The following is a 54530-nucleotide window of genomic DNA, read 5'->3' as shown; positions in this document are numbered from 1 at the left end:
GACGCTCGCCTACGAGGACCGCGTGGTCGTACGGGACCTCGACCTGGCCGTCCCCGACGGCAAGGTGACAGTGATCGTCGGCCCGAACGCGTGCGGCAAGTCCACCACGCTGCGCGCGCTGGGCCGGCTGCTGAAGCCGAGGTCCGGCGCGGTGCTGCTGGACGGGGCGGCGCTGTCCTCCCTGCCCACCCGGCAGATCGCCCGGGCCATCGGGCTGCTCCCGCAGTCCCCGGTGGCCCCGGAGGCGATCACGGTGGCGGACCTGGTGGCGCGCGGACGCCAGCCGCACCAGCACTGGTGGCAGCAGTGGTCGCAGGCCGACGAGCGGGCCGTGGTCGACGCCATGGCCCGTACCTCGGTGTCGGACCTCGCGGACCGGCCGGTGGACGCCCTGTCGGGCGGGCAGCGCCAGCGCGTCTGGATCGCCATGGCGCTGGCCCAGGACACGGACCTGCTGCTGCTGGACGAGCCGACGACCTTCCTGGACATCGCCCACCAGGTGGAGGTCCTGGACCTGGTCCGCCAGCTCAACCACGAACGCGGCCGCACGGTCGTCGCCGTCCTCCACGACCTGAACCAGGCGGCCCGCTACGCCGACCATCTGGTGGCGATGAAGGCGGGCCGCGTGGTCGCCGAGGGCCCCCCGTCGGCGGTGGTCACCGCCGACCTGGTCCGCGAGGTCTTCGGCCTCGACTCGATCGTCATACCCGACCCGGTCACCGGCTCCCCGCTGGTCGTCCCGACCGCCCCCTGGTCCGCCCCGACGACCTGACACCGGCCCGCCGGCCCGGCGGTGACCACAGGGTGAGACCTTCGCATTCGTGCTCAACCTTTTCCGTGCGGCAGCGCTCAGGACAGGGACGAGAGACACGAATTGAAGGGGAGGGCGGATGCCGCCAGGCACCGAGCACGACTTCGAGGCCTTTGCCCGGGCCAGTCAGCGCCGGCTGTACCGGACCGCGTACCTGCTGTGCGGGAACGCGGACGGCGCACGCGATCTGACCCAGACGACCCTCGCGAAGCTGTTCCAGCACTGGCGGCGGGTGTCCGCCGCCGACCATCCCGAGGCGTACGCCAGGACCGTGCTGACCCGCACCTTCCTCGCCGAGCGAAGACGACGGCTGCGGGACCTGCTGGCCCACACGCACGCCGACCCGCCGCCCGGGCCCGAGCACGCCGAGCTGCGCGTCACCCTGCTCGCCGCACTGGCCGCGCTGCCGCCGCGGGCCCGGGCCATGGTCGTCCTGCGCTACTGGGAGGACCTGAGCACCGAGACGGTCGCCCAACTGCTGCGGTGCAGCGAGGGAACGGTCAAGAGCCAGTGCTCGCGCGCCCTCGCGAAGCTGCGCACGCAGCTCGGCGAGGCCCACATCTACGCCACCGAGAGCTGAGGAGACGTCATGGGCACCAACGAACACCCCACGGACGACGACAGGGCCGCCCGGCTCCTCCGGGAGGCGATGGACCGTACGACCGAGGAACTGCCCCCGCTGCCCGACCTGGCGGGCCCGGCCCGCGTCCAGGGCCGGCGCCGCCGGGCGCGCCTGCGGGCGGCGATCGGCGGCGGGGTGCTGGCCGTCGCCGTGCTCGGCGTGGCCGGGGCCGCCGCGCTGCCGGCCGGCTCCGGGGAGGCCTCCGGGGTGAGCGAGGTGGCGGCCGCGCCCTCGGCCTCGGCGCCCGCGCAGCCCGCGCCGTCGTCCTCCGGCCCGCCGCCGCCGGTCCACATCGAACCGAGCCCGGGCGAGTCCTCGATGGCCCAGCTGCCGCCCGCCGAGCGGATCCGGCAGGAGAGCTTCCAGGACCAGGCCGTCACCGTGCTCCAGGACCTGCTGCCCGAGTCGGTCGGCACCGTGCAGCGGACCGACCTCACGGTGAGCCAGTACCAGGCCACGAAGGACGGCGCCAAGTTCGTCGTCATCTTCTCGGTCCGCCCCACGAGAGGGCCGGGTGACGGCCCGCGGCCCTGCCTCGAGATCAAGGGGCATACCTGCAAGAAGGCCACCCTGCCCGGCGGCATCGAGGCCACCGCGGCCACCAGCCCCGAGGGCGACGGCACGGCCACCGTGGCCCAGGTCTCCTTCCGCTACGGCGCCAGCAACGTCCTGCTGTCCATCCGCCCCGAGTCCGGCACCACGGTCCCGGCACCCGTCACGAAGGACCAACTCCTGGAGGTCGCCAAGTCCCCCGCCTTCCTGGGCCTGGTCAAAACGGCCGACAGCAACCCGATGGAGGGGAAGCAGACCATCATCCACGGCGGCTGACGCACGATCTTCCAGCCCCGCCGCACCCTCCAAACCCGCCGCACCCTCCAGCCTCGCCGCACCCTCCAGCCCCGCCGCACCCTCCAGCCCCGCCGGCGATTGAGGCGCGGGGTCCGGGGCGGAGCCCCAGGGCACTTGAGCCCCGCCGGCGATTGAGGCGCGGGGTCTGGGGCGGAGCCCCAGGGCACTTGAGCCCCGCCGGCGATTGAGGCGCGGGGTCCGGGGCAGCGCCCCAGGGCACTTGAGCCCCGCCGGCGATTGAGGCGCGGGGTCCGGGGCAGCGCCCCGGGAGCCGACCCGCAGGCGGGGAGAGTCGGCCGGACCGGAGGTCAGCGGCGGCGCCCCGGGAGGCCGGCCCGCACGTGGGGAGGGGCCGGCCGGACCGGAGGTCAGCGGCGGCGGGCCCGCCACACCAGGTACGCCGCAGAGGCAAGGGCCGCGCCCCGCAGCAGCCACGGCCACATCCCCGTCAGCGCCCCGCTGAGCTGGTCCTCGGCCAGGGTCTCGCCCCATTTGCCGTTCATCCGGCCCCACAGCCACACCACCGCCCCCGCGACGACCACGCCCGGCGGCCCGAAGACGGCCCACTTCCGCTCGGCCGGGGCCAGCAGGCGCGAGGCGTAGGGGAGCAGCCAGCCGACGACGAGGAGCAGCCAGTAGCCGCTGATCACGCCGACGACGAGGACGGCCGCTGCGAGGAGCAGGAAGGCGTTCGGCCGGGGCCTGGCCGCAGCGGCCGCAGCGGCCGCCTCCGGCGCGGGCTTCGCCTCCTGCGCTTCCTGCCTCGCCCGCCGACGCTCGCGCAGGAACCGTACGAGGGTCCGCCCGCGCTCCCCGGCGGAAGCCGGATCGGAAGCCGGAGCCCCCGGCCCCGGGTCCTCCGCCTTCTCCTTCTCCCGCCCCTCCTCGTACAGGTCCGGGATCTCGATGCCGCCCGCGAAGCCCTCCACCTGCGGCCCCGCCCCGTACGGCCCGGGGGCGACGCGCCACCAGTCGGGTTCGGCCCCGCCGGAGGGGCCGAGTTCGTCGAGCCCGGCCAGGTGCGGCGGCACGTTCACCGGCTCCGCCGCCGGACGCGGCTCGGGCGTGCTCCGGCGGCGCAGGCGGCCCGGCCCGCGCTGGGTGGGCACGGCCGGGGCGGGGCCGGGATCGGGGGCCGCCGCCGAAGGGGTTCCGGTGGCCGCGAGGGTGTCCAGTACCTCCTCGGGGGTGCCGATCCGGTCCAGGATGCGGCGTACGGCGGCCGGGGTCTCTGGTTCGTACTTGGCGCGCCGACGGTCGATCTCGTCCCGCAGCCCCGCCACCAGCCGCATCCGGTCGCCCGAGGACAGCTGCCGCCGCTGCGCCAAGTCCCCGACGCGGCTCAGATATTCGTAGACCAGGTGGTCGCTCTCGATCCCCATGCCCCGGCTCCTCCCGTACCGCCTGCCGGAACCGTAGCGCGTGCGCCCGTGGAGCGGTCCCGGGCTCAGCGGATACCGTTGGCCGGATGGGGACCGGCCGACTGACCGGCCGACGCGACCAGGAGGCGACTGTGCCTGAGGCAAGCACTGCTGCGGGAAGTGCGGGGGCGGGTACGGGCCGAAGTACGGCCGGTGCCACGGGCGCAGGCGCCCACCGTTCCCTCGCCGAGGCCCTGCGCTCCCGCGACGACGCGGGCCTCGCCGCCCTGCTGCGGGCCCGCCCCGACCTGATCAGCCCGGTACCGGGCGACATGACCCAGCTGGCCACCCGCGCCGGGACCCGCGCCTCGGTCGTCCGGGCACTGGACCGCCTCGACCGGTTCGCGTTGCAGACCGCCGAGGCCCTGGCGGTGGCTCCCGAACCGTGCCCGTACCCCGTGCTGGAGGCGCTGCTCACCGGCCACCTCGGCGAGGACACCGGCGGCGGCCCGGCCCGCGCCGCGCTCCCCCGCGCCCTGGGGACCCTGCGCGACCAGGCCCTCGTGTGGGGCGACGGGGACCGGCTGCGGCTGGTCCGCACCGCCCGCGAGCTGCTCGCGCCCTCGGCGCAGCGCCCCTCCCCGACCGGGCTGGGGCCCACCGTCGCCGAGGCCACGGCCGGGATGTCGCCGACCCGGATCCAGGAGATCGTGCTGGCCGCCGGGCTGCCCGCCACCCATGACCCGGTGTCCGCGGTGAGCGCGCTGACCGCCCTGTTCACCGACCCGGACCGGATGTCCGCCCTGCTCGACGAGGCCCCGGCGGAGGCCCACCAGGTGCTGGGGCGGCTCGTGTGGGGGCCGCCGTACGGGGAGGTCACCCCGCATCCGACGCCTCCGGTGCGCTGGCTGCGCGACCGGGGCCTGCTGCTGCCCGCCACCGCGCGGACGGTCGTCCTGCCCCGCGAGGTGGCACTGCACCTGCGCGGCGGCCTCGCGCACCGGGACACCGCGCCGCTGCCCCCGCCGGTGACCGCGCACCGCGAGCACCGTCCACAGCTTGTGGACGCGAACGCCGCCGGGCAGGCGCTGGCCGCGCTGTCCACCGTCGAGGAGCTGGTGAAGTCCTGGGAGCACGCCGGTCCGCCGGTGCTGCGGGCGGGCGGGCTCTCCGTACGGGATCTGAAGCGGGCGGCCGCCACCCTGGACACCACCGAGGCCTCAGCCTCCTTCTGGATCGAACTCGCCTACGCGGCCGGGCTGCTGGCCAGCGACGGCGAGGCCGACGAGCGGTACGCGCCCACCCCCGCCTTCGACGACTGGTGCGAGCTGCCGCCCCCCGAACGGTGGTCGGCGCTCGCCGCGGCCTGGCTGCCCGCCACCCGCACGGCCGGCCTGGTCGGCGAGCAGGACGCCAAGGGCCGCACCCTGTCCACGCTCGGCGCCGACCTCGACCGCTCCGCCGCCCCCGAGGTGCGCCGCCGCGTCCTGGAACTCCTCGCCGCCCTGCCCGAGGGCGCCTCCGCCGACCCGGACGTGCTGCTGGAGCGGCTCGCCTGGGAGCGTCCCGTACGCGGTACGAGCGACCTGCGCGCCCGCCTCGCGCAGTGGACCCTGGCCGAGGCGGAGGTCCTCGGCGTCACCGGCCGCGGCGCGCTCAGCGCCTTCGGCCGGGCCCTGCTGGAACACCGCGACCCGGCGCCGCTGCTGGCCCCGCTGCTCCCGGAGCCGGTGGACCACGTGCTGCTCCAGGCCGACCTGACGGCCGTGGCCCCCGGCCCGCTGCGCCGCCCGCTCGGCGACACCCTGGCGGTGCTGGCCGACGTGGAGTCCAAGGGCGGGGCGACGGTGTACCGCTTCACGCCCGGGTCGGTGCGCCGCGCCCTGGACGCCGGGCACGCCGCCGCCGACCTGCACGCCTTCCTCAAGGAGCACAGCCGCACCCCGGTCCCGCAGCCCCTCACGTACCTCATCGACGACGTGGCCCGGCGCCACGGGCACCTGCGGGTCGGCGCGGCGTCCTCGTACGTCCGCTGCGACGACGACGCGATGCTGGGCGAGATCCTGGCCGACAAGCGCTCGGCCGGGCTGGGGCTGCGCCGCCTCGCGCCGACGGTGCTGGCCGCGCAGGCCGAACCCACCGTCCTGCTCGACGGGTTGCGGGCGATGGGGTACGCGCCAGCCGCGGAGTCCCGTACCGGCGACGTCCTGGTGTCCCGCGCCGACGCCCACCGCACTCCGGCCCGCACCGCGCCCGCCCCGGTCCCGGACGGCCCGCCGGTCCCGGACGCGACGCTGCTGGCGGCGGCCGTACGGGCCATCCGCGCGGGCGACCTGGCGGCGACGGCGGTCCGCAAGGAGCCCGCGGCGGCGACGGGCGCGCCGGGCGAACTCCCGCGCACGAGCGCGGCGGAGACCCTGGCGACGGTGCAGGCGGCCGCGCTGACCGGGTCGGCGGTGTGGATCGGCTACGTCAACGCGGAGGGCGCGGCGAGCCAGCGCGTCATCGCCCCGGTCCGCGTCGAGGGCGGCTTCGTCACCGGCTACGACCACACGGCGGACGAGGTCCGCACGTACGCCCTGCACCGCATCACGGGAGTCGCCGAACTGGCGGACGAACACCTCTGACGACTCCAGCCCCGAGCCAATTCCAGCGCCGCCGCAAAATCCAGCCCCGCCGCAAAATCCAGCCCCTCCGGCGTTTGAGGAGCGGGGTCCGGGGCAGCGCCCCGGCAACGGCGCCGCACCCGCCAGGAAAACCGCTGGCGGGCCCGACCCTCCGCCCCCGACCCTTGGCCCATGCAAGAACAGCCACCCACCCGCCAGATCCGCGCCACGCACACCGAAACCACGCTCACCGTCTACCAGGCGTACTCCCCCTCGCTCGGGCTGCCGGCCGCCGGCACCGGCCGGTTCCCGCCCGCCTGGAAGCGCGAGCGGATGACGTGGATCAAGCCCTCGTTCCTGTGGATGATGTACCGCTGCGGCTGGGCCACCAAGACCGGCCAGGAGACGGTGCTCGCGGTCGAGATCACCCGCGAGGGCTTCGACGCGGCCCTGCGCGGGGCCTGCCTCTCCCACTACGCCCGCGGCGTCCACCCGGACCGCACGGCCTGGCAGCGGGCGCTGCGCGAGAGCTCGGCCCGCGTCCAGTGGGACCCGGAGCGCGACCTGCACCTGAACCCGCTGCCGTACCGCTCGCTCCAGCTGGGCCTGTCCGGCCCGGACTCAGGGGCGTACGCCGACGAGTGGACCGTCTCCATCCGCGACGTCACCCCGCTGGTCCGGGAGATCCACGGGCTGCTCCGCCGCGGCGAGGCCGGGGCCGCGCGCGCCCTGCTGCCCGTGGAAACCCCGTACCCGGCAGGCCCCTTGGCTCACCTCGGGGCGTAGTCGATCCGCCCGGCCTCGAAGGGCCACGCCTCGGCGAGCCAGCGGGTGACCGCGGCGTGCAGCGGGGCGTCGAGCGCGGCCCGGTCGGCGCGCACCCACGAGCTCACGTGGACCCGCTCCGGGTCCTCCTTGCCCGGGTAGACGTACAGGCAGCCGATGACCTCGTCGGCCCCCTCCAGCACCGCGTACGCGAATCCGCGCCGCCCGGTGAAGTCCCGGACGTGCTGCTCCAGATCGGCCAGGTTCGCCTCGGCGGACATGCCCTCCGGCGGCGGCCAGCACTGCGTCTCGAACCCGGGCGTGGCCCTGATGTGCGCGATGCTGCTGCTCCAGGCGGCGAGGTCGCCCTCGTTGTGCGCGACCCCGAGCGGCTCCAGCCGGAAGCCGTCGCCCGCCAGACCGGCCGGCACCTCGAACCCGTCGGGCACGAAACGCTCTCCGCCTCCGTCCTCCGCGTCCTCCCCGTCCTCTCCGGCCGGTTTCAGGCCGGCCTCGAGGTCGATGAAGGGCACGCTGTCCCCGGGCAGCAGATAGCGCTCCACCTCGGTGAAGCCGCGCGCCAGCGCGAACCGCAGCCCCTGCGCGTTGGACTCCAGCACCACCGTCCGGATCCGCTCGGCCCCCAGCTCCCGCGCCTGCGCCAGCCCGTGCGCGTACAGCAGGCTGCCGAAGCCCCGCTCCCGGTGCTCGGGCAGGATGCGCGCGATCACGGTCGCCACCGGCGTCCCGTCAACGGGCGGGCGCACGGTCATGCAGCCCACCAGCACGTCCCCGACGTACGCGACGTCCAGCCGGTGCCGCCCCGCGCGCTCGCGGACCTCGTCGGCGGAGAGCGGGTCCGTGGGAATGATCAGGTTGTGGACGTACCGCCAGTCCCGCTGCCCGGCCTCGCCGTCCACCCGTTCGACACGAAGATCAACCATCGCTCCAGGCAACCCGCCCCGGCCCGCCCCGTCAACCGTCCGGCCGGCAGTAGACGTCACTTGGGTCCGGTCACCGCCCCACGGCGTCTGCGCCGGCGGGTCAGGCCAGGTGCCGGAGCTTGTCGGGGTTGCGGATGACCCGGATCTCGGTGATCCGGCCGTTCTCGACCTCTGCGCAGGCGACGGTGTCCGGCCGTCCGGCCGTGGTGAGCAGCAGGCCTGGCCGGCCGTTGACGTCGACGGCCACGAGGCTCGGGGCCTCCATCGGCTGGGCGAGCACGGCCGCGAGGAAGCGGGCCACGTTCTCGGCGCCGTGCAGCGGGCGCAAGGCTGCCTTGACCTTTCCGCCGCCGTCGTTCCACGCGGTGACGTCGGGGGCGAGCAGTTCCAGCATGCGGTTCAGGTCGCCCCCGAGGCAGGCGGCGAGAAACTCGTCGGTGACCTGGCGCCTCACCTCGGCCGGGGTCGCGTAGCGCGGCCGGCGTGCCTCGACGTGCGACTTGGCGCGGGAACCGACCTGGCGTACCGAGGTCTCGGTGCGGTCGAGCGTCTCGGCGATCTCCCGATACGAGAAGCCGAAGACCTCCTTGAGTACGAAGACCGCCCGCTCCAGAGGTGAGAGGCTCTCCAGAACCACCAGCATGGCGAGCGACACCGACTCGGCCAGCTCCACGTCCCCGGCGGCGTCCGGCACGGTGACCAGCGGCTCGGGCAGCCAGGGGCCGACGTACTGCTCGCGCGTGACGGCGGCCGAACTCAGCCGGTTGAGCGCGAGGTTGGTGATCGTACGGGCCAGGTAGCCGCGCGGGTTGGCGACCTCGCCGGACACCTGGCTGCAGCGGAGCCAGGTGTCCTGGACCAGGTCCTCGGCGTCCGCGACGCTGCCGAGCATCCGGTAGGCGATGCCGAAGAGCATCGACCGGTGCTGTTCGAAGACGGCGATCTCGATCATGTGCGCGACGGTACCGCGCAGGTCTCGGAGAAGCCCTGGCTGGTCAGGCCGAAGGCGCTGTTCATCCGGGAGCGCCAGTTCTCCAGGGCGACCATGGCGGTGAGTTCCACGAAGGCAGCCTCGCCCAGCTGCCCGAGCAGTGCTTCAGCGAGTCCGTCGGTGACGCGGGGCTCGGTCTCGGTCATGGCCTCGGCGTACTCCATGACCTGGAGTTCCAGCTCGGTGAAGGCCTCGCGGTGGTCCCGCCACTGCGGCACCCGGGAGATCTTGTCGAGCGACAGGCCGAGTTCGCTGCCTTCCCAGTGGCCGAAGTCCATGCACCAGGAGCAGTTGATCCGGGCGGCAGTGGCCATCACGGCGAGATGTCTCAGGGCCGGCTCCAGCGCGTTCCACTTGGCGACGGAGCGCTCCAGCTTGACGTAGGTGAGCAGGACCTTCTGGTTGTGGCCGATCGCGAGCCCGGGGTCGAGCACCTGGCCGTACACCCGCCGGGAGTACCAGGACCCGATGCGGTTCAGCAGGGTACGGGGCGGGGTGAGCGAGATGCGGGCGGTCATTTCGGGCCTCCGGGCTTCGGGATGGATGCTTCTGGAGGTAGGACAGGACAGCTGCCGGGAATGTGACATCAGAGTCCTGTTGCCGGGCGGGCCGAGCCGGAGGGGGCGATACCCGGTAGGAGCTGACCGGGGGCATGTCCGGACCCCTGTCCCGGGTGACCCCAGGGAGCGCCGGGTTCCCTGCCACTCGGGCGTACGGCACACTGGAGGTTTGACCTGAGTGAAACGGGGCGCTGCGCGTGAATGGTCCACTTATCGTCCAGAGCGACAAAACCCTCCTGCTCGAGGTCGACCACGAGCTCGCCGGTGCCGCGCGGCGGGCCATCGCGCCCTTCGCCGAGCTGGAGCGTGCCCCCGAGCACATCCACACCTACCGGATCACCCCGCTCGGCCTGTGGAACGCCCGGGCCGCCGGGCACGACGCCGAGCAGGTCGTCGACGCGCTCGTCGAGTACTCCCGCTACCCCGTCCCGCACGCGCTGCTCGTCGACGTCGCCGAGACCATGGCGCGCTACGGCCGCCTCACCCTCTCCAAGCACCCCGTGCACGGGCTGGTCCTGACCAGCACCGACCGGCCGGTGCTGGAGGAGATCCTGCGGTCCAAGCGGATCGCCCCGCTCGTCGGGGCGCGGCTCGACCCCGACACGGTGGCCGTGCACCCCTCCGAGCGCGGGCAGATCAAGCAGACCCTGCTCAAGCTGGGCTGGCCGGCCGAGGACCTCGCCGGGTACGTGGACGGCGAGGCGCACCAGATCGACCTCGTCGAGGACGGCTGGGCCCTGCGCCCGTACCAGCAGCAGGCCGTCGAGGGCTTCTGGCACGGCGGCTCCGGTGTGGTCGTGCTGCCCTGCGGCGCGGGCAAGACCCTGGTGGGCGCCGGGGCCATGGCGATGGCGAAGGCGACCACGCTGATCCTCGTCACGAACACCGTCTCGGCCCGCCAGTGGAAGCACGAGCTGGTCAAGCGGACCTCGCTCACGGAGGACGAGATCGGCGAGTACTCCGGCACCCGCAAGGAGATCCGGCCCGTCACGATCGCCACGTACCAGGTCCTCACGACGAAGCGGAAGGGTGTCTACCCGCACCTGGAGCTCTTCGACTCCCGCGACTGGGGCCTGATCCTCTACGACGAGGTGCACCTGCTGCCCGCGCCGGTGTTCAAGTTCACCGCCGACCTCCAGGCCCGCCGCCGCCTCGGCCTCACCGCGACCCTCGTACGGGAGGACGGCCGCGAGTCCGACGTCTTCTCCCTCATCGGGCCGAAGCGGTTCGACGCGCCGTGGAAGGAGATCGAGGCGCAGGGCTACATCGCGCCGGCGGACTGCGTGGAGGTCCGCGTGAACCTCACCGAGTCGGAGCGCCTCGCGTACGCGACCGCCGAGACGGAGGAGAAGTACCGCTTCTGCGCGACGACGGCGACGAAGCGGAAGGTCACGGAGGCGCTGGTGCGCAAGCACCAGGGCGAACAGACCCTCGTCATCGGCCAGTACATCGACCAGCTCGACGAGCTCGGCGAGCACCTGGACGCCCCCGTCATCAAGGGCGAGACCTCCAACGCGCAGCGCGAGAAGCTCTTCAACGCCTTCCGCGAGGGCGAGATCAGCGTGCTGGTCGTGTCGAAGGTCGCGAACTTCTCCATCGACCTGCCCGAGGCCACGGTCGCCATCCAGGTGTCCGGCACCTTCGGCTCCCGCCAGGAGGAGGCACAGCGTCTGGGCCGCGTCCTGCGCCCGAAGGCGGACGGGCACGAGGCGCGGTTCTACTCGGTCGTCGCGCGCGACACGATCGACCAGGACTTCGCCGCGCACCGCCAGCGCTTCCTGGCCGAACAGGGCTACGCCTACCGGATCATGGACGCCGACGAGCTGCTGGCGGCGGACTGACGGACCGGGTGGCCGAGGACTACGCTGGCCACATGACGCACCAGGAGATCTACGAGGTCCTCTTCACGGAGTCGGCGGGCCGCGATCGTGACCGGCTGGAACCCGCGCGCCGCGCCTCCTTCGACAAGGCACTCGAAATCCTGGCCCGTGATCCGTACACCGAGCTCTCGCGGCCGATAGGAGCAGGCGAGCAGGACCGCGAGATCCGGCTCACGTCACAGATCGTGGCCGAATACATGGTGTCGCGCGGGCGCCTGTTGCTCGTGGTCCTGCGGGTCTTCGACGACGCGGACATCCTCCTTCCGGAGGGGTGAGGCGGCGGCCGGGCGCCGGATCCCGCCGAGGGGAGGTGTCGGCCCCACCGGGAAGTCAGCGGCGTATGACGCCCGCCTCCTCGGCGTACTCACCCAGCACGACGACGCTCACGGCGGCAGCCGCGAAGACCTTCGCGGCGCGCAGCACGCCGCCGAAGCCGGTGCGGGAACGGGAGTCGGAGACAGCGGTGGCGCCGCGCGGGCGGCCGCCCTGGATCGGGGTGAAGGTTGCGGTGCTCATGGATCCATGGTGCGTTTCCGCCCCCGCCCGGCACATCGCCCTGGGGGCGGAACCCCGAGGCCCCCGGCGTCCTCCTCCCGGCCCATACCGTCCCCTAGGGCCCCTACCCGGGTCTGACACTCCCCGGTATGAGACGCCCGCCACCCGTACGGAGTCCGGTACGAGGTCTGCGACGAGGGCTGCGACGTGGTCCGGTACGGCGGACCCGTACCGGAGGGACTTCCGTGGCCCCGTAATCCGTTCGCGCGGCCCGTCCGCGCTGGCTAGAATCTCCGCTCTTGCCGCCTCCCGCCGCACATCCGGGGAGAGCCGCCCGCCGGTCGGCAACCGGCGGGCCGTCTGTTTCGCACCCAGCAGCTGGAGGCAGTCCCGTGCCCGCGCACGCCCCCGACACCGACACCGACACCGCGCCCCACGACCCGGACCCGCTCGCCCGCGAGCGCGCGCACCTCGCCGCTTCCCGCTCCGCGCTCCGCGCCATGCGCGAGGACGTCGAGTCCCTCGACATCCGCGACGTCACCGCGAACTGGGTCAACGCGATCGTCCTCCAGGCCCAGATCGACGACCGCATCAAGGCCCTCGCCGACCTCACCCACACCCCGCTCTTCTTCGGCCGCCTGAACTACCTGCACGCGCCGGGCGCGGACCTCGCCGAGGGCGGGGACGGCGAGCAGTTCTACATCGGCCGCCGGCACGTCCACGACGCCGGCGGCGACCCGATGGTCATCGACTGGCGCGCGCCCGTCTCCCAGCCGTTCTACCGGGCCTCCAAGGCCGACCCGCAGGACGTCGCCCTGCGCCGCCGCTTCGGCTACACGGGCGGCGAGCTGACGGCGTACGAGGACGAGCACCTCTCCGACCCCTCAGAGGCGGCGGCCGTCAGCAAGCTGCTCCAGCAGGAGATCGAGCGCCCGCGCGTCGGCCCCATGCGGGACATCGTCGCGACGATCCAGCCGGAGCAGGACGAGATCGTGCGCTCCGGCCTGTCCGGTTCGGTGTGCGTCCAGGGAGGTCCCGGCACCGGGAAGACGGCCGTCGGCCTGCACCGCGTCGCCTACCTCCTCTACGCGCACCGCGACCGCCTCGCCCGCACCGGGACCCTGGTCATCGGGCCGAACCGTTCCTTCCTCCACTACATCGAGCAGGTCCTGCCCGCCCTGGGCGAGCTGGAGGTCCAGCAGGCCACCGTGGACGACCTGGTCGCCCGCGAGGGCCTGGAGGTGCGCGGCTCCGACACGGCCGAGACCGCCGTCGTCAAGGGCGACGCCCGGATGGCGGAGGTGCTGCGCCGCGCGGTCCGCTCGCACGTCACCCTGCCCACCGAGGCGCTGATGGTGGTCCGCGGCTCGCGCCGCTGGCGCGTTCCCGCGTACGAGCTGGAGGAGCTCGTCACGCAGCTCCTCGACCGGGACATCCGCTACGGCGCGGCCCGCGAGGCCCTCCCCCAGCGGATCGCGCACTCGGTGCTCGTACGGATGGAGCAGGCGGGCGAGGCGCCGGACGACCGGGTGCAGGACGCGGTGGCCCGCAGCGCGGCGGTGAAGGCGGCCGTCAAGGAGATGTGGCCGCCGGTGGACCCGGCGAAGCTGGTCCTGAGGCTGCTGTCGGACCCCGACTTCCTCGCGCTGCACGCGGCGGACGTCCTCACGGCCGACGAGCAGAAGCTCCTGCTGTGGACGAAGCCCTTCCGGAGCGTGAAGTCGGCGAAGTGGTCGGCGGCGGACCTGGTCCTCGTCGACGAGGCGGCCGACCTGGTGGAACGCACCCACTCCCTCGGCCATGTGGTCCTCGACGAGGCCCAGGACCTGTCCCCGATGCAGTACCGGGCGGTGGGGCGGCGCTGCACGACGGGTTCGGCGACGGTACTGGGCGACCTGGCGCAGGGCACGACCCCGTGGGCCACCCGCAGCTGGGACGAGGCGCTGACCCACCTGGGGAAGCCGCAGGCGGTGGTGGAGGAGCTGACGGCGGGCTTCCGCGTACCGCGCGAGGTGATCGCCTACGCCTCCCGCCTGCTGCCGTCGATCTCGCCGGGGCTGGCCCCGGTGTCCTCGGTCCGCGAGACCCCGGGCTCACTGCGGATCGAGCCGATCGCGCAGACCGCGGACCTGACGGCGGCGGTGATCGCGGCCTGCCGCGAGGCCCTGACCCACGAGGGCTCGGTCGGCCTGATCGCGGCCGACGCCCGTATCCCGACCCTGGCGGAGGCCCTGCGGGCGGCGGACCTGCCGTACCTCGCGCCGGGCGAGGAGACGACGGCGGAGGCCCGGCTGACGCTGGTGCCGGCGTCGCTGGCGAAGGGCCTGGAGTACGACTACGTGGTGCTGGACGAGCCCGCGGCGGTAGTCGACGGCGAACCGGACGAACGCACCGGCCTGCGCCGGCTCTACGTCTGCCTCACCCGAGCCGTCTCCGGCCTCACCCTCGTCCACGCGGCCGCCCTCCCCGCGGCCCTGACCTGACCCTTGGGGCAAGCGCCCCCCGGGGCTCCGCCCCGGCCCGCCCTGACGGGCCCGCCCCTGCGGCACCGCTGCCGGGGCGGAAACTCCCCTACGGCACCGCTGCCGGGGGCTCCGCCCCCGGACCCCCGCGCCTCAATCGCCGGCGAGGCTGTATTTGCCGACGCCGTCCCCCGGCAAGCCAAATCCCCCCGAGCCGGGGCCAATTCCAGCCCCGCCGGCATTTGAGGCGCGGGGTCCGGGGCGGAGCCCCAGCAGCGGCGCCGCACACCCAGCCCCGCCGGCGCTTGAGGCACGGGGTCCGCGGCGGAGCCCCAGCAGCGGCGCCGCACACCCAGCCCCGCCGGCGCTTGAGGCACGGGGTCCGCGGCGGAGCCCCAGCAGCGGCGCCGCATACCCAGCCCCGCCGGCGTTTGAGGCGCGGGGCCTGGGGCGGAGCCCCAGCAGCGGCGCCGCGGGTAAGGCCCGGGCCGGGGCCCAGCCACATCCAGCCCCGCCGGCGTTTGAGGCGCGGGGCCTGGGGCGGAGCCACAGGGGCGGCGGCGCAAACCCCGGCCCGGCCGCCGGCTCAGGCCAGCGCGGCCCGCCAGTCGGCGACAGCCCCGGCCGAGACGGGCCGCCCCCACCCCGCCGGCCGCGCCGCCCCACCGATGTGGAACGCGTCGATGCCCGCCCCGCGCAGCACCGCCAGGTGCCCCAGCGTCAGCCCGCCGCCGACCAGCATCCGCGCCCCGTACCCCGGCTCACCCCTCCGCGCCGCCTCCGCCAGGAGCACCGGCAGGCCTTCGTCCACCCCGGCCGCCGAGCCGGCCGTCAGGAACGTGTCCAGCCCGGGCAGGTCCGCGAGCGCCTTGCGCAGGCCGTCCCGGTCCGCCGCGCGGTCGATGGCCCGGTGGAAGGTCCACCGGCAGCCGTCCAGCTCCGCCACGACCGCCTCGACGGCTTCGAGGTCGGGGCTGCCGTCCGGGTTCAGGAAGCCGAGGACGAACTCGTCCGCGCCCTCGGCCCGCAGCGCCCGCGCCTCCGCGAGGAGCACGGCGAGCTGCCCGGCGTCACCGGCCGCGAAGCCGTCGGCCTTGCGGAGCATCACGCGCAGCGGGATGTCGACCGCCGCCCTGATCGCCGCGAAGGTCTCGCGCGGCGGGGTGAGCCCGTCGGCGGCCATGTCGGTGACCAGTTCGAGTCGGTCCGCCCCACCGGCCTGGGCCGCGACCGCGTCCTCCACGTCGAGGGCGATCACCTCCAGGAGCGCACGGTTGCTCATTCGATCCCATCCTTCGGAAAGCAGCTCATGTGGCCCATACGGCGATATGGCCAGTATGGAAAATAGGTCTAGTCCAATATCCAGGGTACGGGCCTCCGCCCCGGCTCCACCAGCACAATCACGCCACCCCCACAATGTGCGCATGGACACAGGCGCCCCGCACACCGACACCAAGGCCCTCCACGCCCGTTGGCGGGCCACCGTCGCCGCGGCCACGGCCACCACCGAACACAGCACGACCCCCGGGACCCCCGACCCCGCCCCCTACGCCGACCGCCTCCTCACCGCCTGGGCGGAACCGCAGCGCCGCTACCACACCACCGCGCACCTGACCGACGTACTCCTGCGCATCGACCTGCTGGAGCAGTACGCCGCCGACCCCGCCGCCGTCCGGCTCGCCGCCTGGTTCCACGACGCCGTCTACCGCCCCGACCGCTCCGAGAACGAGGAGCGCAGCGCCGCCCTCGCCGAGCGCGCCCTGCCCGAGCTCGGCGTCGACCCCGCTCGCACCGCCGAGGTGGCCCGGCTGGTCCGGCTGACCGTCACCCACGACCCCGCTCCCGGCGACACCAACGGCGAGGTGCTCTGCGACGCCGACCTGGCGGTCCTGGCCGGCGCCCCCGAGGCCTACGCCGCATACGCCGCCGCCGTCCGCGCCGAGTACGGCTTCGTCCCCGACGACGCCTTCCGCACCGGCCGCGCCGCCGTACTGCGCCAGCTTCTCGACCTGCCGCGCCTCTTCCGCACCCCGTACGCCGTCACGCAGTGGGAGGCCCCGGCCCGCGCCAACCTCGCCGCGGAACTCGACTCACTCCTGTCGCACACGTAACAGCCGTACGGGGAATTTGATCGCGTTCGCCATGGTTGGTGACGGACATGCCCGAAGCCGCCGCTCGCCCCCGCATGCCCGTCGCCGTCTACGTCCTCGGCCTGTCCGTCTTCGCACTGGGCACCAGCGAGTTCATGCTGTCCGGGCTGCTGCCACCCATCGCCGACGACATGGGCGTGACCATCCCGCAGGCGGGCCTGCTGATATCCGCCTTCGCGATCGGCATGGTCGTCGGGGCGCCGCTGCTGGCCGTGGCCACCCTGCGGCTGCCGCGCCGCACCACCCTGATCTCGCTGATCAGCCTCTTCGGCCTCGGGCAGGTCGCGGGCGCGCTGGCCCCCACCTACGAGCTCCTCTTCGCCTCCCGCGTGGTCTCGGCCCTCGCCTGCGCCGGGTTCTGGGCCGTCGGCGCGGCCGTCGCCATCGCCATGGTCGAACGCAACCAGCGGGCCCGCGCGATGGCCGTCATGATCGGCGGCCTGTCCATCGCGAACGTCCTCGGCGTCCCCGCCGGAGCCTTCCTCGGCGAGCACCTCGGCTGGCGCTCCGCGTTCTGGTCGGTCGGCGCGGCCTCCGCGGTCGCCCTCGTCGGCATCCTCTTCCTGGTCCCGAAGATCCCGCTGCCCGCGCAGAAGCCCCGGCTCGGGCGGGAGCTGAGCATCTACCGCGACCGGCAGGTGTGGCTGGCCATCGTCATCACGGCCCTGGCCGCGGGCGGCGTCTTCTGCGCCTTCAGCTACCTGTCCCCGCTGCTCACGGACGTGGCGGGGCTGGACTCCCAGTGGGTCCCGTGGATCCTCGGCCTCTTCGGCATCGGCGCGCTGGCCGGCACCACCCTCGGCGGCCGGGTGGCCGACGCGCACCTGTTCGGCGTGCTGCTCTGGGGCATCACCGCCTCGACGGTCTTCCTGACGGCCCTCGCCCTCCTCGCCTCCGCGCAGGCGGCGGCGATCGCCCTGTCCTTCCTGCTCGGCTTCTCCGCCTTCTTCACCGCCCCGGCGCTCAACGCCCGCATGTTCAACGTCGCCGGCGCGGCCCCGACCCTGGCGGGCGCCACCACCACGGCCGCCTTCAACCTCGGCAACACCGGCGGCCCCTGGCTGGGCGGCACGGTCATCGACGCGGGCCTGGGCTACGCCGCCACCGCCTGGGCGGGCGCGGCCATGACCGTCGCCGCCCTCGGCCTCACCGCGGTCGCCCTGCGCCTGGACCGCCGTACGCCGCCCCGCGCGACCCGCGTGATCACCTCGCACACGGCCACCGCGGTACAGGAGCCCGCGCGCGCCTGAACCGGCGGGCGTGCGGGAAGGGCCCCCGGGCCGTGCCCCGCACGCACCTACGGGAGGCGGCGCACCTACGGGAAGGGGCGGCCCTTCGGGCGGCGCAGGCCCGCCTGCGTGAGGCGGCGGACGAGTTCCTTGCTGCCGATCTCCACCGCGCCCGCGCCGACCGCGGCCGCGTACCGGTGCGAGGGCACGTCGTAGTGGTCGCGTTCGAAGGCGCGCGGCGGGCAGCCTATGCCCGCCGCGAAGGCGTGCAGCTCCTCGTACGAGACGTCGCTGACCAGGTGCGACCACATGCGGCCGTGGCCCGGCCAGGTCGGCGGGTCGATGTAGAGGGTCACCGGCCGAGGACCGCGCCGAGGGCGCCCACCGCTGCCACCTTCACGCCCGCCTCCGAGCACACCCAGTGCGGGTCGGGTCCGAGTTCCGGCTCCACGTCCAGCGCGTGCGGGTCGCCGTGCGAGCAGACCGGGCACAGCGGCCAGCGCCCGTACTTCTCCAGCAGTGCGTCCTTCACGTCCTGGGCGACGAGTCCGGCGAGGTAGTCGACCCCCTCCGGCCACTGCTCCACCCACCACCGGCGGTGCGTGACCGAGTCCTCGACGAGGGAGACGACATCGGCTTCGGCGACCTCACCGGCAGCGAGGTCGGCGAGAACAAGTGCACGGGCGACATGCAGCGCCTGTTCCAGGGGGGTCGCGTGGTCCATGCGCCCATTGTGACCCCGTACGGCCCAACGGGAGAAGGTCCCTTCCATACCGGGACGTATGGCTTCTTGACGCCCGGCCACCTCTGAAAATAGGTTTCAGGCGTGAGCGAGAACGCGAAAGAAACTTTCACCGCGCGCAAGCGGAGCACCCCGCCCCCGGGCACGACGCACCCCGCCCCGACCCCGGTCTCGTCCGCACAAGCCCCGACACCGCCACCGGCCGCGGGCACGACGCACGCGCCCGCCCCGGCCTCGGCCACGAAGGCCGCCCGGAACACCCCGGCCCCGGGCACCCCGCACGCACCCGCCCCGCCGACCTCGGCCGCGCAAGCCCCGACACCACCCTCGCGACCGACCTCGCGCCGGCCCTCGTCCCCGCAGGCCCAGCCCCCGGCCCCGGGCACCACGCGACCCACCCCGCCGGCCCCGGCCACCCCGCCCGCCCCGCCGGCCGAGGCGCCCGCGCCGGCGCCGGCGCCCGCCGAGCTGCGCGCCCGCGTCCGCGGCCTCGCGCCCTCCATGACCCGCTCCATGCTGGCCGTCGCGGAGGCCGTCGCCTCCGACCCGGCCGGCTGCTCCCGCCTCACCGTCTCCGCCCTCGCCGCGCGCACCCGCACCAGCGAGGCCACCGTCGTCCGCACCGCCCGCCTCCTCGGCTACCCCGGCTACCGCGACCTGCGCCTCGCGCTGGCCGCCCTCGCCGCCCAGCAGGAGTCCGGCGCCGCCCCGGCCGTCACCGTCGACATAGCCGTCGACGACCCCCTCGCCGACGTCGTCGCCAAACTGGCCCACGAGGAGGCCCAGACCCTCGCCGACACCGCCGCCGGACTCGACCTCACCCAGCTCGCCGCCGCCGTCACCGCCCTCGCGACCGCCCGCCGCATCGACATCTACGGCGTCGGCGCCTCCGCCCTCGTCGGCCAGGACCTCGCCCAGAAGCTCCTGCGCATCGGCCTCGTCGCCCACGCCCACAGCGACCCCCACCTCGCCGTCACGGGCGCCGTCCAGCTGCGCCCCGGCGACGTGGCCGTCGCCGTCACCCACTCCGGCTCCACGGGCGACGTGATCGAACCCCTGCGCACCGCCTTCGAGCGCGGCGCCACCACCGTCGCCCTCACCGGCCGCCCCAACGCCCCCGTCTCCCACTACGCCGACCTCGTCCTGGCCACCTCCGCCGCCCGCGAGACCCGGCTGCGCCCGGCCGCCATGTCCAGCCGCACCAGCCAGCTCCTCGTCGTCGACTGCCTGTTCGTCGGCGTGGCCCAGCGGACCTACGACACCGCCGCACCCGCCCTCGCCGCCTCCTACGAAGCCCTCGCCCCCCGCCACACCGCCCGCTGACAGCCCCAGTCCGACGTCCGATCCAGCGCGGCAGGCCAAATCCAGCTCCCGCCGGGCAAATCCAGCCCCGCCGGCGTTTGAGGCGCGGGGTCCGGGGCGGAGCCCCGATCCCGAAGCCCAGCCCAATACCCGCCACAGCCACCGCCCGCCCCGCCAAGGAGCCCGCCGCCCATGCCCCCGTACACGGAACTCCGCGCCCAGTTGGAAACGCTCACCACCGAGGCCTTCCGCCCGGAACTCGCCGAGATCGACCGCCTGTCCACCCTCGACATCGCCCGCACCATGAACGCCGAGGACGCCACCGTCCCGGCCGCCGTCGCCGGAGCCCTCCCACAGATCGCCGCCGCGATCGACGCGATCGCCGCCCGCATGGCCCGCGGCGGCCGCCTCGTCTACGCGGGAGCCGGCACCGCCGGCCGGATGGGCGTCCTGGACGCCAGCGAGTGCCCGCCCACCTTCAACACCGACCCCGCCGAGGTCGTGGGCCTGATCGCGGGCGGCCCCTCCGCCATGGTCAAGGCCGTCGAGGGCGCCGAGGACTCCAAGGAGCTGGCCGCCGACGACCTCACGGCGCTCGGGATCGGGCCCGAGGACACCGTCGTCGCCATCTCCGCCTCCGGCCGCACCCCGTACGCGATCGGCGCCGTCGAGTTCGCCCGTACCCGCGGCGCGCTCACCGTCGGCCTGTCCTGCAACGCCGGATCCGCCCTCGGCGCCGCCGCCGAACACGGCATCGAGGTCGTCGTCGGGCCCGAGCTGCTCACCGGCTCCACCCGTCTGAAGGCCGGCACCGCCCAGAAGCTCGTCCTCAACCTCATCTCGACGATCACGATGATCCGGCTCGGGAAGACGTACGGGAACCTGATGGTCGACATGCGCTCCTCCAACGAGAAGCTGTACGCCCGCGCCCGCCGCATCGTGGCCCTGGCCACCGGCGCCCCCGACGAGGAGATCGAGGCCGCGCTGGCCGCCACCGGCGGCGAGGTCAAGAACGCGATCCTCGTGATCCTCGGCGCGGTGGACGGCCCGCGGGCCGCCGAACTGCTCGCCGCCGCGCAGGGCCACCTCCGCGCCGCCCTCGCCGCCGCCCCCGCCACCCCGGCCAGCTGACCCACGCCCCCGACCCCGACCCCCCAAGGCGACCCACATGTCCACTGACAAGAACCGCGCCACAGCCGCCGCGATCCTTCCCCTGGTCGGCGGCCCGGACAACGTCACCTCGATCGCGCACTGCATGACCCGCCTGCGCATCGCCCTGCGCGACCGGAGCCTGGTCCAGGACGAGGCCCTGCGGGCCCTGCCCGCGGTCCTGGGCGTGGTCGAGGACGACACCTACCAGATCGTCCTGGGCCCGGGCACCGTAGCCCGGGTGACCCCGGAGTTCGAGGCACTGGTCAAGGAGGGCCGCTCGGCCGCGGCCACCCCGGCCCCCGCGCAATCGACGGAATCCGCAGACACCGCAAACGCCGCGGACACCACGGGCACCGCGGACGCCGCCCACCCGGTCACCGCGGCCGAACTCGCCGCCCAGGGCGCTGCGCTGAAGCAGGCCCGGAAGACGAAGAACGCGACGCCCTTCAAACTGCTCCTGCGCCGCATCGCGAACGTCTTCGTCCCCCTGATCCCCGCACTGATCGGCTGCGGCATCATCGCGGGCCTCAACGGCCTGCTCGCCAACCTCGGCTGGCTGCCCGCCGTCGTACCCGCCCTCGCCGCCATGGCCTCCGGCTTCATGTCGCTGATCGCGGTCTTCGTCGGCTACAACACGGCCAAGGAGTTCGGCGGCACCCCGATCCTCGGCGGCGCGGTCGCCGCCGTCATCGTCTTCCCGGGCGTCGCCAAGATCGACGCCTTCGGCCAGCCGCTCTCCCCCGGCCAGGGAGGCGTACTGGGCGCACTGGCGGCCGCGCTCCTCGCCGTCCAGGTCGAGAAGTGGTGCCGCAAGTGGGTCCCGGAGGCCCTGGACGTCCTGGTGACCCCCACCCTCACCGTCCTGATCACCGGCCTGGTCACCCTCTTCGGCCTGATGTTCCTCGCCGGAGAGGTCTCCACCGCCATCGGCACCTTCGCCAACTGGCTCCTCGCCACCGGCGGCGCCTTCGCCGGCCTGGTGCTGGGCGGCCTCTTCCTCCCCCTGGTGATGCTCGGCCTGCACCAGGCCCTCATCCCCATCCACACCACGCTCATCGAGCAGTCCGGCTACACCGTCCTGCTGCCCATCCTCGCCATGGCGGGCGCGGGCCAGGTCGGTGCGGCCATCGCCGTCTACTACCGGCTCCCGCGCAACGCCTCGATCCGCGCCACCGTCAAGTCCGCGCTCCCCGCCGGGTTCCTGGGCATCGGCGAACCGCTCATCTACGGGGTCTCCCTGCCCCTGGGCCGCCCCTTCGTCACCGCCTGCATCGGCGGCGCGGCCGGCGGCGCCTTCGTCGGCCTCGCCCACCAGCTCGGCGTCGCCTTCGGCTCCACCGCCATCGGCCCCTCGGGCTGGGCCCTGTTCCCCCTGCTGGACGGCACCTCGGGCCTGGCCGCCAGCCTCACCGTCTACGTGGGCGGCCTGGGCGTCGGCTACCTGGTGGGCTTCGTCGCCACCTACTTCTTCGGCTTCACCCACCAGATGCTCGCCGACCTCAACGCCGACCCCGACCCGGCCCCGGCCACCGAACCCGCCAGGGAACCGGCCCTGACCTGACCGCCCGGAAGACGGACGGGGGTCCCGTCCTCATCGGGCTCCCCGCCGAAGCCGTCGCCGCGACCGCTCAGCTCCCGAACAGCCGGACCGCCAGGGCGAAGCAGGCGGCCAGCAGCGCGACGACGGTGTACACGGCGAGGAGCCTGCGCCGCCCCCGCCGCAGGCTGCCGACCGCGGCGGCGATCCCGACCCCGGACGCCAGCACGCCGAGCACGCCGAGCACGGCAGCGGTCCAGTACGCCCAGCCGTGCTCCCCCAGGTGCCGCACCAGCAACGTGGCGGGCACGAGCAGTACCAGCGCGGGCAGGCTGTCCGCGTACGAGACCTCTGCCGCCGCGGTCGGCTGCACCGCCGTCCCGGCCGGCTGCACCGCCGTCTCGGGCCGCGCCGCGCCGTCGTCCACCATCTCCCGCACCGCCGCGTCCCGTTCGGACATTCCCGCGCCTCCCCGTACCGGCGCGCCTCGTGCGCACCGTCCCCCGCGAAGACGTCGGTCCCGCCCCCCGGGTTGCCCCGCCGCCCTCCCTAGGGGGAGCTGGCCTTCTCCAGGAGCTCCGGGTACGGCGTCTGCGCCGTGGAGCCACGCACCCGCGTGAGCCCGTACCGGTCGATGGCGTCTTTGTTCGCCAAGGGGTTCAGGGGGTCGAAGACGATCCGTTCACCCGGTGGTGACACATCCACATCGATGCGCGGCCATCCGCCGCTCTGGACCCGCCACACGGTGATGCGCTGCTGGCCGCGGGCCATGTTCAGAATTTCACTGCTGTTCTCGATCGCGGATCGATGCCTGAATACCGCCCCGGCCGGATCCCCTTCCTCGGCCGCCTTCTTGAGCCTCTCGCCCCCCAACCCGGAACTCTCGTAATCAGCGGCCATGGTCATCCTGTCCTTCCTGATCACGTACACCTCGGTCTGGGCCCTGATCGCCTCATAGCGCTGCTTCCCGGGATCCTTGATCTCGACGACCGCGTCCTGGGCCACCTCGTCCCCCGGATTCAGCACGTGGCCCACCGGCGTGACGAACTCGCCGTCGTAGATCAAGTGGTAGTCGCTGGTCTTCACGGCGGGCGGGGTCGCAGGCCCGCCGTGGACCCAAAAGATGCTGCCGAGGACGTAGACGGGAACCTTGCCGGCGTTCTTCGCGTACAGATGGACCGTCACATACATGGGCGCCCCGGGCTTTTGCATGTTCGACTCCTTGAACTCCGCCCCGCTCAGGATCAGAGGAGTCGTCACATAGGGCAGATAGATCTGCGAATACGCCAGGTTGGCGCCGGCGAGCACCGTGGAGACGATCACCCCGATCGCGATCGTCTTGGGATAGCGGAGGCCCTCCCACGCCCGGTATTTGACGAGTCGGGACAGGGCCACCACAGCCCAGACGCCGAGGGCCAGCCCCTTCACCGTGTAGCTGGTGAAACGCTCGCCGATCTGCAGCACGAGAAGGGACACGCTGCTGAGGAGGGAGATCACGACTCCGGCCAGAACGGCCACACCCGAGTAACGCCATCGCCGCTTGCCCCAGTAGTCGACAGCGGCCCCGGCGGCAACCAGCTCCACTCCGGCCACCACGAGCATGGTGACTCCCGCGATGCGTCCGCCGTAGGTGAGGGCGTCGCCACTGTCCGACACCCCGATCTGGAAGAGCGGATACGCGGTCGCGAGGAGGCCGACCACCATGAAGAAGCCGATCGTCCTGCGCCGCCACGTTCGATCCGGCCAGACCTTGCTGCCCTCGCCGAGCCATCGGATGGGGTGACCGCATGACACACCTTCATGGCCCAGGAGCTTGCGCAGTTCCTTCTCGGACCAGACCTTGCCCACGGACCGGCCGTCGATCACAACCTTCCGCAAGCCGAGATCATCAGGCGCGCCCACGGTCACCACGGGCGTATTCGCCATGACTCCAGCCTGCCGCTTCTCACCCGGAGCCGCCTCCCGAGCGCACACGGCAAGGGCGCCTGCCCGTCAGGGTGCGCGCGGCGCGACGCAGGGCGAAGCTGGTAATTGGCGCCTTGACGCATCGGCGCATTCGCGCAGTGGCGTCGCTCGCTCCCAGGAGGAGTTCCCATGCGTACACGAATTCTCGGGTTCGTCGCCGCCCTGACACTGGCCGCGCTCGGCGCCGCGGTCCCCGTGGCGCAGGCCGCCGTACCCGCCATCACCGGACCGGTGTGCGTGGAGAAGGGCGGAAGCGTGGAGTACGACTCCACCACCGGCCTGTGGACCTGCGTAGACGGCGAGTACGACGGCGAAGCCATCACCGCGACCTGACCGCTGCCGCACTCGCTTCCCGAAACAGACGACTCAGCCGGCGGTGGTACGCAGGAACCGCACCAGGTCATCGGCGCTGTAGCCGAGCCTCGGCCCGCGCTCGGCGGCCATCAGCATCAGCTGCCCGACGATCTCGGCTCCCCAGCCGTCCGTACCGTCCTCGGACCACTCCCACAGCTTGTCGATGCCGAGGCCGGTCATCAGCAGCCCGTGCCCCGTACGGATCTCCGCGCACAGGTCCGCGACCGCGTCCAGCAGCCGCCCGCCGGGCCGCTCGCACCTCAGCCCCAGGCACCCGCCGAAGTCCTCCACCCGGCACCCGGCCGGCGGGGCCGCCTTGAGCCCGTCGTAGCAGGGGTCGTCGAACCCCGGATACCCGCCCACCGGCCAGTGCACCAGCGTGAACCGATGCCAGCCGGGCGGCGGAGGCGGCTGCGGATCCCCCGCCGTGGGCCCGGGCGCCCCGCGCGGGGCGAGGGCCGTCTCCAGGCCGCGCAGCTTCCAGCCGAGCTCGAAGGCGAACTCCGCGGCCTCGACCGCCTCGTTCACGCGCGCGCCGCCCGCTCGTGCAGGACGGCTGCCAGCCGGAGCGCGGTGTCCAGGTTGCAGCGGCCGAGGTCGACCAGCGGCAGCCCGTACGAACCGGCGGCGGAGACCCGCTCCACGTCGAGCGAGGGGAACAGCACCCCCACCCCGGCCAGGGAATCCCTCAGCTGGGAGACGGCCTCCTCGGCCGCTCGCATGCGCTCCTGTGGAGTGAGCACCATGACATGTCACCTTTCTACTCTGAGTATTCAGCTTCTTCACACAGAGTGGCGACGCGCTCGCTAGCCTTTCAAGTGCGGATCCGCAACACCCCCGCATGTTGCTCAGGGAGTTGGCATGACAGCCAAAAAGAACCTCGACCCTTCTTCGTCACCCCGCGCCATGCTCGGCGCGGAACTCCGCGTAGCGCGCGAACGCGCGGGCCTCAGCCAGGCCGAGTTGGGCGAACCGCTCTTCGTCAGCGGCTCGTTCATCGGCCAACTGGAGGCGGGCACGCGTCGCATGCACCTCGACTTCGCGCGCCAGATAGACGACATCCTGCACACGGACGGCTTCTTCACCCGCAACTGCGGGGCGGCGGCCAAGTCCAAGTACCCGGATCACTTCGCGGCGGCGGCCGAGGCCGAAGGTCTGGCGAAGGCGATCAGGGAGTTCGCGCCGCTGACCATCCCCGGTCTGCTCCAGACGGAGCCATACGCGCGGACCGTCTGTCGCGCCTACCAGCCGACGGCACCAGAGCAGGAAATCGATGAACTGGTCACGAACCGACTGGACCGTTCGGCCCTTCTCAATGATCCAACATCCCCCTTGTTTTGGGCTGTCTTCGGCGAGGCAGTACTGCGCTGCGAGGTCGGGGGGCCGGCCGTGATGGCAGAGGCTCTGAGCCACATCACGGCTCTGGTCCGGGCGCGCCGGGTCATCATCCAGGTAATCCCGTTCCACATGGGAGCCCATGCGGCCATGGGCGGTTCACTCCAGCTGCTCTCGTTCGAGGATGCTCCCACCCTCGCCTATGTTCAAGGCAACGGAACGGGCCAGCTGTTCGACGATCCAGGCACAGTCTCCCGACACTTCCTGACCTACGATCTCCTCACGGCCGGTGCGCTGCCTCCCGCACAATCGCTGGCCCTGATCGAGTCCGTGGCGGAGGGGTACGAACGTGAAGCAGCAGCCTGATTACGATCTGTCGGCGGCCAGCTGGCATAAGTCCAGCTACAGCGACGGCAGCGGTGGCAGCTGCGTGGAGATGGCCACCTGGCGAAAGTCCACCCACAGCGGCGGCAGCGGCGGCGACTGCCTCGAAGTCGCCGACGGCCACCCCGACCTCGTCCCCGTACGGGACTCCAAGCAGCCCGAAGGCCCGCACGTGGTGTTCCACGCACGGGCCTGGGCGACCTTCGTCGCGGCGCTCTGAGGGATCAGAGGCCGTCGGTGTACAGCAGCTTGTTCGGGCTGTTGTCGCTGAGGTTCTGGACGATGTCCTTGGTGGACACGTCGTCCAGGAAGTCCGCCACCTCGGCCGGCAGCGCGTTGGGGTGCTCGGCCTTGTAGAGGGCGGCCACTCCGGCGACGTGCGGCGCGGCCATGGACGTACCGTCCAGGGCCACGCTGCCGCCGCCCAGCCTCGCGGAGATGATCTGCTTTCCGGGGGCGTAGATGTCGAGGCAGGTGCCCCAGTTCGAGAAGTCGGTCTCCTGGTCGTAGCGGTCGGTCGCGCCGACCGTCAACACGCGGAGGGCGGAGGCGGGCGAGACCGTGCAGGCGTCGATGTTCGAGTTGCCCGCCGCGATGACCGGCAGCACGCCCCGGTCGGACACGTTGGTGGCGGCGGCGTTCACCGCGACGGACCTGTCACCGCCCAGGGAGGCGTTCAGGACGGCGGGCTGCCGGGCGTTCTGGGCCACCCAGTCGAAGCCCGCGATGATCCCGGACCAGGAGCCCCTGCCGTCGCACCCGAGGACGCGGACGCTGACCAGGCTCGACTTGCGCGCCACCCCGTAGTTCGTGCCGCCGACCGTGCCCGCGACGTGCGTGCCGTGGCCGTTGCAGTCCTGGCCGTTGCGCCCGTCCCCGATCGCGTCGAAGCCGGGCCGCGCACGGCCGTCGCGGAACTCGGGGTGACTGAAGTCGATGCCGGTGTCGAGGATGTAAGCGGTGACGCCCTGGCCGCTTCCGAAGGCGCTGAAGTCGTTGTCGAGCGGCAGGCGCCGCTGGTCGATCCGGTCCAGCCCCCAGGAGTTGGCGGGCGCCTTGGTGCCGGCCCCCGTGGCGGGTACCGGTGGGGCGGTCACCGTCGCGTCCTGTTCCACGGACACCACGCCGCGCGTGACCCGGGCGGCCCTCAGCTGGTTCTCCGTGAGGGTCGTGGCGAAGCCGTTGAGCGCCTGGGTGTAGGTGAACTTCGGCTGCACCCCCACCTCTCTCGCGAAGTTCGTCGGGTCGATGCCCTTCGCGAGGGTCACGATGTAGCTGCCGGGGATGGCGTTTGCTGAGGTGAGCAGCGGCGCCGGGGTCGGCTCCGGCGTGTCGGCGGAGGCGGTGGCGGCCCCCACGGAGGTCAGCGTGAGGAGAGCGGCTGTCGTCAGGCGCGCGGCAAGCAGACGCATGAAGGGAACTCCCTGAAGTGCTGTGGATCGGCGTGGATGAGCCGCGCCCGTCTCCGGCGTATGCCTCCTGGGGGCGGCCCCTTCCTTCATCGGGTTGCTCCCGTCGGAGACTTGAGCCGCCCCCTCCGCCTGGCCGATCGTGCGGCGCTGCTGCGGGAGGCCTGTCACGCATGGTGCAGAAAGGTCATTCCGGGCTCTCGTACGGGGCCTCGTCCCGGGGAAAGACTGCGGAAAGTTCACCCGTACGGGTGGCCCGGGCCGGGTGCCTGACGGCACTGCGGCACTCCGACACCGGGCGCCCGTACGCCGGTCAGGTCAGAGACCGCCGGTGAACAGCAGCTTGTTCGGGCTGGTCCTGCTGATGCTGTTCAGCACGTCCTTGGTCGACTGGTCGTCCAGGAACTCGGCGATCTCCCCCGGGTCCGCACTGGGGTGCGCCTCCTTGTAGAGGGCGGCGACACCGGCGACGTGCGGCGAGGCCATCGACGTGCCGTCGAGGGCCACGCTGCCGCCGCCGAGCTTCGCGGAGACGATGGCCTGGCCGGGGGCGTAGAGGGAGACGCACGGGCCGTAGTTGGAGAAGTCGGTCTCCTCGTCCCACTCGTTGCTCGCGGCCACCGTCAGCACGCGCGGGGCGGACGCCGGCGAGACGTTGCAGGCGTCCCTCGCGTCGTTGCCCGCCGCGACCACGGGCAGCACACCCGCGTCGGAGAGGGCGGTGGCGGCGTTGTTGACCGCGTCCGCCTTGTCGCCGCCCAGCGAGCCGTTGAGGACGGCCGGCTGCTTGGCGTTCCTGGCCACCCAGTCCATGCCGGCGATGATCCCCGACCACGTGCCCCTGCCGTCGCAGCCCAGGACGCGGACGCTGACCAGGTTCGCCTTGCCCGCCACCCCGTACGCCCTGCCCGCCACCGTGCCCGCGACGTGCGTGCCGTGGCCGTTGCAGTCCGCGCCGTTGCGACCGTCGTTGATGGCGTCGAAGCCGAACGTGGCACGCCCGCCGAACTCGTCGTGCCCGTATTCGATCCCGGTGTCGAGGATGTACGCGGTCACCCCGGCGCCGGTGCCGTTGACGGTGAAGCTGTTGTCGAGCGGCAGCTTCTCCTGGTCGATCCGGTCCAGGCCCCACGTGCTCGACGGGGCCCGCATCGCCCCCGGGGCGGTCTTCTTCGGCACGGACTGGACCGAGGCGTCCTCCTCGACCGTCTTCACCCCCAGGCTGTTGCGGACGATCGTCAGCTGCAGCGGGGTCAGCGGGACCGCGAAGCCGCTCATCGCCGAGGTGTAGACAAAGGACGGCTTCAGGCCCAGCTTCTTCGCGACAGCCGCCGCGTCCTGCCCCTTCTCCAGGGTCACGATGTACTGGCCGGGCACCGGGTTGGCGGCGGTGAGCAGCGGCGCCGGGGTGGGCTCCGGGGCCGCGGCGGACGAGGACGCGGTACCGGCGGCGACCGGGACGAGCGACGCGATGAGGGCGGCGGTGGCCAGACGTGCGAGCAGGCGCATGGAAGGAACTCCCTGACGGGGTGGAGGGTCTGCATGGTTGAGCCGCCCCCGCGGCAACGAGTGCTCCTGCGGAGGCGGCCCTCACCTCCATCGGTGCCACCTCGAAACGGCTTGAACCACCGGCCCCACCTGGCCGATCGTCCGGCCGGGCCGTCAGCGCCCCCTGTCGCACAAGCTGCAGAAAGGGTCATCCCCCTGCGGCGTCAAGGGCGCGCCCCGGCCGTACGGTCCGTGGCCGCCGCGACAAGATCACCCGTACGGCCCTCACCCACATCAGGGGGCGCACAGCCGGTGCGCTCCCCGTGCCCCCGCCACACCCCCGCACGTCGTTGACCAGCACGGACGCGCGTGATGACCTCGCCCCATGCGCAACCGTCTGAGCCGAGCCCTGCCCCTGGCCGTCGCCGTACTGGCCGCCGTAGCCGCCCTGCCCGTGTCCGCGGCCACCGCCGCCGCCGCGCACGGGCCTGTGTCCCGCTCGGCCGCCGCCGACCACCCCACGTACATCGTCACCGTGCACCGCGGCCTCGACCCGGCCGCCGTCGCGGACGCCTACGGGATCACCCCGCTGCACGTCTACCGCGACGCGTCGAACGGCTTCGCCGCCCGCCTCTCCCCCGAGCAGGTCGAGTCCCTACGGGCCACCGCGGTCGTGGAGTCCATCGAGCAGGACGGCACGGCGTCCGGCTCCGGGATCTTCTGAGGGCAGGTCGGCGCCGTCGGCGGGTCAGTCTCCTGGCCCCGTACCGACTGGGCCGTCACGCACCCGGCCGCCATTGCCTGGCAGGCCGCGAAGACAGGTGAGCCCGTCACCGTGCTGTCGCTCGATCCGGACTTGTACGAGGGCACCGGCATCCGCCCGCTCAACCCCACCTGAGGGCCGGTCAGAACCTCACGGCAGCACCGGGACCGTCGCCCGGACCGGGTCCCAGCACTGGACGCCGCTCCGCTCAGGCCCCGGCCTAGGCCCGGGCCGGTCCGGGTCCAGGGCCGAGGTCCGGGTCCAGGGCCGAGGTCCGGGTCCAGGGCCGAGGTCCGGGTCCAGGGCCGAGGTCCGGGTCCAGGGCCGAGGTCCGGGCCCACGCCCCCGTTCAGTCCTCCCGGTACACGCGCAGCTGTGAGACCTCGTAGGACATCTCCGTCTGTCCCGGGGCCGGCGCCGGGTGGTATCTCCCGGCGGACACCGAGAGGTTGACGATGAGGTACGCGTGCCAGCCGCGGCCCACACCCCTCCGGTCGCTGAACACCCGCGCGCCGTTGACCCACCAGACGACCGAGTTGCGGCCGAACTCGCACTTCAGGTCCACCCAGGCACCGGCCCGCACCGACGGGTCGCGGTGGTAGCGGTGCGCCTCGCGGACGTGGTTGGACAGCTCCAGCAGATCCGGGTTGTCGGGGTGGTACTCGAAGACGTCGATCTCCTGGCCGCCGTCCCGCCAGGTCCAGATCGCGGGCCAGGCGCCCGTCTCCACCGGCAGCTTGACCCGCGCCTCCAGCACGTCGCCGGTGCGCACCATGAAGCCCTCCTCGCTGCCCTCGGTGGTGAGCAGCCCGGCGTCCCAGTTGCCGTCGGGGCGCAGCGTCGCCCGGAAGACGCCGCCGCGGCTGTAGGCGGGGTCGGCGACGAGGTGGTCGAGCTTGTTGTCCCCCGGGTTGACCGGGCCGCCGTCGGGATAGGCCCAGGAGCGGCCGGCGACCCACTGGTCGGACGAGGCGAAGTCGGCGGTGAAGACGGGGGCGCGGCGGGGCCTGAACGGCGCCGGGCCCCCGCCGGTCCGTGGGGAGAGGCGGCGGGTCAGGCGCCGCAGCCATCCGAGCGTTTCCGAGACCATGCCTGTGCTGTGCCCGGCGGGAACCGGCCCAACCTCCGGTTATCGCTCTGGGTCATCGCACGACTGCGTTCAGTGGGCGGAGGCGTGCGCCGCGCGCACGAAGGCGCGGATCAGCTCGGGGGACTTCACCCCGCGCTCCCGTTCGACCCCGCTGGACACGTCCACGCCCCAGGCGCCGGTGGTCCGCAGGGCCTCGCCGACGTTCTCCGGGGTCAGCCCGCCCGCCAGCAGCCAGTGGCCCCGCGGCGCGGTGAACTCCGCCGAGCCCCAGTTCCAGGGCTTGCCGGAGCCGGGGTCGGGGGCGTCCAGGAGCAGCAGGTCCTCGCCGTACTCCCCGCAGCGCTCGACGTGCTCGGCGGTGGCCCGCAGCAGGGTCCGGCCGGGGGCGCGCAGCTCCTCGTAGTACTCGGGCCCCTCCTCCCCGTGCAGCTGTACGCCGCGCACGCCGCTCTCCTCCGCGAAGCGCCGCACCTCCGCCACCGGCTGCCCCCGGAACACCCCGACGGTCAGCACCCCGGCCGGCACCCGCCCGGCCAGCTCCCGGGCCAGGCCGGCCCCGACGGTCCGCGGGCTGCCGGGCGCGAAGACGAACCCGACGGCATCGGCCCCGGCCTCCACGGCCACGTCGACGTCGTGGGCGGTCTTCAGCCCGCAGATCTTGACGAAGGGTCCACTGCTCTCACTCATGCCCCGAGTCAACCAAACCCGCCCCCCGACCGCCGCCCCGTCCCAACAACCGGGCACGCACCCCGCCCCGGCACTAGCCTGGTGGGGCACGGGCTCAGCACAGCACGCACAGCACGCCATGCGGAGGAAATGACGGTGACCACCATGACCGAGCGGGCCACCCCCATAGACACGCTGTCGGCGCCTCCGACCTTCGAGGACCTCCTGCGCACCGTCGAGGAGCTGAACACGCCAGACGGCTTCAAGGCCGAGCTCATCCGGGGGAAGATCGTCGTGTCACCGTGGTCCAAGCTGCGTGACGTCCGCCCCATGCGCGCACTGCGCCGGCAGCTGGAGGCCAAAGCACCGGCGGGGCACATTGTCGAGACTTCACCGGTCCTCTTCCAGTTCCCGGAGGCCGGCCGCGCGTACGGCCCCGACCTCTTCGTCGCGGACGAATCCGCCTTCGACGCGGACGGCCGCCACGCGGACGGGACGGCCCTGTCGCTGGTCGCCGAGTTCACGTCCGTCTCCACGAAGGACGCGGACTGGAACGAGAAGCTGGACGTCTACGGCCGGCTCGTCCCCGTCTACCTGGTCGTCGACATGCAGGACGCGGAGATCACCTGCTTCCACGACCCGTCCCCGCACGGCTACCGCTCCCGGACGACGGTGTCCTTCGGCGAGGCACTGCACGTCCCGGCACCCTTCGACTGCGCCCTCGACACCACGTTCTGAACGGCGGGCCACCCCTCATGAACCACACCCGCTGGAAGCTGGACCGGGAGCGGAAGGCCGCGCAGGGCTACCGCGAGTCCGCCGAGGTCGAAGCCGAGCGGGCGGAGATCCGGCTGGCGATGGCCTTCGCGAAGGCCATCTACGACCGGCGCAAGGCGCTGGGGCTCTCCCAAGCCGAGCTGGCGGCGCGGGCCGGGCTCACGCAGGCGAAGATCTCCCGGGTGGAGGGGGCGGACGCGGTGCCCACGCTTCCCCTGCTGCGCCGCCTCGCGCACGCCCTGGACGCGTCCTTGAACATCGCCCTGGGCGCGGACCACGAAGAGGTCGTCTTCGTCGCGCGCCCCGCCGCCTGAGACGGCCCCGCGAACGCCCGAGGGCGGCACCCCCTCCGTCAGGAGAGGGTGCCGCCCTCGGTTCGAGAACAGCCGATCAGCCAGGGGCCGATCAGAAGTCCATGTCACCGCCCGGCATGCCGCCGCCCGCGGGGGCACCGGCCTTCTCGGGCTTGTCGGCGATGACGGCCTCGGTGGTGAGGAAGAGGGCCGCGATGGACGCCGCGTTCTGCAGGGCGGAGCGGGTGACCTTCGCCGGGTCGATGATGCCCTCGGCGATCATGTCCACGTACTCGCCGGTCGCGGCGTTCAGGCCCCAGCCCACGGTGAGGTTGCGGACCTTCTCCACGACGACGCCACCCTCGAGACCACCGTTGACGGCGATCTGCTTCAGCGGGGCCTCGAGCGCGAGCTTCACGGCGTTGGCGCCGGTCGCCTCGTCACCCGACAGGTCGAGCTTCTCGAAGACCGAGGAGGCCTGGAGCAGGGCCACGCCACCACCGGCGACGATGCCCTCCTCGACGGCCGCCTTCGCGTTGCGAACGGCGTCCTCGATGCGGTGCTTGCGCTCCTTGAGCTCGACCTCGGTCGCGGCACCGGCCTTGATGACGGCCACGCCGCCGGCCAGCTTCGCGAGGCGCTCCTGGAGCTTCTCGCGGTCGTAGTCCGAGTCGGAGTTCTCGATCTCGGCGCGGATCTGGTTGACGCGACCCTGGACCTGGTCGCTGTCGCCCGAACCGTCGACGATCGTGGTCTCGTCCTTGGTGATGACGACCTTGCGGGCGCGGCCGAGCAGGTCGAGACCGGCGTTCTCCAGCTTGAGGCCGACCTCCTCGGAGATGACGGTGCCACCGGTGAGGATGGCGATGTCGCCGAGCATGGCCTTGCGGCGGTCACCGAAGCCCGGGGCCTTGACGGCGACGGACTTGAAGGTGCCACGGATCTTGTTGACGACCAGGGTCGACAGGGCCTCGCCCTCGACGTCCTCGGCGATGATCAGCAGCGGCTTGCCGGACTGCATGACCTTCTCCAGGAGCGGCAGCAGGTCCTTGACCGAGCCGATCTTGGAGTTGACGATCAGGATGTACGGGTCGTCGAGCGACGCCTCCATACGCTCCATGTCGGTGGCGAAGTACGCCGAGATGTAGCCCTTGTCGAAGCGCATGCCCTCGGTGAGCTCAAGCTCCAGACCGAAGGTCTGGGACTCCTCGACGGTGATGACGCCTTCCTTGCCGACCTTGTCCATGGCCTCGGCGATGAGCTCGCCGATCTGGGTGTCGGCGGCGGAGATGGAGGCCGTGGAAGCGATCTGCTCCTTGGTCTCGACATCCTTGGCCTGGGCGAGCAGGGCGGCGGAGACGGCCTCGACGGCCTTCTCGATACCACGCTTGAGGGCCATCGGGTTGGCGCCGGCGGCTACGTTGCGCAGGCCCTCGCGGACGAGCGCCTGGGCGAGCACGGTGGCGGTGGTCGTACCGTCGCCGGCGACGTCGTCCGTCTTCTTGGCGACTTCCTTGACCAGCTCGGCGCCGATCTTCTCGTACGGGTCCTCGAGCTCGATCTCCTTGGCGATGGAGACACCATCGTTGGTGATCGTGGGGGCGCCCCACTTCTTCTCAAGGACGACGTTGCGACCCTTGGGGCCAAGGGTGACCTTGACGGCGTCGGCGAGCTGGTTCATCCCACGCTCGAGACCGCGCCGGGCCTCCTCGTCGAACGCAATGATCTTGGCCATCTGAAGTGGTCCTCCCGGACAGGGGTGGATTGCTCCGGACCGCGCCCGCGCCCGCGACGGACGGCCTGCGTGCCCGGCGGTTCCTTCCCGCCGGACCCTGCGGGCCTCACCGACCCGGTCCTCGTTTGGTAGCACTCTCACTTGGAGAGTGCTAACGCCAATGATTAGCACTCGACCCCCGCGAGTGCAAGCGGCTTCGGGCAACGCCCGGTGAAGACACAGGCGGGACACGGGTCGTCAGGCCACGACGCACGAGGGGCCCGCATCCCGTGTCCAGGATGTGGGCCCCTCGTGCGTGTGTGGAACGTAGAACACAGTGCGTGGGCGGTCGATCGCGCCAGGACTAGCCGAGTGCGAGCTTGACCATGTCCGCCTGCGGACCCTTCTGGCCCTGCGAGATCTCGAACTCGACCCGCTGACCCTCTTCAAGGGTGCGGTACCCGTCCATCTGGATGGCGCTGTAGTGGACGAACACATCCGCACCACCGTCGACCGCGATGAAGCCGTAGCCCTTCTCCGCGTTGAACCACTTGACGGTGCCCTGAGCCATGCCTAACTCCCCTATTACTGGCCCTTGCGCAGGAACGCACTTCGCGCTCCCGGGTCATCACTTGCGTCGGAACGCGTCGACCGAGGCTGAATGTATCTGCGCGAGTGCTGTCTGCAACAGGTCAATCCGACGAGAATTCTGGACACCCAGAAACATTGAAAAAGAGTGAAAATTTGGCATATCGCAGGGCAACTCGGGCCAGGCATATTGCGCCAAAGCCCCATACCGCACTTGCACATTGACCCGATGTCGACCCTCACGCGGCCCGTTCATATGCGGCGGGCAAGAACAGCGGAGGGGACTTCCCCAACTCTACCGCGCCCAATCAAGCAGAATTGCCCCCTCCGCTTGTTAGCGGAGGGGGCAATTACGGTTTTCGCGTGTCACCTACGGGAAGGTCAGCCGCCCGCGACGGCCGGGATGATCGAGACGCCCGCACCGTCCGGGGTCGCGGCCTCCAGCCCGCCCTCGAAACGCACGTCGTCGTCGTTCACGTAGACGTTGACGAAGCGGCGCAGCTTGCCCTGGTCGTCCAGGACGCGCGCGGCGATGCCCGGGTGGCTCTTCTCCAGGGACTCGATGACCTCGGCCAGGGTCGCGCCCTCGGCGGGGACCTCGGCCTTGCCGCCGGTGTAGGTGCGCAGGATGGTGGGGATGCGGACGTTGACGCTCATGGCGCTACTGCCTTTCCGGTAGGGCGGAGGAGAAGTGGTCAGGCCAGGCCGGCGGCGCGGAACGCGTCCAGGCTCGGGCGGATGGTGGCGGTCTGCCCGCTCTCCGCGGCCACCGCCTCCAGGGTCTTGAGACCGTCACCGGTGTTCAGGACCACCGTGGTCAGCGCCGGGTCGAGCTGCCCGTTCTCGATGAGCTTCTTCGTCACGCCGACGGTCACGCCGCCCGCGGTCTCGGCGAAGATGCCCTCGGTCTGCGCGAGGATCTTGATGGCCTCGACGACCTGCTCGTCGGTGACGTCCTCGACGAAGCCGCCGGTGCGCCGCGCGATGTCCAGGACGTACGGGCCGTCCGCCGGGTTGCCGATGGCCAGCGACTTGGCGATGGTGTTCGGCTTCTGCGGGCGGACCACGTCGTGTCCGGCCTTGAAGGCGGTCGACACCGGGGAGCAGCCCTCGGCCTGGGCGCCGAAGATCTTGTAGGGCTTGTCCTCGACGAGGCCGAGCTTGATCAGCTCCTGCAGACCCTTGTCGATCTTCGTCAGCTGCGAGCCGGACGCGATCGGGATCACGATCTGGTCGGGCAGCTGCCAGCCGAGCTGCTCGCAGATCTCGTACGCCAGGGTCTTGGAGCCCTCGCCGTAGTACGGACGCAGGTTGACGTTGACGAAGCCCCAGCCCTCGCCCAGCGGGTCGCCGATGAGCTCGGAGCAGAAGCGGTTGACGTCGTCGTAGTTGCCCTCGATGCCGACCAGGTCGCCGCCGTACACACCGGCCATGACGACCTTGCCCTGCTCCAGGTCGTGCGGGATGAACACGCAGGAGCGGAAACCGGCCCGGGCGGCCGCGGCGCCGACGGCGCCGGCCAGGTTGCCGGTGGAGGAGCAGGACAGGGTGGTGAAGCCGAAGGCGCGGGCGGCCTCGACGGCGATGGCCACGACGCGGTCCTTGAAGGAGTGCGTCGGGTTGCCGGAGTCGTCCTTGACGTAGAGCTTGCCGGTGACGCCGAGCTCCTTGGCCAGGTTGGCCGCGTCCACGAGCTTGGTGAAGCCGGGGTTCAGGCTGGGCTTGGAGGCCACGTCCGCGGGGACGGGCAGCAGCGGGGCGTAGCGCCAGATGTTGTTCGGGCCGGCCTCGATCGCGGCACGCAGGGCCTCGGGGTTCCCGGTGGGAAGGTCGTAGGCGACTTCCAGAGGTCCGAAGCACTCGGCGCACGCGAAGATGGGACCGAGCTCGAAGCGGGTACCGCACTCACGACAGGAAAGGCCGGTGGCGGGTCCCAGGTCGACAGAAACCTGGTCGGCAGAGGTGGCGACAGTCTGTGCAGCCATGATGGCGAGGCCCTTTCTCCTCATCTTCCCCATGGCGCACTTCGCCATGAGACGGAATTGGCACCTTCCCTAGCCGGGGACCTCGCTGATGTCGCTGACGTACGCGATCGCGAGACCGACTGGAGGGTTGCCGGGGCTTCAACGGGCCGTGTCCCTCTGCCCCTCTGGATGAGCGGTATGGCACCGGGCCGCGCGCTCTATGGCGCGCCCGGGCGTTTGTGCGCGAGGACCCCCGACATGCGATGGTCCTTCGCGTTGTTCAAGACTGTAACCGAAGGCCCCGTGTGGTTGAGACAACCGTCCGAACCGCGAGATGGATCTCAATGGGGTCAAACCGCCGAACGGCAGGGAGTGCTGAAAGTGCTGGAAGAGGTGGAGCGCTGGCTGGCCGACCGCTCCTGGTCCGCCGCTGACCGACCGCTCGACCAGCTGCTGGAGCGGAAACGGGCAGCCGGCACCACGGTCAGCGTGGTGCTGCCCGCGCTCGACGAGGAGGCCACCGTCGGCGCCATCGTCGAGGTGATCCGGCGCGAGCTGATCGAGGGACTGCCGGTCCCGCTGGTGGACGAGCTGGTCGTCATCGACTCGGGCTCCACCGACCGCACGGCCGAGGTCGCGGCGAAGGCGGGCGCCCGGGTGGTGCACCGCGACGAGATACTGCCGCGAATACCCGCACTGCCCGGCAAGGGCGAGGTGCTGTGGCGCTCGCTGCTGGCCACCACCGGGGACGTGATCTGCTTCGTCGACGCCGACCTGCGGGACTTCTCCTCCGCCTTCGTCTCCGGGATCGTCGGACCGCTGCTGACCGACCCGGACGTGCAGTTCGTGAAGGCGATGTACGACCGCCCGCTCGGCGACGCCCCCGGCCAGGGCGGCAGGGTGACCGAGCTCGTCGCCCGCCCGCTCCTCAACCTCCACTGGCCGCAGCTGGCCGGATTCGTACAGCCGCTGGGCGGCGAGTACGCCGTGCGCCGCGGCCTGCTGGAGCGGCTGCCGTTCCCCGTCGGGTACGGCGTCGAGCTGGGCCTGCTGGTGGACGCCCTGCACACGGTCGGCCTGGACGCCCTGGCCCAGGTGGACGTCGGGGTACGGCTCCACCGCCACCAGGGCGGGCAGGCGCTGGGCCGGATGGCCGCGGCGATCTACCGCACCGCGCAGGTGCGGCTCTCGCGCGGGCACCTCGTACGGCCGGAACTGACGCAGTTCGAGCGGGGGCCGGACGGGTTCGTGCCCCGGACGTACCCGGTGGACACCGAGGAGCGGCCGCCGATGGCGGGCATCAAGGAGTACGCGCACCGCCGCGTGGCATGACGATTGTGGACGTTTGAGCGAGCGCGGGCCGGGCTAGGTTGGCCGCATGGCTTCTCAGGTACTCGTTGCAGCGAACCGCGGCCCGCTCTCCTACGCCCTCTCCGACGACGGCACCCTCGGTGCCCGGCGCGGCGGGGGCGGTCTCGTCTCCGGCCTCTCCGCCGCGCTGGCACAGCAGCCGGAGGCGCTGTGGATCTGCGCGGCGCTGTCGGAGGCGGACCGGGAGGCGGTCCGGCGGGGGGTGGCCGAGCCGGGTGTCCGGATGCTGGACATCGATCCCACGGTGTACGACGACGCGTACAACGGCATCGCGAACTCGGTGCTCTGGTTCACCCACCACCACCTGTACGACATCCCGCGCGAGCCGGTCTTCGACGCGCGGTTCCGGCGGCAGTGGGAGTCGTACACCGCCTACAACCAGGCCTTCGCCGAAGCCCTCGCCGAGGAGGCGGCCGACGGGGCCCGGGTCCTGGTGCAGGACTACCACCTGGCCCTGGTCCCGGGCGCGCTGCGCGCACTGCGGCCGGACCTGCGGATCGCCCACTTCACGCACACCCCGTGGGCCTCGTTCGAGTTCATGCGCATGCTTCCGGACGACGTCCGGGGGCAGCTGGTGTGGGGGATGCTCGGGGCGGACCTGCTGGGCTTCCACGCGTGGCGGTGGTCGGCGAACTTCATCAGCGGCGCGACCACCGACGACGCGACCGGCGTGGCGGACGGGTACATGCCCTCCGGGACGCCGGAGCGCGGGGTGTGGCACCGCAGGATCGTCCCGGGCGGCAAGAACGGGTACGGCGAGAAGCGGTTCACCGACGTCCGGCAGTTCCCCCTCGGCGTGGACGCGGACGAGCTGCGGGCGCTCGCCCACCGGCCGGAGGTCGACGAGAAGCTGGCGCAGCTGCGGGCGGAGGTCGGGGACCGCAAGACGATCGTCCGCGTGGACCGCACGGAGCTGTCGAAGAACATCCTGCGGGGCCTGCTGGCGTACCGGGAGCTGCTCACCGTCCACCCCGAGTGGCGGGGCCGGGTCGTGCACCTGGCCTCCGCGTACCCCTCGCGGCAGGACCTGGCGGTGTACCGGGCGTACACGGAGTCGGTGCGGGAGCTGGCGGCGGAGATCAACGCGGAGTTCGGGACGGCGGACTGGCAGCCGGTGCTGGTGTCCGTGAAGGACGACTTCACGCGCTCGCTGGCCGCCTACCGGCTGGCGGACGTGGCGCTGGTCAACCCGGTGCGGGACGGGATGAACCTGGTGGCGAAGGAGATCCCGGTGGTGTCGGAGGCGGGGTGCGCGCTGGTGCTGTCCACCGGGGCGGGGGCCTGCGAGGAGCTCCAGAAGGACGCGCTGACGGTGAACCCGTTCGACGTGACGCAGACGGCGGAGGCGTTGCACGCGGCGCTGTCCATGCCGGCCGATGAGCGGGCGGAGCGGACGAAGCGCCTTGCCGCTGCCGCGACCGCCCTGCCCCCGTCGGCCTGGTTCACGGCCCAGCTGGATGCCCTGTCCTAGCCTGCGGCCCTGCTCCCTGGGGCTCCGCCGGTACGGCTCCCGCCGGGCCGCCCTCGCCAGCGGGGCCTGGCGGGCCGCCGCTGCGCGGAGCTGCTCCCCGCCCCGCCCTTCCACCGTTTCCTGGGGCTCCGCCCCAGACCCCGCGCCTCAAACGCCGGCGAGGCTGGAATTGCCCGACCGGCGGCATCAGCCAAAAACCAGCCCCGCCGGCGTTTGAGGCGCGGGGGTCCGGGGGCCGGCCCCCGGCAGCGGCGCCGCACACGCAGACGGACCGGTCAGGAGCGGACGGCCTTGGCCAGGTCGGCCAGGAAGGCGGCCACCGCGCCGGGGCCCGGCAGGACGAGGTCGGCCCGGGCGGCGAGTTCCGGGACCTCCGCCGAGCCGCTGCACACCAGCAGCCCCGGCAGGCCGTCGGTGCGCCGCTTCTCGACGGCGGCGAAGGCGGCGAGGTCACCCAGGTCGTCCCCCGCGTACAGCACCGACTCCGCGCCCGTCTCCGCGAGGAACTCCGTCAGGGCGACCCCCTTGTCCGTGCCCGGCGGCCGCAGCTCCAGTACGGCCCGGCCCGGCTCGACCATCAGCCCGTGGCGCGCGGCCAGCTCGGCCAGGGGTTCGCGCAGGGCCGCGAAGGCCGCGTCGGGGTCCTCGGCCCGGCGGGTGTGGACGGCCAGCGCCCGGCCCTTCTCCTCGATCCAGGTGCCCCGCCAGGCCCCGATCGACTCCAGGAACCCCGGCAGCTCGGCCCGTACCGCCGCCACCCCTGGGTGCTCGGCGGGGGCTTGGACGGTCCCGGTGACGGCGTCCCAGCGCTCGGCCCCGTAGTGGCCGAGGACCACCAGGTGTTCGAGTCCGGCGACCCCGGCGAAGCCCCCGTAGCGGACGGCGACGCCCGCCGGCCGGCCGGTGATCACGGCCACGGAGGCCACTTCGGGGGCCAGCGCGGCGAGGGCGGGCACGGCTCCCGGGTGGGCGCGGGCCTGGTCCGGGTCGGGGACGATGTCGGCGAGGGTGCCGTCGAAGTCGAGGGCGACCACGGACCGGCGGGGTGCGCGGAGCAGGGCTTCGAGTCCCTCGCGTCCGGCTGCGGTGACGGGCATCGGCAAGTCGTGCGGATGGCTCCCCATACGGATGACCCTAACGGCCCAGCGGCACGACGGCTACGGCGCGGACCGCGCCCGCCGCGGGCGGCACGCGCCCGTCACCTGCGGGCCCGCTGGGCCTCACGGATGCGCCGCAGCCGGTTCACGGTGCCCGGCGCGTGGGCCAGCGCGCGGGGGTCGTCCATGAGCACGTTGAGCAGCTGGTAGTAGCGGACGGGGGTCATCCCCAGCCCTTCGCGTATGGCCCGTTCCTTGGCTCCGGGGCCGGGCCAGGTACGTCCCTCGTACGCGAGCACCGCGGCCTCCGTGGCCGTCAGCTGCCCGTCGTCCGTCATACCGCCAGATTAACGCCGCCCACCGACACCGGCCCGGGCGGTGGTGGCCGCCCCGGGCCGGGCGCGGGCCGGGCGCAGGCCGGCGCGGGCCGGCGCGGGCCGCGGGGGTCCGTACGGGTCTGCACGTCAGTGCGTCAGCGCGGGTCGGCCGCCCGCGCCGCCGTCGCGATCTCTTCGAGCACCTTCGCCGGCTGCCCGCCCGGCTGGACGGTCTTGCCGATGTTCTGCTTGATGTCCTCGCTCACGCCCGCCCAGGACTTCTTGCCGACCGGGTACAGCTTGGACTTCGGCAGGGCCGCCAGGAAGGTCTTCAGCTGCGGGACCGCCCCGCCCGTCCCGTCCTCCATGGCCCGGTAGCCGCTGGTGGTGACGGGCAGCAGGTCGTAGGTCTGGGTGAAGGCCGTCACGTTCTTCGCCTCGTACAGGTAGTCCAGGAACTTGCCGGACTCGGTCTTGTGGCCGTTCTTGAAGGCCATCACCCAGTCCGCGACGCCCATCGCCGGCTGCTCGGTCCCGTCGGAGGTGGGCAGGGTGACCATGCCGAACTTCACGCCCTTGCCCGCGGCCTGCTTGAGCAGCGTCGGGTGGCCGTTGAGCATGCCGACCTCGCCGCGCGTGAAGGCGTCGAAGGCGGCCTGGCGGTCCAGCTTGCCCGGCTCGACCGGGCCGGTCAGCCCCTGGCCGACCATCTTGTCGCGCAGGAACTCCAGCGTCTTGACGTTGTCGGGCGAGTCGATGGAGTAGGCCTCTTCGTTGTCGGTGTAGCCGCCACCGCCCGCCAGCATCCACATCATGGTCTCGGCCTGTGCCTCCTCGCGGCCCAGCGGCAGCGCGAAGGGGGTCTGGACGCCGGCGCCCTTGAGCTTCTTCGCGGCGGCCTCCAGCTCCGCCCAGCTCTTGGGCTGCCAGGGGGTCTTCCCGTCCTTGGGGACGACCCCCGAGTCCGCGAGCAGCTTCTCGTTGTAGAAGAGCAGCCGGGTGCTGGCCACGAAGGGCATGCCGTACTGGATCCGCTTGACCTTGCCCGCCTCGGCGAGCGGTCCGAGGAAGTCGGCCTCCGTCTTCACGGAGAGCAGCTCGTCCACGGAGTACAGCTTGCCCTCGGCCGCGTAGTCGGCGTAGGCGCCGATCTGCGCGATGTCGGGGGCCTTGCCCGCCTTGACCATCTCGGCGACCTTGGCGTCGACCTCGGACCAGTTGTAGACGCTGACCTCGACCTTGATGCCGGGGTGGTCCTTCTCGAAGGTGTCGGTGAGGCCCTTCCAGTACGTCGCCGACGAGTTCTGCGGATTGTCCCCGTAGTCGGCCGCCACGACCCGCAGGGTCACCTCGTTGTCCCCGGTGAGTCCGCCGAGGGCTCCGCAGCCGGTCAGCGTCACGGCGGTCAGGCACAGCGCGGCGCCGGACGCGGCCAGCCTCAGGTAACGGCCCTTCACAGTTCTCCATCCACCCCTTGTTGTACGTACGATCCACGTAAGGTCTACACCACTTTGGCGGCGCGTCCACATCCGGATCCGGTCCGTGCCCGGTTCGCGCCCGGACCTTGGCCCCGGATTTGTATGGCCACTCAACAATCCCTCCCAATGGACTAGACCTTTCCACGCCGAGCACGCGAGACTGTCCCCTGTGAAACCCGTGAAACACGTCATCGCCCTCGATGTGGGCGGCACCGGGATGAAGGCCGCCCTGGTCGCCGCCGACGGCACCCTGCTCCACGAGGCGCGCCGCGCCACCGGCCGCGAGCGGGGCCCCGACGCCGTCGTCGAGACGATCCAGGACTTCGCCGCCGAACTCCTCGACACCGGCCGCGAGCGCTTCGGGCGGACCGCCTCCGCCGCCGGGGTCGCCGTCCCCGGCATCGTCGACGCCGAGACCGGGACCGCCGTCTACGCGGCGAACCTGGGCTGGCGCGACGTCCCGATGCGCGAGCTGCTCAGCAGACGCCTCGGCGGCATCCCGGTGGCCCTCGGCCACGACGTGCGCACGGGCGGCCTCGCCGAGGGCCGCATCGGGGCCGGCCGCGGCGCCGACCGCTTCCTCTTCGTGCCGCTGGGCACCGGCATCGCCGGAGCCATCGGCATCGCCGGCCGCATCGAGGCGGGCGCCCACGGCTACGCGGGCGAGATCGGGCACATCGTGGTCCGCCCCGGCGGCCCCGCCTGCGGCTGCGGTCAGCACGGCTGCCTGGAGACCCTCGCCTCCGCCTCCGCCGTCAGCCGCGCCTGGGCCGCCGCCTGCGGGGACCCCGACGCGGACGCCGCGGACTGCGCCAAGGCCGTCGAGGACGGCGACGCGCGCGCCCGCGAGGTCTGGCTGGCCGCGGTCGGCGCCCTCGCCGACGGGCTGGTCACCGCGATCACCCTGCTGGACCCGCGCACTCTGATCATCGGTGGCGGGCTCGCCGAGGCGGGGGAAACCTTGTTCACACCACTACGGAAGGCCGTCGAGGAGCGCGTGACGTTCCAGCGGCTCCCCCACATCGTTCCGGCGGCCCTCGGGGACACCGCCGGATGCCTGGGCGCAGGGCTGCTCGCCTGGGACCTACTCGCCACGGAGGTACCTGCCTGATGTCCGGAAGCGCGCACAGCACTGTTCTCTCCGGCGCCAGGGTGGTGCTGCCCACCGGAACCGTGGCCAACGGCCGGGTCATCGTCGAGGGCGACCGCATCGCCGGCAGCGCCCGCGAGGGCGCGCGGGTCATCGACCTGACCGGGCACTGGATCGTCCCCGGCTTCGTGGACATGCACAACCACGGCGGCGGCGGCGCCTCCTTCACCTCCGGCACCGCCGAGGAGATCCTCAAGGGCGTACGGACCCACCGCGAGCACGGCACCACCACCCTGGTCGCCTCCACCGTCACCGGGGACCTCGCCGAACTCGCCCGGCGCGCCGGGCTGCTCGCCGAACTGACCCAGCAGGGCGAGATCGCCGGCATCCACTTCGAGGGCCCCTTCATCAACCCCTGCCGCAAGGGCGCCCACGAGGAGACCCTGCTGCGCGACCCCGACCCGGCGGAGGTCCGCAAGCTGGTCGACGCCTCGCACGGCGCCGCCCGCATGTTCACCCTGGCCACCGAACTGCCGGGCGGCCTGGACTCCGTAAGGCTGCTGGCCGAGCACGGGGTGATCGCCGCGATCGGGCACACGGACTCCACGTACGAGCAGACGCGCGAGGCCATCGACGCGGGCGCGACCGTGGCCACCCACCTCTACAACGCCATGCCCGGCATGGAACACCGCGCCCCGGGGCCCATCGCGGCGCTGCTGGAGGACGAGCGGATCACCGTCGAGCTGATCAACGACGGCACCCACCTGCACCCGGCCATGCTGGAGCTGGCCTTCCACCACGCGGGCGCGCACCGCGTGGCGCTGATCACCGACGCGATGGACGCGGCCGGGTTCGGCGACGGGACCTACCGCCTCGGCCAGCTGGAGGTCGAGGTCAAGCAGGGCGTGGCCCGGCTCGTCGAGGGCGGCTCCATCGCGGGCTCGACCCTGACCCTGGACACCGCCTTCAAGCGCTCGGTCACCCTCGACAAGCTGCCGGTGGAGTCCGTGGTGCAGGCGATCTCCGCCAACCCGGCCAAGCTGCTGGGCCTCTACGACCGGATCGGCTCGCTGGAGCCCGGCAAGTACGCGGACCTCGTCGTCCTCGACGCCGAGTTCGAGATCCGGGGCGTCATGCGGCACGGCGAATGGATCGTCAGCCCGCCCGCCCGGGCGGCGATCTGACGGCCAAGCGGCTGTAAGCGGCCGAGCGGCCGGCCCCAGGACTGGGCCGACCGCTTTCCGTTTGGCATGATCCCGGCAGCGACAGACCCGGGGGAGCCCATGATCCTGACCGTGACGCTCAACAGCGCGCTCGACGTCACGTACCGCGTGCCGCGGCTGCGCCCGCACGCCTCTCACCGGGTCAGCGCCGTCGGCGAACGCCCCGGCGGCAAGGGGATCAACGTCGCACGGGTCCTGGCCGCGCTCGGCCACCCGGTGACCGCGACCGGCTTCGCGGGCGGCCCGGCCGGCTCCCTCGTACGGGAACTGCTGGCCGCCTCCCCCGGGGTGGTCGACGCCCTGGTCCCCTGCGCGGGCACCACCCGCCGCACCGTCGCCGTCGTCGACGAGGCCTCGGGCGACACGACCCAGTTCAACGAGCCCGGACCGCTGATCAGCGCCGAGGAGTGGGCCGCGTTCCTGGCCCGGTACGCGGACCTGCTGGCCGGGGCCCGCGCGGTGGCCCTGTGCGGCAGCCTCCCGCCCGGCGTACCGGTGGGCGCCTACGCGGTCCTCGTACGGGCCGCCCGCGCGGCCGGGGTCCCGGTCCTGCTGGACACCAGCGGCGAGGCCCTGCGCCGCGGCGTCGCCGCCCGGCCCGAGATGATCAAGCCGAACGCCGCCGAACTGGCCGAGCTGACCGGCTCCCGCGACCCGCTCCCCGCCACCCGCGACGCCCGCCGCCGGGGCGCCCACGCGGTGGTCACCTCACTGGGCCCGGACGGCCTGCTGGCCGCCACCGCCCAGGGCACCTGGCGGGCGGCCCCGCCCCGCGCCCTGTCCGGCAACCCCACCGGGGCCGGTGACTCCGCGGTCGCCGGACTGCTGTCGGGCCTGGTGGAGGGGCTGGACTGGCCGGACCGCCTGGCCCGCGCGGTCGCCCTCTCGGCGGCCACGGTCGCCGCCCCCGCGGCGGGAGACTTCGACCCCCGCACCTACGAGGAGGTACGGGGGTCGGTGAAGGTGACGGCGGCTCAGTAGCCCGCCGCGGGACGGGCGTTGCCCGCCGTCCGCGTTGCCCTGAGGGGTCGGCCTGTCAGCGTTCGGCTGTCAGCGTTCTGCCCTGTCAGCGTTCTGCCCTGTCAGCGTCGGCCGTCAGAGTTCGGCCGTCAGCGCTTCTCCAGCACGAACTGGTCGATGGCCGCGTCGCACGAGTTCCCCTGCTCGCAGGAGATCCTGATCGTGTTCGTGCCCTTCTTGAGGTTGACGTAGGCGTAGGTGTTGGTCCAGCCCTTGGCCCAGTCGCCCTCGGCGGCCTTCGCGAAGTTCTTCATGTTGAGCGCACGGTTCTGCGCGTTCCCGTTGACCGTCAGCGTCGTGTTGGCGTCCTTGCCCGGCACCCCGTAGAACATCCGGAAGGTGTACTCGCCGTCCTTGGGCACCTCCACGGTCCAGGTGACGGCCGCGCCGACCTGGTTGAAGTTGCCGACGTACTGCCCGCCCGCGCTCTTCGCGCCCGGCACCGCGCTCAGCAGCGCCGCACCGCCCGTCAGGTCCATCCCCGCGCCCGAGGCGTCAGCCTTCGGCAGCGGGGCCTCAGAGGGCTGCGGAGAGCCGCTCGGGGGCGGGCTGGCGGGGTTCTGCGGGGCCGACGACTGGTTCGGGTTGTCGTCCGCCTGGTTCTTGCCGCCCTTTTCCTTGCCGTCGCCCCCGAAGGCCAGGGCCGCGCCGATACCGATCGCGACGGCCGCGACCACCGCCACGGCCGCGATGAGCAGGCCCTTGCGGCTGGAGCCGCCACCGCCGCCGTGACCGCCGTGGCCGCCGGCGTGCGACATGGTCTGGGTCTGGTGCTGCGGGAGCTGCTGCTGCGGAACGCCGTAGCCGCCCGCCTGGAGCGCCTCGGGAGCCTGGTACTGGGCCTGGTAGGGGGGCTGCGGGGCAGGACCCGGCTGCTGGGGGACGGGGCCGCGCTGGCCGCCGTACGTCCGCTCACCGACCGTGCGCACCTGGTGGTGCGAGGTACGGGGAACACCCGGCTGCGGGCCGGAATGACCACCGGCCGCGGGGCCCGGATAGCCGTATCCACCACCCGAAGCGGGCGGGGTGGCTCCGGCCGCCTGGCCGTCCGCGTAGAGATACCCGAACGGATCATCGTCCTCGGGCTTGTTCGCCCCACCGTGCGGGCCGTTGTTCGCGGGCGTCGTCATCGCAGGTCACTCCTTTCGACCCCCGGGAGCCTACCCCGAACACGTGCACCCCCGGGCGGCCGATCGGCTCAGCCGGCCCGCCGGTGCGCCTTGGACCGGGACCGCTTCTCGATGTACATGCGCTGGTCGGCGGAGCGCAGCACCTCGTCCGCGGACATCCCGCAGCTGGCCCAGCCGATGCCGAAACTGGCACCGACACGCACCGCACGGCCGTCCACGCGGATCGGCGGGATGATCGCGTTGCGCAGCCGGACCGCCAGGTCGGCGGCGTCCGCCGCGCCCAGACCGTCGGCCAGGACCACGAACTCGTCACCACCCAGCCGGGCGACGGTGTCACCGTCCCTGACGCAGGTGGTCAGCCTGCGGGCCACCTCGATCAGGACCGCGTCACCCGTGTGGTGACCGAACCGGTCGTTGATCGACTTGAAGCCGTCGAGGTCGCAGAAGAGCACCGCGAGCCCCTTCGTCCCGTCGTCGATGTCACTCGCGGGCGCCACCGTGTGCACGTGGTGGTCGTAGGGGCCGTCCGCCTGCGCGGGCACCCCTCCGGGGAACTCGAAGGGGTCGTGCCCGGCGTAGCGGTCCGGGCCGTCGGGTTGAAAGCCGTGCTCACCCGCACCACCCGCCTCTGCCCGCGCTCCGTGGGCCTCGTAGCCCTCGTGTCCCTCACGGCCCTCGAAGGCCGCGTCCAGGGCCTCGACGGCGGTCGCCCGTACGGACTGGGGCCTGCGGCACAGCCGGGCCCCCAGCCGGGCCCGCAGCTCGGCGCTGTTGGGCAGGCCGGTCAGCGAGTCGTGGCTGGCCCGGTGCGCGAGCTGGAGCTCGTGCCGCTTGCGCTCCTCGATGTCCTCGACGTGCGTGAGCAGGAAGCGCGGCCCGTCGGCGGCGTCCGCGACCACGGAATTGCGCAGCGAGACCCATACATACGTGCCGTCGCGCCGGCCCAGGCGCAGCTCGGCGCGGCCGCCCTCGGCGGAGGTGCGCAGCAGCGTGCCGATGTCCTCGGGGTGGACCAGGTCGGAGAAGGAGTAGCGGCGCAGGACGGAGGCGGGGCGGCCCAGCAGCCGGCACAGGGCGTCGTTGGTGCGCAGGAGCCGGCCGTGCTGGTCTCCGCCCATCTCGGCGATGGCCATACCGCTGGGCGCGTACTCGAAGGCCTGCCGGAACGACTCTTCACTGGCCCGCAGCGCCTGCTGCTCGCGTTCGAGCCGGACGAGGGCGCGCTGCATGTTCGCGCGCAGCCGCGCGTTACTGATCGCAATCGCCGCCTGGAAGGCGTACATCTGGAGCGCTTCGCGTCCCCAGGCGCCCGGGCGGCGGCCGTTCCTCGGTCTGTCCACCGAAATGACACCTAGAAGTTCCCCGCCGGACGCATACATCGGGGCGTACAGCCGGTCCTCCGGATGCCATTCGTCCTCGAACCGCGGCTCGGGCCCCTCGGTGTGCCACTGGGGGACGTCGTCCTCCATGAGGATCCAGCCCTCGGTGTGCGGGATGAACCGCAGCCCGTCCCAGTTCTCACCCATCGTCAGACGGCGTTCCCAGGAGGAACGGGAGCCGACGCGGCCGGTGATGAGGGCCTCGGCCGCGGGGTCGCCGGCGAAGGCGGCGACGACGAGATCACCGTCCGGGCGTACGAGGTTGACGCAGGCGAGTTCGTAGCCGAGGCCCGCGACGATGCCGTCCACGACGGTCTGCAGAGTGTCCGCCAGGCTCCGGGCCGTATTGAGTTCGGCCACCACCCGGTGCAGCTGCCGCAGGGTCGCAAGACGGACGTACGGCTCCGACTCGGTCTCCATTGCTCGCTCTCCCCGAGACCTCGACAGCAACTCCAGGTTTGTCATCGGCGTTTCGTTGCGGTGTCCCGTCCACTGAATCACAGTGAGCTGTGCGGCAGGTACACAGGGTCAACAAATCTTGCTCTCTGTGACTCAAGTCACATGAGATGAATAATGGCGCGCAACAGGCCCTTCTCCCCAGGAGTCGCCCTCCTTCATTCGCTAGAGCAAACGACACGCGGGGTCCTAGGCCGAGGGGCGGGGACGCGGCTCGGACCAAGGCCCGATGTGCGGAGCGGGACCGCGACCTTAGCGTGTTGCCGTGCCCAAGACGACCCCCGTACCCCCCATGTCCCGAGTGCCCGGGCCCAGTGCCCCGCCCACCCACCGCACCCCTCATCCTGGGGGAGTGAGCAACGACGAGTTCCGGGCAGCGATGTCCCGGCTGGCGGCGGGCGTGTGCCTGATCACCGCGCACGAGACGCCCCTGACGGCGGACGGACCGCGCGGCGAGGACGTGGGCATGACGGCGACCGCCTTCATGTCGGTGTCACTGGACCCGCCGCTGGTGCTGGTGAGCCTGCGCGAGGGCTCCCGGATGGACGACCTGCTGGCGGAGCAGCCGTTCTGGGCGGTCTCGGTCCTGGCCGACCACCAGCTCCAGGTCGCCGGCCGCTTCGCGATGAAGGGCCGCATCAGCGACCGCCTGCTCTTCGCGGACCTCCCCTACGTCCGCGGCGAGGCCTCCGGCGCCCCGCTGCTGACGGGCGCGCTCGCCACCCTGGAATGCCGTACGGAGAACCGGGTCGAGGCGGGTGACCACACCCTGGTCATCGGGCGCGTCCTGACGGCCGGACTGCCGTCCCCGGACGCGCCGCCCCTGACGTACTTCCGCGGCCGGTACCGGCACCTGAGCTGACCACCCAGCCCCGCCGGCGTTTGAGGCGCGGGGTCCGGGGCAGCGCCCCGGCAACGACGCCGCACCGCACCAGCGCAACACCGGCTCGCGGCAGCGCACGGCGCCGCACCGCCGGGCCCCGCCTACCAGTCGCGGCCGGTGCGGCCCCGCTTGGTCTCGGCCCGCGCCTTCTTCTCCCGCAGCCGGCGCTCGTTGATCCCCCGCGGTATCTTCGTCGCCCGGCGCGGCTTCGGCGGCGGCGCCGTCGCCTCCGCGAGCAGCGAAGCCAGCCTGACCAGCGCCATCTCCCGGTTGCGGAACTGCGAGCGGTGCTCCGAGGCCCGTACGGTCACCACCCCGTCCACCAGCCGCGCCGCGAGCCGCTCCAGCGCCCGCGCCTTCCACACCTCCGGCAGCGCCTTCGTCGCAGCCAGGTCGAACAGCAGTTCCACGCGCGAGTCGGAGGTGTTCACGTGCTGCCCGCCCGGCCCCGAGGAACGCGAAAAGCGCCAGGCGAGCTCGCCCTCGGGGAGCACGACCGAACCGCGGATGACATGGGGACCAGACATGCCCCTATGATCCGTGGCCGTTCGCGCCCCGTCACCCGCATTTCACGACGGGAACCCGCCTGCCCCTCGTCGCGTTATAGAAGACAGCGGTAACTTGGCCGCACATCGCGGTCAGTATCTGCGTACGTGCACCTGCATGTCGGATGAGGAAAGGGACATTCCCATGGCTGTCAGCCTGTCCAAGGGCGGCAACGTCTCGCTCACGAAGGAGGCCCCCGGCCTCACTGCCGTCACGGTCGGCCTCGGTTGGGACGTCCGTACGACCACCGGTGTGGACTTCGACCTCGACGCCTCGGCCATCGCGGTCAACGCGACGGGCAAGGTCGTCTCCGACGGCCACTTCGTCTTCTTCAACAACAAGTCCACCCCGGACCAGACCATCGTCCACACCGGTGACAACCGCACCGGCGAGGGCGCTGGCGACGACGAGGCCATCAACGTCAACCTCGCCGGCCTCTCCACCGACGTGGACAAGATCGTCTTCCCGGTCTCGATCTACGACGCCGAGAGCCGCAGCCAGAACTTCGGCCAGGTCCGCAACGCGTACATCCGCGTCGTGAACCAGGCCGGCGGCGCGGAGATCGCCCGCTACGACCTCTCCGAGGACGCGGCGACCGAGACCGCCATGGTCTTCGGCGAGCTCTACCGCAGCGGCGCCGAGTGGAAGTTCCGCGCGGTCGGCCAGGGCTACGCCTCCGGCCTCACGGGCATCGCGCAGGACTTCGGCGTCAACGTCTGAGTCAGCGTCTCCACAGCGACGCCTCGCTGGTGAAGCCCCCTCCCGGCCGTCCGGGGAGGGGGCTTCGCTACCGTTCACCAGGTGATCCTGCAACCGCTCGTACCCGTGGACGGCGCCCTGCCGGGCCCGGTCCTCACCGAGATCGCCGCCCTGTACGCGACGAACCACGCGTTCTTCGAACTCAGCGGCGACTTTCCCGACCCGGACCGCATCACGGTCGAACAGGTCGCCGCCGCCCTCGCCGACGAACTCGCCCATGACGGCGCCGAGGTGCTCCTCGCCCGCTCCGCCGGCCGGCTCGTCGGGCTCGCGGCCACCCTCGCCCACACTGGCCACACTTCCCCTGGCGACCCGGCCGCCGACGACCCGGACCCGTGGATCGGGCTGCTGCTCATCGACGCCACCGCGCACCGCGAGGGCTACGGCCGCACCGTGACGGCCCTGGTCGAGGACCGCTTCCGTACGGCGGGACGCACGGGCGTACGGCTCGCCGTACTCGACAACAACCCCCAGGCCCTCGCCTTCTGGCAGTCCCAGGGCTACACGGCCCTGCGCCAGGGCGCGGACCGCGAGCGCGGCCGCGCCTGCACGGTGCTGCACAAGCCCCTGACGCCCGCGCCCTAGCGGGGCCGGCCCTCCCCGTACAGCCACACGTCCCAGACCTTCTTCAGGTCGTGGCCCGTCTTCCGCTCCGCGTAGGCGGTGAAATCGGCCGTACTGGCGTTCCCGTGGCGGTGGTCGGCGGCCCAGCCGCGCAGCAGGGCGAAGAACTTCTCGTCCCCCACCTCCTGGCGGATCCGGTGCAGGACCATCGCGCCCCGCTGGTACACCGGGCTCCCGGAGATGTGCTCGGGCCCGGGCGGCGCGGCAGGCGGGAAGGCGGCCCAGTCGGAATCCGCCTCCGCGTCCACCTCCGTGTCACCGGCCAGGAAGGCCTCGAAACGGGCCTGCGCGGTGTGCCCGCCGTGGTCCTCGGCCCACAGCCACTCGGCGTAGGTGGCGAAGCCCTCGTTGAGCCACATGTCCTTCCAGGACTTCGGCGACACCGAGTTGCCGAACCACTGGTGGGCCAGCTCGTGCAGGACGAGTTCCTCGTCCGCGGGCGCGCCCGGGTACACGGGCTTGGTCTGCGTCTCCAGCGCGTACGCCAGGGTGCCGCCGGGCAGCACGATCGCACCCGCCGTGCTGAAGGGGTACGGGCCGAAACGGCCGCTGCCCCACTCCACCATCTCCGGCAGCCGCGCCAGCGGCCCCTCGCTCAGGGCCGCCTCCTCGGGCGCCACCGCGTTGTACACGGCGACCCCCGACGGGGTCCGCCCCTTCGTCACCTCGTACTTGCCGACGGCGGCGGTGGCCAGGTAGCTGGCCATCGGCTCCGGGCTGTGCCACGCGAACTCCGTCCGGCCGTCACCCGTATCGCTGCGGGAGCGCAACTCGCCGTTGGACACCGCCTCGTAGCCCCGCGGGACGGTGAGGGTGATGTCGTACGTGGCCTTGTCGCTCGGGTGGTGGTTGCCGGGGAACCAGGTCATCGAGCCGACCGGCTCGCCGACGCCGACCGCGCCGTCCCCGGTGGTGATCCAGCCCTCCTCCGACCCGTCAGGATCCGCGAGGGCCTTCGGCTTGCCGGCGTAGTCGACCTCCGTACGGAAGACCTCGCCCTTCTTCAGGTCCTCGGCCGGACGCACGGTCAGCTCGTTGCCCGTCCGGTTGAACCGGGCCGCGGCGCCCTGCACCGTCACGTCCTCCACGCGCAGGCCGCTGAGGTCGAGGTTGAAGGAGCTGAGGCCCTGCTCGGCGCGGGCCGTGATGACGGCCGTACCGTTCAACTGCCCGTCGGCGGGGTCGTAGTCGAGGTCCAGCGCGTAGTGCTCGACCTGGTAACCACCGTTGCCGGCCTTGGGGAAGTACGGGTCGCGCAACCCCGCCGCCCCCGGCCGGCCCTGCACGGTGCCGCCCGTACACGCCGCGGTGAGGGCGAGCAGGACGGCGGCGGCGGTGACGGACAGGCGGGATCGAGCGCGTGGTTCCACGCGCTCGATCCTAAGCGGGCCGCCCTCTGCGATTACTTGGCGAGCGCGTCGACACCGGCCTTGGCGAACTTCTCGTCCAGCTCGCCGCTCGGGGCGCCGGCCACGCCGATGCCCGCGACCGGGGCGCCGTTCGCCTGCACCGGGGTGCCGCCGCCGAGGAAGAGGGTGCCGGGGATGTCCTTCAGGTTCGGGGTCTGGGCGAGGCGGCCCACGAGCACCGAGGTCGGGGCGTTCCAGGACACGGCGGTGAAGGCCTTGCGCTCCGCCGACTCGTAGGACTGCGGGCCCGCGCCGTCGCCGCGCAGGGTGACGATGGTGTTGCCGTTGCGGTCCACGACCGCGACCGTCACCTTCTGGTTCTCCTTCTCGGCGGCCTGGAGCGCGGCCTGGGCGGCGCGGGTGGCGGCGTCGACGGTGAGGTGGGTGGTCGTGGTGAAGTTCGTGTCCTTCACCTCGTCCTTCTTCGCGGCGGCGGCCGGGGCGGCCTCGGCCGCGGGGGTGGCGCTGGCGCTGACGGCACCGAAGGTGCCGGCGGCCAGGGCGACGGCGAGGGCGGTACCGGTGAGGACGCGGGTGCGGGTGTTCATCTGTGCTCCTGAGAACGATGACGGCATCGGGGCGTCCGGGCCGGTCGGGCCGGCTCGTCCACTGCTCCAAGCCTCAGCCCGAACCCCCCGCCGGCCCGTCCCCGTACCGGCTCGCCCCACCCACCACACCGGCTGACCCCCGTGTCATCCGATCAGCCGATGCGGTACCCCTGGCGGGGCCTGGGCTGTACGGTTCGGCTGCGCCGGGGCCCTGCGGGCGGCTCGGCGGTTGTCGGGTTCGGCTGCGCCTGGGCCCTGCGGGCGGCTCGGCGGTTGTCGGGTTCGGCTGCGCCTGGGCCCTGCGGGCGGCTCGGCGGTTGTCGCGTTCGGCTGCGCCGGGGCCCTGCGGGCGGCTCGGCGGTTGTCGGGTTCGGCTGCGCCGGGGCTCCTGGGGCTCCGCCCCAGACCCCGCGCCTCAAACGCCGGCGGGGCTGGATTTGGCCGTGTGCCCTGCGGGCGGCCTGGCGGTGTGCGGTTCGGC

At 72.6% G+C, this 54530-nt stretch carries 54 protein-coding genes, 1 pseudogene and 1 riboswitch (1 of these 56 running past the window's edge); of the genes and pseudogenes, 27 read left to right on the top strand and 28 right to left on the bottom strand.

Annotation, left to right across the window (positions count from 1 at the left end):
• From AB0D94_RS13635 to AB0D94_RS13625, 3 genes are all read left to right on the top strand, one after another.
• Positions 1–772: the 3' portion of an ABC transporter ATP-binding protein gene (locus AB0D94_RS13635; protein ID WP_362050504.1), read on the top strand. 35 nt of this gene lie to the left of the window's left edge; 772 of the gene's 807 nt are visible here — the last part of the coding sequence; the start codon falls outside the window, past its left edge; it ends in the stop codon at positions 770–772.
• A gap of 118 nt (positions 773–890) precedes the next feature.
• A complete protein-coding gene (locus AB0D94_RS13630) occupies positions 891–1391 on the top strand; it encodes a SigE family RNA polymerase sigma factor (RefSeq protein WP_362050501.1) in 501 nt (166 codons plus the stop codon).
• 9 nt (positions 1392–1400) lie between these two features.
• Complete coding sequence (locus AB0D94_RS13625; protein WP_362050498.1) at positions 1401–2261, top strand: hypothetical protein; 861 nt, start codon at positions 1401–1403, stop codon at positions 2259–2261.
• A 389-nt stretch (positions 2262–2650) separates the two neighbouring features.
• Here the strand turns inward: AB0D94_RS13625 and AB0D94_RS13620 are convergent, their stop codons facing one another.
• Entirely contained in the window at positions 2651–3664 is a 1014-nt protein-coding gene (locus AB0D94_RS13620) for a hypothetical protein (protein ID WP_362050495.1), read from the bottom strand.
• Positions 3665–3897: 233 nt separating this feature from the next.
• Between AB0D94_RS13620 and AB0D94_RS13615 the strand changes: the two genes are divergently transcribed.
• Complete coding sequence (locus AB0D94_RS13615; protein ID WP_362050780.1) at positions 3898–6270, top strand: helicase-associated domain-containing protein; 2373 nt, start codon at positions 3898–3900, stop codon at positions 6268–6270.
• Positions 6271–6441: 171 nt separating this feature from the next.
• Complete coding sequence (locus tag AB0D94_RS13610; protein WP_362050492.1) at positions 6442–7035, top strand: DUF4291 domain-containing protein; 594 nt, start codon at positions 6442–6444, stop codon at positions 7033–7035.
• A 494-nt stretch (positions 7036–7529) separates the two neighbouring features.
• Here the strand turns inward: AB0D94_RS13610 and AB0D94_RS13605 are convergent.
• The 3 genes and pseudogenes from AB0D94_RS13605 to AB0D94_RS13595 all read right to left on the bottom strand — a co-directional run.
• Positions 7530–7958 (bottom strand): annotated as a pseudogene (locus AB0D94_RS13605) (GNAT family N-acetyltransferase); the annotation flags it as partial.
• Positions 7959–8058: 100 nt separating this feature from the next.
• Entirely contained in the window at positions 8059–8910 is an 852-nt protein-coding gene (locus AB0D94_RS13600; RefSeq protein WP_362050489.1) for an RNA polymerase sigma-70 factor, read from the bottom strand.
• Positions 8907–9467 carry a carboxymuconolactone decarboxylase family protein gene (locus AB0D94_RS13595; RefSeq protein ID WP_362050486.1) on the bottom strand — a complete coding sequence of 187 codons (561 nt, stop codon included), beginning with the start codon at positions 9465–9467 and terminating at the stop codon, positions 8907–8909. The genes AB0D94_RS13600 and AB0D94_RS13595 overlap by 4 nt, the downstream gene beginning before the upstream one ends.
• A gap of 239 nt (positions 9468–9706) precedes the next feature.
• On the opposite strand from AB0D94_RS13595, the gene AB0D94_RS13590 reads away from it, so the two are divergent.
• Both AB0D94_RS13590 and AB0D94_RS13585 read left to right on the top strand, forming a co-directional pair.
• A complete protein-coding gene (locus tag AB0D94_RS13590) occupies positions 9707–11350 on the top strand; it encodes a DNA repair helicase XPB (protein WP_362050483.1) in 1644 nt (547 codons plus the stop codon).
• Positions 11351–11382: 32 nt separating this feature from the next.
• Positions 11383–11664, top strand: a complete 282-nt coding sequence (locus AB0D94_RS13585; RefSeq protein ID WP_361759156.1) for a hypothetical protein — start codon at positions 11383–11385, stop codon at positions 11662–11664.
• Positions 11665–11719: 55 nt separating this feature from the next.
• On the opposite strand, the gene AB0D94_RS13580 is transcribed toward AB0D94_RS13585, so the two are convergent.
• Complete coding sequence (locus AB0D94_RS13580; RefSeq protein WP_362050478.1) at positions 11720–11905, bottom strand: hypothetical protein; 186 nt, start codon at positions 11903–11905, stop codon at positions 11720–11722.
• A gap of 371 nt (positions 11906–12276) precedes the next feature.
• Here AB0D94_RS13580 and AB0D94_RS13575 point away from each other — a divergent pair, with 371 nt between their 5' ends.
• Positions 12277–14367 (top strand): AAA family ATPase, encoded by a 2091-nt coding sequence (locus AB0D94_RS13575; RefSeq protein ID WP_362050475.1) that lies wholly within the window; start codon positions 12277–12279, stop codon positions 14365–14367.
• Between the two features lie 565 nt (positions 14368–14932).
• Here AB0D94_RS13575 and AB0D94_RS13570 read toward each other — a convergent pair.
• Entirely contained in the window at positions 14933–15628 is a 696-nt protein-coding gene (locus AB0D94_RS13570) for a copper homeostasis protein CutC (RefSeq protein ID WP_362050472.1), read from the bottom strand.
• Positions 15629–15770: 142 nt separating this feature from the next.
• Here AB0D94_RS13570 and AB0D94_RS13565 point away from each other — a divergent pair, with 142 nt between their 5' ends.
• Positions 15771–16457 (top strand): hypothetical protein, encoded by a 687-nt coding sequence (locus tag AB0D94_RS13565; RefSeq protein WP_362050468.1) that lies wholly within the window; start codon positions 15771–15773, stop codon positions 16455–16457.
• Between the two features lie 74 nt (positions 16458–16531).
• A complete protein-coding gene (locus AB0D94_RS13560) occupies positions 16532–17746 on the top strand; it encodes a Cmx/CmrA family chloramphenicol efflux MFS transporter (protein ID WP_362050777.1) in 1215 nt (404 codons plus the stop codon).
• 65 nt (positions 17747–17811) lie between these two features.
• Here AB0D94_RS13560 and AB0D94_RS13555 read toward each other — a convergent pair whose 3' ends face one another.
• Together AB0D94_RS13555 and AB0D94_RS13550 are read right to left on the bottom strand one after the other, a co-directional pair.
• Positions 17812–18081, bottom strand: a complete 270-nt coding sequence (locus tag AB0D94_RS13555) for a DUF4031 domain-containing protein (RefSeq protein WP_362050465.1) — start codon at positions 18079–18081, stop codon at positions 17812–17814.
• The gene (locus AB0D94_RS13550; RefSeq protein ID WP_362050462.1) at positions 18078–18449 is read right to left on the bottom strand and encodes a hypothetical protein; all 372 of its coding nucleotides are present in this window, start codon (positions 18447–18449) and stop codon (positions 18078–18080) included. The genes AB0D94_RS13555 and AB0D94_RS13550 overlap by 4 nt, the downstream gene beginning before the upstream one ends.
• 486 nt (positions 18450–18935) lie before the next feature.
• Between AB0D94_RS13550 and AB0D94_RS13545 the strand changes: the two genes are divergently transcribed.
• The 3 genes from AB0D94_RS13545 (at position 18936) to AB0D94_RS13535 (ending at position 22482) form a co-directional block, all read left to right on the top strand.
• Complete coding sequence (locus AB0D94_RS13545; protein ID WP_362050774.1) at positions 18936–19790, top strand: MurR/RpiR family transcriptional regulator; 855 nt, start codon at positions 18936–18938, stop codon at positions 19788–19790.
• 171 nt (positions 19791–19961) lie between these two features.
• Complete coding sequence (gene murQ, locus AB0D94_RS13540; RefSeq protein WP_362050459.1) at positions 19962–20900, top strand: N-acetylmuramic acid 6-phosphate etherase; 939 nt, start codon at positions 19962–19964, stop codon at positions 20898–20900.
• Between the two features lie 37 nt (positions 20901–20937).
• Positions 20938–22482, top strand: a complete 1545-nt coding sequence (locus AB0D94_RS13535) for a PTS transporter subunit EIIC (RefSeq protein ID WP_362050456.1) — start codon at positions 20938–20940, stop codon at positions 22480–22482.
• Positions 22483–22549: 67 nt separating this feature from the next.
• Here the strand turns inward: AB0D94_RS13535 and AB0D94_RS13530 are convergent, their stop codons facing one another.
• Together AB0D94_RS13530 and AB0D94_RS13525 are read right to left on the bottom strand one after the other, a co-directional pair.
• A complete protein-coding gene (locus AB0D94_RS13530; RefSeq protein ID WP_362050453.1) occupies positions 22550–22918 on the bottom strand; it encodes a hypothetical protein in 369 nt (122 codons plus the stop codon).
• 89 nt (positions 22919–23007) lie between these two features.
• On the bottom strand, positions 23008–24384 hold the full coding sequence (locus AB0D94_RS13525; RefSeq protein ID WP_362050450.1) for a hypothetical protein: 1377 nt from the start codon (positions 24382–24384) through the stop codon (positions 23008–23010).
• 168 nt (positions 24385–24552) lie between these two features.
• On the opposite strand from AB0D94_RS13525, the gene AB0D94_RS13520 reads away from it, so the two are divergent.
• A complete protein-coding gene (locus AB0D94_RS13520; RefSeq protein WP_362050447.1) occupies positions 24553–24756 on the top strand; it encodes a hypothetical protein in 204 nt (67 codons plus the stop codon).
• Positions 24757–24789: 33 nt separating this feature from the next.
• Here the strand turns inward: AB0D94_RS13520 and AB0D94_RS13515 are convergent, their stop codons facing one another.
• Both AB0D94_RS13515 and AB0D94_RS13510 read right to left on the bottom strand, forming a co-directional pair.
• Positions 24790–25305: an amidase gene (locus AB0D94_RS13515; RefSeq protein ID WP_362050444.1), complete on the bottom strand. Its 516-nt coding sequence runs from the start codon at positions 25303–25305 to the stop codon at positions 24790–24792.
• Positions 25302–25523, bottom strand: coding sequence for a hypothetical protein (locus AB0D94_RS13510; protein ID WP_362050441.1), 222 nt, complete (start codon positions 25521–25523; stop codon positions 25302–25304). Before AB0D94_RS13510 ends, AB0D94_RS13515 begins: the two co-directional genes overlap by 4 nt.
• 115 nt (positions 25524–25638) lie before the next feature.
• Between AB0D94_RS13510 and AB0D94_RS13505 the strand changes: the two genes are divergently transcribed.
• Together AB0D94_RS13505 and AB0D94_RS13500 are read left to right on the top strand one after the other, a co-directional pair.
• Complete coding sequence (locus AB0D94_RS13505; RefSeq protein ID WP_362050438.1) at positions 25639–26478, top strand: helix-turn-helix transcriptional regulator; 840 nt, start codon at positions 25639–25641, stop codon at positions 26476–26478.
• Entirely contained in the window at positions 26462–26716 is a 255-nt protein-coding gene (locus AB0D94_RS13500) for a DUF397 domain-containing protein (protein WP_362050435.1), read from the top strand. Before AB0D94_RS13505 ends, AB0D94_RS13500 begins: the two co-directional genes overlap by 17 nt.
• Before the next feature lie 4 nt (positions 26717–26720).
• On the opposite strand, the gene AB0D94_RS13495 is transcribed toward AB0D94_RS13500, so the two are convergent.
• On the bottom strand, positions 26721–27908 hold the full coding sequence (locus AB0D94_RS13495) for a S8 family peptidase (protein ID WP_362050432.1): 1188 nt from the start codon (positions 27906–27908) through the stop codon (positions 26721–26723).
• 315 nt (positions 27909–28223) lie between these two features.
• Entirely contained in the window at positions 28224–29414 is a 1191-nt protein-coding gene (locus AB0D94_RS13490; protein WP_362050429.1) for a S8 family serine peptidase, read from the bottom strand.
• Positions 29415–29778: 364 nt separating this feature from the next.
• On the opposite strand from AB0D94_RS13490, the gene AB0D94_RS13485 reads away from it, so the two are divergent.
• Entirely contained in the window at positions 29779–30117 is a 339-nt protein-coding gene (locus AB0D94_RS13485; RefSeq protein WP_362050426.1) for a protease inhibitor I9 family protein, read from the top strand.
• Between the two features lie 388 nt (positions 30118–30505).
• On the opposite strand, the gene AB0D94_RS13480 is transcribed toward AB0D94_RS13485, so the two are convergent.
• Both AB0D94_RS13480 and AB0D94_RS13475 read right to left on the bottom strand, forming a co-directional pair.
• The gene (locus AB0D94_RS13480) at positions 30506–31246 is read right to left on the bottom strand and encodes a beta-glucanase (protein ID WP_362050423.1); all 741 of its coding nucleotides are present in this window, start codon (positions 31244–31246) and stop codon (positions 30506–30508) included.
• Positions 31247–31315: 69 nt separating this feature from the next.
• Positions 31316–31933, bottom strand: a complete 618-nt coding sequence (locus AB0D94_RS13475; RefSeq protein ID WP_362050420.1) for a phosphoribosylanthranilate isomerase — start codon at positions 31931–31933, stop codon at positions 31316–31318.
• Between the two features lie 144 nt (positions 31934–32077).
• Here AB0D94_RS13475 and AB0D94_RS13470 point away from each other — a divergent pair, with 144 nt between their 5' ends.
• Complete coding sequence (locus AB0D94_RS13470) at positions 32078–32650, top strand: Uma2 family endonuclease (protein WP_362050771.1); 573 nt, start codon at positions 32078–32080, stop codon at positions 32648–32650.
• Positions 32651–32667: 17 nt separating this feature from the next.
• The gene (locus AB0D94_RS13465; protein ID WP_362050417.1) at positions 32668–33003 is read left to right on the top strand and encodes a helix-turn-helix domain-containing protein; all 336 of its coding nucleotides are present in this window, start codon (positions 32668–32670) and stop codon (positions 33001–33003) included.
• A gap of 91 nt (positions 33004–33094) precedes the next feature.
• Here the strand turns inward: AB0D94_RS13465 and groL are convergent, their stop codons facing one another.
• The 4 genes from groL to thrC form a co-directional block, all read right to left on the bottom strand.
• Positions 33095–34717 carry a chaperonin GroEL gene (gene groL / locus AB0D94_RS13460; RefSeq protein ID WP_266935216.1) on the bottom strand — a complete coding sequence of 541 codons (1623 nt, stop codon included), beginning with the start codon at positions 34715–34717 and terminating at the stop codon, positions 33095–33097.
• A gap of 343 nt (positions 34718–35060) precedes the next feature.
• Positions 35061–35267: a cold-shock protein gene (locus tag AB0D94_RS13455; protein ID WP_030009783.1), complete on the bottom strand. Its 207-nt coding sequence runs from the start codon at positions 35265–35267 to the stop codon at positions 35061–35063.
• A 398-nt stretch (positions 35268–35665) separates the two neighbouring features.
• The gene (locus AB0D94_RS13450) at positions 35666–35941 is read right to left on the bottom strand and encodes a MoaD/ThiS family protein (RefSeq protein WP_362050411.1); all 276 of its coding nucleotides are present in this window, start codon (positions 35939–35941) and stop codon (positions 35666–35668) included.
• A 38-nt stretch (positions 35942–35979) separates the two neighbouring features.
• The gene (thrC, locus tag AB0D94_RS13445; RefSeq protein WP_362050408.1) at positions 35980–37269 is read right to left on the bottom strand and encodes a threonine synthase; all 1290 of its coding nucleotides are present in this window, start codon (positions 37267–37269) and stop codon (positions 35980–35982) included.
• Between the two features lie 17 nt (positions 37270–37286).
• Positions 37287–37444: riboswitch (SAM riboswitch) on the bottom strand.
• A gap of 185 nt (positions 37445–37629) precedes the next feature.
• Here thrC and AB0D94_RS13440 point away from each other — a divergent pair.
• Both AB0D94_RS13440 and AB0D94_RS13435 read left to right on the top strand, forming a co-directional pair.
• Entirely contained in the window at positions 37630–38580 is a 951-nt protein-coding gene (locus AB0D94_RS13440; RefSeq protein WP_362050404.1) for a glucosyl-3-phosphoglycerate synthase, read from the top strand.
• Between the two features lie 46 nt (positions 38581–38626).
• Positions 38627–40090, top strand: coding sequence for a trehalose-6-phosphate synthase (locus tag AB0D94_RS13435; protein WP_362050401.1), 1464 nt, complete (start codon positions 38627–38629; stop codon positions 40088–40090).
• A 275-nt stretch (positions 40091–40365) separates the two neighbouring features.
• On the opposite strand, the gene otsB is transcribed toward AB0D94_RS13435, so the two are convergent.
• The 3 genes from otsB to AB0D94_RS13420 form a co-directional block, all read right to left on the bottom strand.
• On the bottom strand, positions 40366–41214 hold the full coding sequence (otsB, locus tag AB0D94_RS13430; RefSeq protein ID WP_362050398.1) for a trehalose-phosphatase: 849 nt from the start codon (positions 41212–41214) through the stop codon (positions 40366–40368).
• A gap of 74 nt (positions 41215–41288) precedes the next feature.
• Positions 41289–41525, bottom strand: a complete 237-nt coding sequence (locus AB0D94_RS13425; RefSeq protein ID WP_031145330.1) for a DUF3263 domain-containing protein — start codon at positions 41523–41525, stop codon at positions 41289–41291.
• 134 nt (positions 41526–41659) lie between these two features.
• Positions 41660–42946 carry an extracellular solute-binding protein gene (locus AB0D94_RS13420; RefSeq protein ID WP_362050768.1) on the bottom strand — a complete coding sequence of 429 codons (1287 nt, stop codon included), beginning with the start codon at positions 42944–42946 and terminating at the stop codon, positions 41660–41662.
• A gap of 214 nt (positions 42947–43160) precedes the next feature.
• On the opposite strand from AB0D94_RS13420, the gene AB0D94_RS13415 reads away from it, so the two are divergent.
• From AB0D94_RS13415 to AB0D94_RS13405, 3 genes are all read left to right on the top strand, one after another.
• Positions 43161–44093 (top strand): ROK family protein, encoded by a 933-nt coding sequence (locus tag AB0D94_RS13415; protein WP_362050765.1) that lies wholly within the window; start codon positions 43161–43163, stop codon positions 44091–44093.
• Positions 44093–45256, top strand: a complete 1164-nt coding sequence (gene nagA / locus AB0D94_RS13410; protein WP_362050394.1) for an N-acetylglucosamine-6-phosphate deacetylase — start codon at positions 44093–44095, stop codon at positions 45254–45256. The genes AB0D94_RS13415 and nagA overlap by 1 nt, the downstream gene beginning before the upstream one ends.
• A 99-nt stretch (positions 45257–45355) precedes the next feature.
• Entirely contained in the window at positions 45356–46276 is a 921-nt protein-coding gene (locus AB0D94_RS13405) for a 1-phosphofructokinase family hexose kinase (RefSeq protein WP_362050391.1), read from the top strand.
• A gap of 128 nt (positions 46277–46404) precedes the next feature.
• Here AB0D94_RS13405 and AB0D94_RS13400 read toward each other — a convergent pair whose 3' ends face one another.
• Together AB0D94_RS13400 and cdgB are read right to left on the bottom strand one after the other, a co-directional pair.
• On the bottom strand, positions 46405–47445 hold the full coding sequence (locus AB0D94_RS13400) for a CBM35 domain-containing protein (RefSeq protein WP_362050388.1): 1041 nt from the start codon (positions 47443–47445) through the stop codon (positions 46405–46407).
• 68 nt (positions 47446–47513) lie between these two features.
• Positions 47514–49244: a diguanylate cyclase CdgB gene (gene cdgB, locus AB0D94_RS13395; protein WP_362050384.1), complete on the bottom strand. Its 1731-nt coding sequence runs from the start codon at positions 49242–49244 to the stop codon at positions 47514–47516.
• 328 nt (positions 49245–49572) lie between these two features.
• Here cdgB and AB0D94_RS13390 point away from each other — a divergent pair, with 328 nt between their 5' ends.
• Positions 49573–50142, top strand: a complete 570-nt coding sequence (locus AB0D94_RS13390; RefSeq protein WP_362050762.1) for a flavin reductase family protein — start codon at positions 49573–49575, stop codon at positions 50140–50142.
• 122 nt (positions 50143–50264) lie between these two features.
• Here the strand turns inward: AB0D94_RS13390 and arfB are convergent, their stop codons facing one another.
• The gene (arfB, locus tag AB0D94_RS13385) at positions 50265–50690 is read right to left on the bottom strand and encodes an alternative ribosome rescue aminoacyl-tRNA hydrolase ArfB (protein WP_362050381.1); all 426 of its coding nucleotides are present in this window, start codon (positions 50688–50690) and stop codon (positions 50265–50267) included.
• Positions 50691–50853: 163 nt separating this feature from the next.
• Between arfB and AB0D94_RS13380 the strand changes: the two genes are divergently transcribed.
• Together AB0D94_RS13380 and AB0D94_RS13375 are read left to right on the top strand one after the other, a co-directional pair.
• Complete coding sequence (locus tag AB0D94_RS13380; protein WP_362050377.1) at positions 50854–51429, top strand: TerD family protein; 576 nt, start codon at positions 50854–50856, stop codon at positions 51427–51429.
• 81 nt (positions 51430–51510) lie between these two features.
• The gene (locus tag AB0D94_RS13375; RefSeq protein WP_362050374.1) at positions 51511–52053 is read left to right on the top strand and encodes a GNAT family N-acetyltransferase; all 543 of its coding nucleotides are present in this window, start codon (positions 51511–51513) and stop codon (positions 52051–52053) included.
• Here the strand turns inward: AB0D94_RS13375 and AB0D94_RS13370 are convergent.
• Complete coding sequence (locus AB0D94_RS13370) at positions 52050–53438, bottom strand: M1 family metallopeptidase (protein ID WP_362050759.1); 1389 nt, start codon at positions 53436–53438, stop codon at positions 52050–52052. The genes AB0D94_RS13375 and AB0D94_RS13370 overlap by 4 nt on opposite strands.
• A gap of 56 nt (positions 53439–53494) precedes the next feature.
• On the bottom strand, positions 53495–54049 hold the full coding sequence (locus AB0D94_RS13365; protein WP_362050371.1) for a heme-binding protein: 555 nt from the start codon (positions 54047–54049) through the stop codon (positions 53495–53497).
• Between the last annotated feature and the right edge of the window lie 481 nt (positions 54050–54530).

It is taken from the genome of Streptomyces sp. NPDC048255 (assembly GCF_040652415.1).
Lineage (GTDB): Bacteria > Actinomycetota > Actinomycetes > Streptomycetales > Streptomycetaceae > Streptomyces.
This window is presented reverse-complemented; position numbering and strand designations above follow the sequence as displayed.

Excerpts from the sequence above, each read along its gene's own strand:
- AB0D94_RS13630 (WP_362050501.1), top strand. The coding sequence starts at position 891 with ATGCCGCCAGGCACCGAGCACGACTTCGAGGCCTTTGCCCGGGCCAGT.
- AB0D94_RS13625 (WP_362050498.1), top strand. The coding sequence starts at position 1,401 with ATGGGCACCAACGAACACCCCACGGACGACGACAGGGCCGCCCGGCTC.
- AB0D94_RS13620 (WP_362050495.1), bottom strand. The coding sequence starts at position 3,664 with ATGGGGATCGAGAGCGACCACCTGGTCTACGAATATCTGAGCCGCGTC.
- AB0D94_RS13610 (WP_362050492.1), top strand. The coding sequence starts at position 6,442 with ATGCAAGAACAGCCACCCACCCGCCAGATCCGCGCCACGCACACCGAA.
- AB0D94_RS13600 (WP_362050489.1), bottom strand. The coding sequence starts at position 8,910 with ATGATCGAGATCGCCGTCTTCGAACAGCACCGGTCGATGCTCTTCGGC.
- AB0D94_RS13595 (WP_362050486.1), bottom strand. The coding sequence starts at position 9,467 with ATGACCGCCCGCATCTCGCTCACCCCGCCCCGTACCCTGCTGAACCGC.
- AB0D94_RS13585 (WP_361759156.1), top strand. The coding sequence starts at position 11,383 with ATGACGCACCAGGAGATCTACGAGGTCCTCTTCACGGAGTCGGCGGGC.
- AB0D94_RS13580 (WP_362050478.1), bottom strand. The coding sequence starts at position 11,905 with ATGAGCACCGCAACCTTCACCCCGATCCAGGGCGGCCGCCCGCGCGGC.
- AB0D94_RS13570 (WP_362050472.1), bottom strand. The coding sequence starts at position 15,628 with ATGAGCAACCGTGCGCTCCTGGAGGTGATCGCCCTCGACGTGGAGGAC.
- AB0D94_RS13565 (WP_362050468.1), top strand. The coding sequence starts at position 15,771 with ATGGACACAGGCGCCCCGCACACCGACACCAAGGCCCTCCACGCCCGT.
- AB0D94_RS13560 (WP_362050777.1), top strand. The coding sequence starts at position 16,532 with ATGCCCGTCGCCGTCTACGTCCTCGGCCTGTCCGTCTTCGCACTGGGC.
- AB0D94_RS13550 (WP_362050462.1), bottom strand. The coding sequence starts at position 18,449 with ATGGACCACGCGACCCCCCTGGAACAGGCGCTGCATGTCGCCCGTGCA.
- murQ (WP_362050459.1), top strand. The coding sequence starts at position 19,962 with ATGCCCCCGTACACGGAACTCCGCGCCCAGTTGGAAACGCTCACCACC.
- AB0D94_RS13535 (WP_362050456.1), top strand. The coding sequence starts at position 20,938 with ATGTCCACTGACAAGAACCGCGCCACAGCCGCCGCGATCCTTCCCCTG.
- AB0D94_RS13530 (WP_362050453.1), bottom strand. The coding sequence starts at position 22,918 with ATGTCCGAACGGGACGCGGCGGTGCGGGAGATGGTGGACGACGGCGCG.
- AB0D94_RS13525 (WP_362050450.1), bottom strand. The coding sequence starts at position 24,384 with ATGGCGAATACGCCCGTGGTGACCGTGGGCGCGCCTGATGATCTCGGC.
- AB0D94_RS13520 (WP_362050447.1), top strand. The coding sequence starts at position 24,553 with ATGCGTACACGAATTCTCGGGTTCGTCGCCGCCCTGACACTGGCCGCG.
- AB0D94_RS13510 (WP_362050441.1), bottom strand. The coding sequence starts at position 25,523 with ATGGTGCTCACTCCACAGGAGCGCATGCGAGCGGCCGAGGAGGCCGTC.
- AB0D94_RS13505 (WP_362050438.1), top strand. The coding sequence starts at position 25,639 with ATGACAGCCAAAAAGAACCTCGACCCTTCTTCGTCACCCCGCGCCATG.
- AB0D94_RS13495 (WP_362050432.1), bottom strand. The coding sequence starts at position 27,908 with ATGCGTCTGCTTGCCGCGCGCCTGACGACAGCCGCTCTCCTCACGCTG.
- AB0D94_RS13490 (WP_362050429.1), bottom strand. The coding sequence starts at position 29,414 with ATGCGCCTGCTCGCACGTCTGGCCACCGCCGCCCTCATCGCGTCGCTC.
- AB0D94_RS13485 (WP_362050426.1), top strand. The coding sequence starts at position 29,779 with ATGCGCAACCGTCTGAGCCGAGCCCTGCCCCTGGCCGTCGCCGTACTG.
- AB0D94_RS13480 (WP_362050423.1), bottom strand. The coding sequence starts at position 31,246 with ATGGTCTCGGAAACGCTCGGATGGCTGCGGCGCCTGACCCGCCGCCTC.
- AB0D94_RS13475 (WP_362050420.1), bottom strand. The coding sequence starts at position 31,933 with ATGAGTGAGAGCAGTGGACCCTTCGTCAAGATCTGCGGGCTGAAGACC.
- AB0D94_RS13470 (WP_362050771.1), top strand. The coding sequence starts at position 32,078 with ATGACCGAGCGGGCCACCCCCATAGACACGCTGTCGGCGCCTCCGACC.
- AB0D94_RS13465 (WP_362050417.1), top strand. The coding sequence starts at position 32,668 with ATGAACCACACCCGCTGGAAGCTGGACCGGGAGCGGAAGGCCGCGCAG.
- groL (WP_266935216.1), bottom strand. The coding sequence starts at position 34,717 with ATGGCCAAGATCATTGCGTTCGACGAGGAGGCCCGGCGCGGTCTCGAG.
- AB0D94_RS13455 (WP_030009783.1), bottom strand. The coding sequence starts at position 35,267 with ATGGCTCAGGGCACCGTCAAGTGGTTCAACGCGGAGAAGGGCTACGGC.
- AB0D94_RS13450 (WP_362050411.1), bottom strand. The coding sequence starts at position 35,941 with ATGAGCGTCAACGTCCGCATCCCCACCATCCTGCGCACCTACACCGGC.
- thrC (WP_362050408.1), bottom strand. The coding sequence starts at position 37,269 with ATGGCTGCACAGACTGTCGCCACCTCTGCCGACCAGGTTTCTGTCGAC.
- AB0D94_RS13435 (WP_362050401.1), top strand. The coding sequence starts at position 38,627 with ATGGCTTCTCAGGTACTCGTTGCAGCGAACCGCGGCCCGCTCTCCTAC.
- otsB (WP_362050398.1), bottom strand. The coding sequence starts at position 41,214 with ATGGGGAGCCATCCGCACGACTTGCCGATGCCCGTCACCGCAGCCGGA.
- AB0D94_RS13425 (WP_031145330.1), bottom strand. The coding sequence starts at position 41,525 with ATGACGGACGACGGGCAGCTGACGGCCACGGAGGCCGCGGTGCTCGCG.
- nagA (WP_362050394.1), top strand. The coding sequence starts at position 44,093 with ATGTCCGGAAGCGCGCACAGCACTGTTCTCTCCGGCGCCAGGGTGGTG.
- AB0D94_RS13405 (WP_362050391.1), top strand. The coding sequence starts at position 45,356 with ATGATCCTGACCGTGACGCTCAACAGCGCGCTCGACGTCACGTACCGC.
- AB0D94_RS13400 (WP_362050388.1), bottom strand. The coding sequence starts at position 47,445 with ATGACGACGCCCGCGAACAACGGCCCGCACGGTGGGGCGAACAAGCCC.
- cdgB (WP_362050384.1), bottom strand. The coding sequence starts at position 49,244 with ATGGAGACCGAGTCGGAGCCGTACGTCCGTCTTGCGACCCTGCGGCAG.
- AB0D94_RS13390 (WP_362050762.1), top strand. The coding sequence starts at position 49,573 with ATGTCCCGAGTGCCCGGGCCCAGTGCCCCGCCCACCCACCGCACCCCT.
- arfB (WP_362050381.1), bottom strand. The coding sequence starts at position 50,690 with ATGTCTGGTCCCCATGTCATCCGCGGTTCGGTCGTGCTCCCCGAGGGC.
- AB0D94_RS13380 (WP_362050377.1), top strand. The coding sequence starts at position 50,854 with ATGGCTGTCAGCCTGTCCAAGGGCGGCAACGTCTCGCTCACGAAGGAG.
- AB0D94_RS13365 (WP_362050371.1), bottom strand. The coding sequence starts at position 54,049 with ATGAACACCCGCACCCGCGTCCTCACCGGTACCGCCCTCGCCGTCGCC.